This is a genomic window from Bradyrhizobium sp. 2S1 (genome assembly GCF_011516625.5).
In the GTDB taxonomy this organism is placed as follows: Bacteria; Pseudomonadota; Alphaproteobacteria; order Rhizobiales; family Xanthobacteraceae; genus Bradyrhizobium; species Bradyrhizobium septentrionale.
This window is the reverse complement of record NZ_CP147717.1, coordinates 6,984,087-7,039,762: the sequence shown is the minus strand read 5'-3', so window position 1 is coordinate 7,039,762 and position 55,676 is coordinate 6,984,087. Positions and strand designations below refer to the sequence as shown.

General features: G+C 64.0%; 54 protein-coding genes, 1 tRNA gene and 3 pseudogenes (1 of these 58 only partly in view). 17 read left to right on the top strand and 41 right to left on the bottom strand.

The features are described from left to right. From dmeF to rpoZ, 12 genes are all read right to left on the bottom strand, one after another. A protein-coding gene (gene dmeF / locus HAP54_RS33100; protein ID WP_166294485.1) for a CDF family Co(II)/Ni(II) efflux transporter DmeF crosses the window boundary here: on the bottom strand, positions 1-254 show its 5' end (the start). Its footprint begins 724 nt before the window's first position; the window shows 254 of its 978 coding nt (coding positions 1-254); the start codon lies at positions 252-254; its stop codon lies beyond the left edge, outside the window. Between the two features lie 149 nt (positions 255-403). Further along, on the bottom strand, positions 404-1,366 hold the full coding sequence (locus HAP54_RS33095) for a cation diffusion facilitator family transporter (protein ID WP_166294484.1): 963 nt from the start codon (positions 1,364-1,366) through the stop codon (positions 404-406). Positions 1,367-1,573: 207 nt separating this feature from the next. Next, positions 1,574-3,829 (bottom strand): DNA topoisomerase IV subunit A, encoded by a 2,256-nt coding sequence (parC, locus tag HAP54_RS33090; protein WP_166294482.1) that lies wholly within the window; start codon positions 3,827-3,829, stop codon positions 1,574-1,576. Between the two features lie 72 nt (positions 3,830-3,901). Then, positions 3,902-4,651 carry a DNA repair protein RecO gene (gene recO, locus HAP54_RS33085; protein ID WP_166294480.1) on the bottom strand — a complete coding sequence of 250 codons (750 nt, stop codon included), beginning with the start codon at positions 4,649-4,651 and terminating at the stop codon, positions 3,902-3,904. Positions 4,652-4,755: 104 nt separating this feature from the next. Continuing rightward, a complete protein-coding gene (locus HAP54_RS33080; protein WP_166294478.1) occupies positions 4,756-5,136 on the bottom strand; it encodes a hypothetical protein in 381 nt (126 codons plus the stop codon). Positions 5,137-5,180: 44 nt separating this feature from the next. Next, positions 5,181-6,116, bottom strand: coding sequence for a GTPase Era (gene era, locus HAP54_RS33075; protein WP_166294476.1), 936 nt, complete (start codon positions 6,114-6,116; stop codon positions 5,181-5,183). Continuing rightward, on the bottom strand, positions 6,109-6,930 hold the full coding sequence (gene rnc, locus HAP54_RS33070) for a ribonuclease III (RefSeq protein WP_166294474.1): 822 nt from the start codon (positions 6,928-6,930) through the stop codon (positions 6,109-6,111). The genes era and rnc overlap by 8 nt, the downstream gene beginning before the upstream one ends. Next, positions 6,927-7,688, bottom strand: coding sequence for a signal peptidase I (lepB, locus tag HAP54_RS33065; RefSeq protein ID WP_166294472.1), 762 nt, complete (start codon positions 7,686-7,688; stop codon positions 6,927-6,929). The genes rnc and lepB overlap by 4 nt, the downstream gene beginning before the upstream one ends. A gap of 285 nt (positions 7,689-7,973) precedes the next feature. After that, on the bottom strand, positions 7,974-8,390 hold the full coding sequence (gene acpS / locus HAP54_RS33060; RefSeq protein WP_166294470.1) for a holo-ACP synthase: 417 nt from the start codon (positions 8,388-8,390) through the stop codon (positions 7,974-7,976). Then, positions 8,387-9,160: a pyridoxine 5'-phosphate synthase gene (locus HAP54_RS33055; RefSeq protein WP_166294468.1), complete on the bottom strand. Its 774-nt coding sequence runs from the start codon at positions 9,158-9,160 to the stop codon at positions 8,387-8,389. The genes acpS and HAP54_RS33055 overlap by 4 nt, the downstream gene beginning before the upstream one ends. Positions 9,161-9,263: 103 nt before the next feature. Continuing rightward, positions 9,264-11,555, bottom strand: coding sequence for a RelA/SpoT family protein (locus HAP54_RS33050; protein ID WP_166294466.1), 2,292 nt, complete (start codon positions 11,553-11,555; stop codon positions 9,264-9,266). Between the two features lie 206 nt (positions 11,556-11,761). Continuing rightward, positions 11,762-12,154 carry a DNA-directed RNA polymerase subunit omega gene (rpoZ, locus tag HAP54_RS33045; protein WP_016844003.1) on the bottom strand — a complete coding sequence of 131 codons (393 nt, stop codon included), beginning with the start codon at positions 12,152-12,154 and terminating at the stop codon, positions 11,762-11,764. Positions 12,155-12,514: 360 nt separating this feature from the next. Here rpoZ and HAP54_RS33040 point away from each other — a divergent pair, with 360 nt between their 5' ends. Both HAP54_RS33040 and HAP54_RS33035 read left to right on the top strand, forming a co-directional pair. Then, on the top strand, positions 12,515-13,150 hold the full coding sequence (locus HAP54_RS33040; RefSeq protein ID WP_029081102.1) for an NYN domain-containing protein: 636 nt from the start codon (positions 12,515-12,517) through the stop codon (positions 13,148-13,150). Then, positions 13,131-13,790, top strand: a complete 660-nt coding sequence (locus tag HAP54_RS33035) for a uracil-DNA glycosylase (protein ID WP_166294464.1) — start codon at positions 13,131-13,133, stop codon at positions 13,788-13,790. The genes HAP54_RS33040 and HAP54_RS33035 overlap by 20 nt, the downstream gene beginning before the upstream one ends. Positions 13,791-13,793: 3 nt before the next feature. On the opposite strand, the gene HAP54_RS33030 is transcribed toward HAP54_RS33035, so the two are convergent. From HAP54_RS33030 to dapA, 5 genes are all read right to left on the bottom strand, one after another. After that, positions 13,794-14,405 (bottom strand): LpxA family transferase, encoded by a 612-nt coding sequence (locus HAP54_RS33030; protein ID WP_224741670.1) that lies wholly within the window; start codon positions 14,403-14,405, stop codon positions 13,794-13,796. 15 nt (positions 14,406-14,420) lie between these two features. Continuing rightward, positions 14,421-14,999, bottom strand: coding sequence for a peroxiredoxin (locus HAP54_RS33025; RefSeq protein ID WP_166294461.1), 579 nt, complete (start codon positions 14,997-14,999; stop codon positions 14,421-14,423). A 146-nt stretch (positions 15,000-15,145) separates the two neighbouring features. Further along, complete coding sequence (smpB, locus tag HAP54_RS33020; RefSeq protein WP_029081099.1) at positions 15,146-15,619, bottom strand: SsrA-binding protein SmpB; 474 nt, start codon at positions 15,617-15,619, stop codon at positions 15,146-15,148. A 1-nt stretch (position 15,620) separates the two neighbouring features. After that, positions 15,621-16,037 carry a large conductance mechanosensitive channel protein MscL gene (gene mscL, locus HAP54_RS33015; protein WP_166306627.1) on the bottom strand — a complete coding sequence of 139 codons (417 nt, stop codon included), beginning with the start codon at positions 16,035-16,037 and terminating at the stop codon, positions 15,621-15,623. 58 nt (positions 16,038-16,095) lie between these two features. Continuing rightward, a complete protein-coding gene (gene dapA, locus HAP54_RS33010) occupies positions 16,096-16,986 on the bottom strand; it encodes a 4-hydroxy-tetrahydrodipicolinate synthase (protein WP_166294459.1) in 891 nt (296 codons plus the stop codon). A gap of 346 nt (positions 16,987-17,332) precedes the next feature. Between dapA and HAP54_RS33005 the strand changes: the two genes are divergently transcribed. Both HAP54_RS33005 and HAP54_RS33000 read left to right on the top strand, forming a co-directional pair. Continuing rightward, positions 17,333-19,777, top strand: a complete 2,445-nt coding sequence (locus HAP54_RS33005; protein ID WP_166306624.1) for a transglycosylase SLT domain-containing protein — start codon at positions 17,333-17,335, stop codon at positions 19,775-19,777. 229 nt (positions 19,778-20,006) lie between these two features. Next, positions 20,007-20,100 (top strand) — tRNA-Ser (locus HAP54_RS33000). 38 nt (positions 20,101-20,138) lie between these two features. Here the strand turns inward: HAP54_RS33000 and HAP54_RS52820 are convergent. Then, positions 20,139-20,321 (bottom strand): annotated as a pseudogene (locus HAP54_RS52820) (hypothetical protein); the annotation flags it as partial. 113 nt (positions 20,322-20,434) lie between these two features. Between HAP54_RS52820 and HAP54_RS32995 the strand changes: the two are divergent. Together HAP54_RS32995 and HAP54_RS32990 are read left to right on the top strand one after the other, a co-directional pair. After that, positions 20,435-21,799 carry a matrixin family metalloprotease gene (locus HAP54_RS32995; RefSeq protein WP_166294457.1) on the top strand — a complete coding sequence of 455 codons (1,365 nt, stop codon included), beginning with the start codon at positions 20,435-20,437 and terminating at the stop codon, positions 21,797-21,799. A gap of 57 nt (positions 21,800-21,856) precedes the next feature. Further along, the gene (locus HAP54_RS32990; RefSeq protein WP_166294455.1) at positions 21,857-23,191 is read left to right on the top strand and encodes an IS1182 family transposase; all 1,335 of its coding nucleotides are present in this window, start codon (positions 21,857-21,859) and stop codon (positions 23,189-23,191) included. A gap of 151 nt (positions 23,192-23,342) precedes the next feature. Here the strand turns inward: HAP54_RS32990 and HAP54_RS32985 are convergent, their stop codons facing one another. Next, on the bottom strand, positions 23,343-23,555 hold the full coding sequence (locus tag HAP54_RS32985; protein WP_166294453.1) for a hypothetical protein: 213 nt from the start codon (positions 23,553-23,555) through the stop codon (positions 23,343-23,345). 249 nt (positions 23,556-23,804) lie between these two features. After that, positions 23,805-24,707, bottom strand: a complete 903-nt coding sequence (gene gcvA, locus HAP54_RS32980; RefSeq protein ID WP_175619254.1) for a transcriptional regulator GcvA — start codon at positions 24,705-24,707, stop codon at positions 23,805-23,807. Positions 24,708-24,898: 191 nt separating this feature from the next. Between gcvA and HAP54_RS32975 the strand changes: the two genes are divergently transcribed. From HAP54_RS32975 to HAP54_RS32960, 4 genes are all read left to right on the top strand, one after another. Further along, on the top strand, positions 24,899-25,405 hold the full coding sequence (locus tag HAP54_RS32975; RefSeq protein ID WP_166294451.1) for a PaaI family thioesterase: 507 nt from the start codon (positions 24,899-24,901) through the stop codon (positions 25,403-25,405). A gap of 11 nt (positions 25,406-25,416) precedes the next feature. Then, positions 25,417-26,664 carry an MFS transporter gene (locus HAP54_RS32970; protein ID WP_166306618.1) on the top strand — a complete coding sequence of 416 codons (1,248 nt, stop codon included), beginning with the start codon at positions 25,417-25,419 and terminating at the stop codon, positions 26,662-26,664. 43 nt (positions 26,665-26,707) lie between these two features. After that, positions 26,708-27,424 (top strand): AraC family transcriptional regulator, encoded by a 717-nt coding sequence (locus HAP54_RS32965; protein ID WP_166294450.1) that lies wholly within the window; start codon positions 26,708-26,710, stop codon positions 27,422-27,424. Between the two features lie 72 nt (positions 27,425-27,496). Continuing rightward, on the top strand, positions 27,497-28,261 hold the full coding sequence (locus HAP54_RS32960) for a sulfite exporter TauE/SafE family protein (protein WP_166294448.1): 765 nt from the start codon (positions 27,497-27,499) through the stop codon (positions 28,259-28,261). Positions 28,262-28,361: 100 nt separating this feature from the next. Here HAP54_RS32960 and HAP54_RS32955 read toward each other — a convergent pair whose 3' ends face one another. The 8 genes from HAP54_RS32955 to gatC form a co-directional block, all read right to left on the bottom strand. Beyond that, positions 28,362-28,628 carry a hypothetical protein gene (locus HAP54_RS32955; protein ID WP_166306615.1) on the bottom strand — a complete coding sequence of 89 codons (267 nt, stop codon included), beginning with the start codon at positions 28,626-28,628 and terminating at the stop codon, positions 28,362-28,364. Between the two features lie 481 nt (positions 28,629-29,109). Beyond that, positions 29,110-29,367, bottom strand: coding sequence for a hypothetical protein (locus tag HAP54_RS32950; RefSeq protein ID WP_166294447.1), 258 nt, complete (start codon positions 29,365-29,367; stop codon positions 29,110-29,112). Between the two features lie 802 nt (positions 29,368-30,169). Beyond that, positions 30,170-31,657 carry an Asp-tRNA(Asn)/Glu-tRNA(Gln) amidotransferase subunit GatB gene (gene gatB / locus HAP54_RS32945; RefSeq protein ID WP_166294445.1) on the bottom strand — a complete coding sequence of 496 codons (1,488 nt, stop codon included), beginning with the start codon at positions 31,655-31,657 and terminating at the stop codon, positions 30,170-30,172. A gap of 118 nt (positions 31,658-31,775) precedes the next feature. Then, positions 31,776-33,125, bottom strand: coding sequence for a patatin-like phospholipase family protein (locus HAP54_RS32940; protein WP_166306612.1), 1,350 nt, complete (start codon positions 33,123-33,125; stop codon positions 31,776-31,778). Positions 33,126-33,284: 159 nt separating this feature from the next. Then, positions 33,285-33,569: a hypothetical protein gene (locus tag HAP54_RS32935; protein WP_166294444.1), complete on the bottom strand. Its 285-nt coding sequence runs from the start codon at positions 33,567-33,569 to the stop codon at positions 33,285-33,287. 3 nt (positions 33,570-33,572) lie between these two features. Beyond that, positions 33,573-35,048, bottom strand: coding sequence for an Asp-tRNA(Asn)/Glu-tRNA(Gln) amidotransferase subunit GatA (gene gatA, locus HAP54_RS32930; RefSeq protein ID WP_166294443.1), 1,476 nt, complete (start codon positions 35,046-35,048; stop codon positions 33,573-33,575). Beyond that, positions 35,045-35,275, bottom strand: coding sequence for a hypothetical protein (locus HAP54_RS32925; protein ID WP_166205566.1), 231 nt, complete (start codon positions 35,273-35,275; stop codon positions 35,045-35,047). Before HAP54_RS32925 ends, gatA begins: the two co-directional genes overlap by 4 nt. A 78-nt stretch (positions 35,276-35,353) precedes the next feature. Then, the gene (gene gatC, locus HAP54_RS32920) at positions 35,354-35,641 is read right to left on the bottom strand and encodes an Asp-tRNA(Asn)/Glu-tRNA(Gln) amidotransferase subunit GatC (RefSeq protein ID WP_166294441.1); all 288 of its coding nucleotides are present in this window, start codon (positions 35,639-35,641) and stop codon (positions 35,354-35,356) included. A gap of 367 nt (positions 35,642-36,008) precedes the next feature. Between gatC and HAP54_RS32915 the strand changes: the two genes are divergently transcribed. Beyond that, positions 36,009-36,179, top strand: coding sequence for a hypothetical protein (locus HAP54_RS32915; RefSeq protein ID WP_166294440.1), 171 nt, complete (start codon positions 36,009-36,011; stop codon positions 36,177-36,179). On the opposite strand, the gene HAP54_RS32910 is transcribed toward HAP54_RS32915, so the two are convergent. After that, positions 36,170-37,249, bottom strand: a complete 1,080-nt coding sequence (locus HAP54_RS32910; protein WP_166294438.1) for an NAD(P)H-dependent flavin oxidoreductase — start codon at positions 37,247-37,249, stop codon at positions 36,170-36,172. The genes HAP54_RS32915 and HAP54_RS32910 overlap by 10 nt on opposite strands. Before the next feature lie 18 nt (positions 37,250-37,267). Next, positions 37,268-38,248 carry an NAD(P)H-dependent flavin oxidoreductase gene (locus HAP54_RS32905; RefSeq protein ID WP_224741671.1) on the bottom strand — a complete coding sequence of 327 codons (981 nt, stop codon included), beginning with the start codon at positions 38,246-38,248 and terminating at the stop codon, positions 37,268-37,270. A gap of 118 nt (positions 38,249-38,366) precedes the next feature. Between HAP54_RS32905 and HAP54_RS32900 the strand changes: the two genes are divergently transcribed. From HAP54_RS32900 to HAP54_RS32890, 3 genes and pseudogenes are all read left to right on the top strand, one after another. Beyond that, a complete protein-coding gene (locus HAP54_RS32900; protein ID WP_166294436.1) occupies positions 38,367-39,257 on the top strand; it encodes a LysR family transcriptional regulator in 891 nt (296 codons plus the stop codon). A 76-nt stretch (positions 39,258-39,333) separates the two neighbouring features. Beyond that, positions 39,334-39,816: a Holliday junction resolvase RuvX gene (ruvX, locus tag HAP54_RS32895; protein ID WP_166306609.1), complete on the top strand. Its 483-nt coding sequence runs from the start codon at positions 39,334-39,336 to the stop codon at positions 39,814-39,816. Between the two features lie 2 nt (positions 39,817-39,818). Beyond that, positions 39,819-40,744, top strand: a pseudogene (locus HAP54_RS32890) (AEC family transporter). Here HAP54_RS32890 and HAP54_RS32885 read toward each other — a convergent pair. From HAP54_RS32885 to HAP54_RS32865, 5 genes are all read right to left on the bottom strand, one after another. Beyond that, positions 40,741-41,532: a CPBP family intramembrane glutamic endopeptidase gene (locus tag HAP54_RS32885; protein ID WP_224741672.1), complete on the bottom strand. Its 792-nt coding sequence runs from the start codon at positions 41,530-41,532 to the stop codon at positions 40,741-40,743. The pseudogene HAP54_RS32890 and the gene HAP54_RS32885 overlap by 4 nt on opposite strands. 17 nt (positions 41,533-41,549) lie before the next feature. Beyond that, on the bottom strand, positions 41,550-42,320 hold the full coding sequence (locus HAP54_RS32880; RefSeq protein ID WP_166294434.1) for a CPBP family intramembrane glutamic endopeptidase: 771 nt from the start codon (positions 42,318-42,320) through the stop codon (positions 41,550-41,552). A gap of 10 nt (positions 42,321-42,330) precedes the next feature. Further along, positions 42,331-43,974, bottom strand: coding sequence for an isovaleryl-CoA dehydrogenase (locus HAP54_RS32875; RefSeq protein WP_166294433.1), 1,644 nt, complete (start codon positions 43,972-43,974; stop codon positions 42,331-42,333). A 374-nt stretch (positions 43,975-44,348) separates the two neighbouring features. Continuing rightward, the gene (locus HAP54_RS32870; RefSeq protein WP_166294431.1) at positions 44,349-45,785 is read right to left on the bottom strand and encodes an IS1182 family transposase; all 1,437 of its coding nucleotides are present in this window, start codon (positions 45,783-45,785) and stop codon (positions 44,349-44,351) included. 89 nt (positions 45,786-45,874) lie between these two features. After that, positions 45,875-46,831 carry an outer membrane protein gene (locus HAP54_RS32865; RefSeq protein WP_166294430.1) on the bottom strand — a complete coding sequence of 319 codons (957 nt, stop codon included), beginning with the start codon at positions 46,829-46,831 and terminating at the stop codon, positions 45,875-45,877. Positions 46,832-47,062: 231 nt separating this feature from the next. Between HAP54_RS32865 and HAP54_RS32860 the strand changes: the two genes are divergently transcribed. Next, a complete protein-coding gene (locus HAP54_RS32860) occupies positions 47,063-48,127 on the top strand; it encodes an IS630 family transposase (RefSeq protein WP_166204319.1) in 1,065 nt (354 codons plus the stop codon). Positions 48,128-48,213: 86 nt separating this feature from the next. Further along, positions 48,214-49,650, top strand: coding sequence for an IS701 family transposase (locus HAP54_RS32855; protein WP_166306603.1), 1,437 nt, complete (start codon positions 48,214-48,216; stop codon positions 49,648-49,650). A gap of 58 nt (positions 49,651-49,708) precedes the next feature. Here the strand turns inward: HAP54_RS32855 and HAP54_RS32850 are convergent, their stop codons facing one another. The 3 genes from HAP54_RS32850 to HAP54_RS32840 are packed head-to-tail and all read right to left on the bottom strand — an operon-like array spanning position 49,709 to position 51,729. Continuing rightward, complete coding sequence (locus tag HAP54_RS32850) at positions 49,709-51,043, bottom strand: IS1182 family transposase (protein ID WP_166202952.1); 1,335 nt, start codon at positions 51,041-51,043, stop codon at positions 49,709-49,711. Positions 51,044-51,100: 57 nt separating this feature from the next. Next, positions 51,101-51,553: a hypothetical protein gene (locus HAP54_RS32845; protein ID WP_166294428.1), complete on the bottom strand. Its 453-nt coding sequence runs from the start codon at positions 51,551-51,553 to the stop codon at positions 51,101-51,103. Between the two features lie 35 nt (positions 51,554-51,588). Then, positions 51,589-51,729, bottom strand: coding sequence for a hypothetical protein (locus HAP54_RS32840; RefSeq protein ID WP_166294427.1), 141 nt, complete (start codon positions 51,727-51,729; stop codon positions 51,589-51,591). 5 nt (positions 51,730-51,734) lie between these two features. Between HAP54_RS32840 and HAP54_RS32835 the strand changes: the two genes are divergently transcribed. Then, on the top strand, positions 51,735-51,986 hold the full coding sequence (locus tag HAP54_RS32835) for a hypothetical protein (RefSeq protein ID WP_166294426.1): 252 nt from the start codon (positions 51,735-51,737) through the stop codon (positions 51,984-51,986). Positions 51,987-52,101: 115 nt separating this feature from the next. Here the strand turns inward: HAP54_RS32835 and HAP54_RS32830 are convergent, their stop codons facing one another. The 3 genes and pseudogenes from HAP54_RS32830 to HAP54_RS32820 all read right to left on the bottom strand — a co-directional run bounded on the left by HAP54_RS32830 (position 52,102) and on the right by HAP54_RS32820 (position 55,610). Beyond that, positions 52,102-54,099, bottom strand: coding sequence for a serine hydrolase (locus HAP54_RS32830; RefSeq protein ID WP_166294424.1), 1,998 nt, complete (start codon positions 54,097-54,099; stop codon positions 52,102-52,104). Positions 54,100-54,310: 211 nt separating this feature from the next. Then, entirely contained in the window at positions 54,311-54,802 is a 492-nt protein-coding gene (locus HAP54_RS32825; RefSeq protein ID WP_210297511.1) for a cupin domain-containing protein, read from the bottom strand. A gap of 114 nt (positions 54,803-54,916) precedes the next feature. Continuing rightward, a pseudogene (locus HAP54_RS32820) lies at positions 54,917-55,610 on the bottom strand (M15 family metallopeptidase). Positions 55,611-55,676: the final 66 nt, after the last annotated feature.

Below are 55,676 nucleotides of genomic sequence, written 5' to 3'. Positions count from 1 at the left end.
CGTGCATTGCCGGCCTGGCGCCGCGCCAGCAGATAGGCGAGCCCTGCGATGCCGAGCGCGGCCGCGTGCGTCGCCATGTGCCAGCCATCAGCCAACAGCGCCATCGACCCGGACAGCCAGCCTGCGACGATCTCGCCGACCATCATCACGGCCGTAAGCGCGACCACGATCCAGGTCCGGCGCTCGTTCTGGGAATGCCCGGCGCCGAGGAAGACGTGCTCGTGGGTCCACTGATCGATCGAATGCGAGTGCATGGCTATTCTCCGAGAAACTGCGCGATGGCGATGCGATCAGCGCCAGTGCTAAAGCGCGATGAGATGAGGGTGAGTCATTGTCGCGCCTTAGCTTCTTGTCTGAGCATCATCTTTTCGGAAAACCGCTTCGCACTTTTCCGGATCATGCTCTAGACCATTTCGGCCGGCGCCAGCCGGCAGGTCTCGCTGCTGATTTCGACCTGCAGCGTAGCATGGTGGATGCTGAACCGCTCCGACAGCTTTGCACAGACCTGATGCAGGAACGCATCGTCATGTCCGCCGGGGCGCACCAGGTGTGCGGTCAACGCGGTTTCGCTCGTGCTCATCGCCCAGATGTGCAGGTCGTGTACCTCGGTGACGCCCTCGAGCGCGGCCAGATAATCCCTCACTTCCTTGAGATCGATGCCCCTCGGCACCGCGTCCAGCGCGAGGTTGACGCTGTCGCGCGCAAGTTCCCAGCCGCTCAGCAATACGACCACGGCGATGACCAGGCTGATCGCGGGATCGAGCCATTGCCAGCCTGTCGCCATGATCAGCAGCGCGGCAACGACGACGCCGAGCGAGACGCCGGCATCGGCCGCCATGTGCAAATAGGCGCCGCGGACATTGAGGTCGCTGTCGCGGCCGCGCATGAACAACAGCGCCGTGCCGCCATTGATCAGGATGCCGAGCGCCGCGACCCAGACCACGGTCCAGCTTGCCACCTCGGCAGGCTCGCGGAAGCGGTTGATCGCCTCGACCGCAATGCCGCCGACCGCGATCAGGAGCAGCCCGGCATTGAACAGCGCCGCCAGGATCGAGGCGCGGCGGTAGCCATAGGTGTGGGTATCGGTCGGGCGCTTGCCGGCGAGCCACGCCCCGCCCCAGGCCAGCAGCAGCGCGATGACGTCGGAGAGATTGTGAACCGCGTCGGAGACCAGCGCCAGCGAGTTGGCGGAATAGCCGAAGATCAGCTCCGCGATGACGAAGGCGGTGTTGAGCGACGCGCCGATTGCGAAGGCCGCGCCGAAACTGTCGGGCGTGTGGCTGTGCCCGGCATGGGAATGCCCGGCGTGGGAATGCTCGTGAGAATGACCGCTGTGGTCATGGTCGTGGTCGTGATTGTGCGCCATGGCAACCGTCGCCCGATATCATCGGCTGCGGTTATAGCGCGGTGAAATGTGGATACTATCACACCGCTGGCGGCGCTCCGTAGCCCGGATGGAGCGCAGCGCAATCCGGGATCGTTGCCAAATGTGACAGCGGCCCCGGATTTCGCGGAGCCCGTCATCGGGCGCGCATTCGCGCGACCCGTTGGCTCCATCCGGGCTACGCTTCCACTACTCCACGCCGCGGTTGAACTTGTTCGACTTCGGCAGGCCATGGGCGAGCCGGCCGGCGTCGGCGCGGTTGCCGCGCCAGTCGGCCAGCTCCTTCAGGGTCATGCTGTGCTCGCGGCCGGCGGAATCCTTCCAGGTCAGGCCGGTCTTGGAATCGAACACCGCGACATCGGACAGCGAGGCACTGGTGTATTTCTGCAGGCGCATGCCGCGGCCGCGCGCCATCTCCGACACCTGGTCGAGACCGAACAGCACCATCTTGTGGTTGGTGCCGATCACCGCGACGGTGTCGCCGGTTACGGTCGTGATCGCACAAGCTTCGTTCGGCGCATCGACGATGAGCACCTGCTTGCCCTTGCGGGTATTGCCGACGCAGTCCTCTTCCTTGACGACAAAACCCTGCCCCTCGCTGCTCGCGATCAGGAACTTGCGCTCGCCCTTGTTGACGAACAGCGAGATGATCGCGGCGTCCTGCTCGAGGTCGATGAACATCCGGATCGGCTCGCCATGGCCGCGGCCGCCCGGCAGCTTGGCGACGTCGAGCGAGTAGAACTTGCCGTTGGTGGCAAACAGCAGCAGCTTCGAGGTGGTCTCGGCAAAGAACGAGTGCTCGAGCTTGTCGTCGGTCTTGAAGGCGAGCCCCGAGAGATCCTCGACGTGCCCTTTCAGCGTCCGCACCCAGCCCTTCTCGGAGATCACGACGGTGCACGGCTCGCGCTCGACCAGCGCTTCCTCGATCGCGGCGAGATCATGCTCGGGCGCATCGGCAAAGGTGGTGCGGCGCTTGCCGAGCGGCGTCTTCGGCCCAAAGATGTCGCGGACCTTGCGCACCTGGTCGCTGACCTTCGTCCATTGTTCGGTCTCGGAGCCGAGCAGGCCCTCGAGGCCCTTCAGCTCCTTGCGCAGATCCTTGTCCTCGGTGCGGATCTCCATCTCCTCCAGGCGGCGCAAATTGCGCAGGCGCATGTTGAGGATGGCATCGGCCTGGATGTCGGAGAGCTTGAAGGTCTTCATCAAGACCGGCTTCGGCTCGTCCTCGGTGCGGATGATCTTGATCACCTTGTCGAGGTTCAGATAGGCGACGAGGTGGCCGCCCAGCACTTCCAGGCGGTGCTCGATCTGGGTCTTGCGGAAGTTGGAACGCCGCACCAGCACGTCGCGCAGATGGTCGAGCCATTCGCGCAGGCACTCGGCGAGGCCGACCACCTTCGGGATACGGCCCTTGATCAGCACGTTGAGGTTCAGCGAGATCTTGCTTTCCAGCTCGGTCAGCCGGAACAGCGACTCCATCATCAGCGCCGGATCGACGGTGCGCGACTTCGGCTCGATGACGAAGCGGACGTCCTCCGCGGATTCATCGCGCACGTCGCCGACCAGCGGCAGCTTCTTCTGGTCGAGCAGCTCCGAGATCTTCTCGTGCATACGCGACTTCTGCACCAGCCACGGGATTTCGGTGACGACGACCACCCAGGCGCCGCGGGCGCCCTCCTCCACCGACCAGCGGGCGCGGGTCCGGAACGAGCCGCGGCCGGTGGTATAGGCCTCGATGATCGATGCCTTGGAATCGACGACGATGCCGCCGGTCGGGAAGTCCGGACCCTTGACCCATTTCAGCAGCGCCTTCGACTTGGCGTCGGGCTTCTCGATCAGATGCAGCGCGGCGTCACAGAGTTCGGCGGCGTTGTGCGGCGGGATCGAGGTCGCCATGCCGACCGCAATCCCCTGCGCGCCGTTGGCGAGCAGATTCGGGAAGCCGCCCGGCAGCACCACCGGCTCTTTGGTCTGGCCGTCGTAATTGGCGCGAAACTCGACGCCGTCCTCGTCGATGCCTTCGAGCAAGAGCCGCGCGACCTCGGTCATGCGCGCTTCGGTGTAGCGGTAGGCGGCCGGATTATCGCCGTCGATATTGCCGAAATTGCCCTGGCCGTCGACCAGCGGGTAGCGCGAGGAGAAATCCTGCGCCAGACGCACCATCGCGTCATAGATCGCCTGGTCGCCATGCGGATGGAACGAGCCCATCACGTCGCCGACGATCTTGGCCGACTTCTTGAAGGCCGCGCGCGGGTCGAGCCCGAGCAGGTCCATGCCGTAGAGGATGCGCCGGTGCACCGGCTTGAGCCCGTCGCGGGCGTCCGGCAGCGCACGATGCATGATGGTCGAGAGCGCATAGGCGAGATAGCGCTCCTCGAGCGCATCACGCAGCGGCACCTCGTGAATCTCGGCCGGCTCTTCCGGCGGTATCTGTCGTTTTCCCATGGGGAGGCGTTAAACCCTGGCGGTGAATCGGGCAAGCCGCGAATCAGCGGGAATTTAGGTTGCGAATCGGGCTTAAGGAACCGCGGTCCGGCTCCGCCGCCGGGTCACGGCGTTGATAAATCCGTCGCGGGCGTCGGAATGGCCCTGGCCGCGCGGCTCCAGCACGTGGCGGAGCAGGAACAGGCCGGTGACCTGGAAACCGTCGAGCAGGTCCTGATCCGACCAGCTGTTCGCGCCGCCTTCGCCTTCGCGCAGGAATGCCGGCAGCGGCAGCAGCCGGTCGCGCCACGGCTCGCCGGCGGCGCGGGACACGGCGCCGCCGGATTTCGGGGACACGTAGACCTGGTCGGTGGTTTCCCCGGTGGCCGCGCAGTTGTCCAAATCGAGGCCGAAGCCGAGCTCGGTCAGCATCGCCAGCTCAAACCGGATCAGGTGCACGGCGGCAACGCCGGCGTCATCGAAATCGTCGAGCGTCCCCTGCAGCATCTCGTAGATGTCTTCATGCGGATCGCGCTCCGGCAACAACCGCGCCAGCGCCGCCAGATGCGTGACGCCGTAGACGGCGTGCGACGAGGCCAGCAGCGTTGCCGCCCGCAGCCGGGTGCCTTCCAGCACATACATCCCGAGATGCTCGTCGAGCCGCGCCCGCCACACCGCGGTGACGCTGTTGCCGGGCTGCAGCAGCGGCCGCATCCGCGAGCCGGCGCCGCCGCGCACCAGGCCGAGATGGCGGCCATGCTGGCGCGTCAACAGCTCGACGATGGCAGAGGATTCGCCATGCCGCCGCACCCCCAGCACGATGCCTTCGTCGGTCCATTCCATGGTTGCAAAAGTATCATGTGGGGCGGATCAGCGCAGCGTAATCCGCCGATATCGCCAGGAAGTTACACCGCGGGTTACGCTTCGCTAACCCGCCCTACGCAGGCTTACGCGTTGAACCAGCCTTGGGCGTCACCGGTGAAGGAATAATACAGCCCGGCCGTGGTCAGGATGCAGGACACCACCTCGATGGCGCTGTCGAGCTCCAAGCCCCTTTCGCCCATCACCTGCACCAGCGAGATCACCGACAGCACCAGCATGGCAGCCAGCGCCCAGCGCGGCCAGTTCTTGCGGTGCCGCGCGGCGAGCCGGACGAAATACACCAGCAGCAGGATCATGCACCCTGCCGTCAGCGTCTCGCCCGTGATCATCTGCTCGGTCCTCACGGCGGTCGGCGTGCGGTCCTGGAACGCCACCGACAGCGCGTCGAGCGTCAGCGACAGATAGAGCAGCACCTCAAACCACAGCACGTTTCTGGGCACATTCATTGCTCTGGGCACGCTCATTGCTCTGGGCACGTTCAAACGCCGATCTATTCCTTGGGGAATTCCAGTCCCATTTCCCGGTAGCGGTCGGGATCGTCGCCCCAGTTCTCGCGCACCTTGACGAACAGGAACAGATGCACCGGCACGCCCATGATCTCGGCGAGCTCGGCGCGCGCCTGCGCGCCGATCGACTTGATAGTGGCGCCGCCCCTGCCGAGCACGATCTTGCGTTGGCTCTCGCGCTCGACATAGATCGTCTGCTCGATGCGGATCGACTTGTCCTTGCGGTCGGTCCAGCTGTCGGTCTCGACCGTCGACTGGTACGGCAATTCCTGATGCAGATGGCTGTAGATCTTCTCGCGCGTGATCTCGGCGGCCAGATGCCGCATCGGCGCGTCCGACATCTGGTCTTCGGGGTAGTGGAACGGCCCCTCGGGCACCATCTGCGCCAGCGTCCACCGCAGATCGTCGACGCCATCCCCCGACAACGCCGAGATCATGAATGTGTGCTCGAAGCGCATGCGTTCGTTGGCGGCCTGCGCCATCGCGAGCAATTTTTCCCGCTGAACGAGGTCGACCTTGTTCAGCACCAGGATCTTGGGATGCGCGACGGATTCGAGCTTGGCCAGAATCGCCTGCGCCTCCTCGTCGATCCCAGCCTTGGCATCGAGCAGCACGCAGACGAGATCGGCGTCGTGCGCGCCGCTCCAGGCGGTCGACACCATGGCGCGGTCGAGCCGGCGCCGCGGCGCGAAGATGCCGGGCGTATCGACCAGGATGATCTGGGCATTGCCCTCGATCACGATGCCGCGGATCAGCGCGCGCGTGGTCTGCACCTTGCGCGAGACGATGGTGACCTTGGAGCCCACCAGCGCATTGACCAGCGTCGACTTGCCGACATTGGGCGCACCGATCAGCGCGACGAAGCCACAGCGCGTCGCGTCCCCCTGCCCCTCCGCCTGTCCCTTGGCTTCGTCAGTCATTGGTGCCGACGCCTTCACGCTCGATCATGGCGGATGCTGCTGCTTTCTCGGCTGCGCGCTTGTTGCCGCCGAGCCCCTCGGCGGAGGCCAGTCCCGGCAGGTCGACCGCAACGCGGAATTGCGGATCGTGGTGCGGGCCGGTGCGTTCGACCTCGCGATAGACCGGCGTCGGCAGTCCCTTGCCCTGCGCCCATTCCTGCAGCACGGTCTTGGGATCGCGCAGTGGCCGGCGCAGCTTGTGCATCCGTTCGGTCCAGTTGCGCTCGACGAACTGGCGCGCCGCCTCGTAGCCGCCGTCGAGAAAGATCGCGCCGATCACCGCTTCGCAGATGTCGCCGAGCACGGACTTACGCAGCCGCGCGCCCTCGACCGCCTTCACCATGCCGAGCTTGATGTCCTCGAGCAGTCCGAGCGACTTGGCGACGTCGGCGCAGCTCTCCTTGCGCACGAGGTCGGCGAGCCGCTTCGACAATTCGCCCTCGTCGGCCTTCGGGAACGCCCGGAACAGCATGTCCGAGACGATCAGGCCGAGCACGTGGTCGCCGAGAAATTCCAGCCGCTGGTAGCTGTCGGCGCGGTTGCGGGTGGCGGGCTTCAGCGCTGAGACGTGGGTGAACGCGGTGGTCAGCAGCGCGGGATCCGAGAAATTGTACCCGATGCGCGCCTCGGTGCCGGCGATCGCGGCCTTCTCTTCGGCCGACTTGGCGGCCTTGCTGCGCCGCTTCTTCGGCGCAGCCGTGCCATCCGCGGCAGGCGTCGGGCTCGGCTCGCCGGCGGGCGCTTGATCGTTGATGGCTGCGGTGTCGTCGTTCATCGCACGATGGAGAATAGGCGGTTCCACCGCACCGCGAACGGCCAGCGCCAGATCATCCAGGCCTGCTCGCCCTCGGCGATCGAGAAGAAGATCATCTGGGCCCGCCCGATGATGTTCTCGAACGGCACGTAGCCGACCTGCGACAGGAAGCGGCTGTCGGTGGAATTGTCGCGGTTGTCGCCCATCATGAAGAAATGGCCGGGCGGAACGGTGTAGACGATGGTGTTGTCCATGTAGCTGTTGTCGGTGCAGTCCAGCGCCTCATAGCTGACGCCGTTCGGCAGGGTTTCCTTCCAGCGCTTGACGCGGGCGGAGGCATCCGCCGAGCCGCAAGCGTCCTCGCCGATGAAGTCGCTCAGCCGTTCCCGCTTGATCGGCTCATCATTGATGTAGAGCAGCCCGTTCCTGACCTCGATCCGGTCGCCCGGCAGTCCGATGACGCGCTTGATGTAGTCGGTGGAGTCGTCGCGCGGCAGGCGAAACACCACGATGTCGCCGCGGTTCGGCTCCGAGCCGAAGATGCGCCCCGAGAAGATGTTCGGCGAGAACGGGATCGAATAATGGCTATAGCCGTAGGAATATTTCGACACGAACAGGTAGTCTCCCACCAACAACGTCGCCTTCATCGAGCCCGACGGGATGTTGAACGGCTGGAACAGGAAGGTGCGGATGACGAGCGCGATTAGAAGGGCATGGATGACGACGCGGATGGTCTCGCCAAAGCCGCTCTCAGATTTGGTCCCGGTGGTCGCGCTCATTGCTTTCCCAATTCCCGCGGGCCCAGATACCCGCGCGGTGGCAGAACGTTCTCTCCACGCGAAGCGCTCGATCCCCGCGTGAGGAAAATGGCCTTGATTCTGATCTTGAGGGCAAATCCCGACCTAAACCCGAAATTCGCGTCTCGCTCGATATACCCAGCGGGCGTTTTAGACGGTTGTTCGCAAGGGCGCAATCAATCGCCGCCTCAAAACTTCGCAATTCATTGAAATGTCAATGATTTTTTAGTTTGCCGAAGTTTTCCGGCCGATTCCGGCGCCCCCCGCTCATCTGGCCGGGGCAATCGCCGAAATTATGACGAAGGCCTGCGCCAGCGGCCAATCGTCTGTGATCGAGAGATCGATCTGCGCCTGCATGCCCTCGGGCGTCAGTTCCTGGAGCCGGGCCAGCGCCCCACCGGTCAGCCGCATCGACGGCCGCCCTCCCGGCAGGTTGACCACCCCCATGTCCTTCCACCACACCCCGCGCCGGATACCGGTGCCGAGCGCCTTGGAGCAGGCCTCCTTGGCGGCGAAGCGCTTGGCGTAGGTCGCCACCACCATCTTCTCATTGTTGGCCCGGCGCATCGCCTTAGCGCGCTCGGCATCGGTGAAGATGCGATCTAGGAATCGCTCGCCATGGCGCTCGATCACCTTCGCGACCCGCGTGATATCGATCAGGTCGGAGCCGATGCCGATGATCATGCGCCGACTGCGCCTTGCGCCCTGGCGCGGCCGCGGTCCATCGCCGCGCGCATCTCGCGCACCGTCCCGGCGATGCCGACGAACAGCGCCTCGCCCATCATGAAGTAACCGATGTTCAGCTCGCGAATCTCGGGCAGTGCGGAAATCGTCTCCGCGGTCTCATAGTCGAGCCCATGGCCGGCATGGACCTCGAGCCCGGCCGCGTGCGCGAGCTTGGCACCATCGACGATGCGCTTCCATTCGGCCGCCGCCTTGTCCTTGTGACCGTCGACCACGGCGTCGCACCAGCCGCCGGTATGGATCTCGATCACGGGTGCCTTCAGCTTCGCCGCCATCTCGATCTGCCTTGGATCGGCGGCGATGAACAGCGAGACCCGGATGCCGGCATCATTGAGCCGCGCGATGAACGGCGCCAGCGCATTGTGCTGGCCGACCACGTCGAGGCCACCTTCGGTGGTGAGTTCCTGGCGCCGCTCCGGCACCAGGCAGACGGCGTGGGGCTTGGTGGCGAGCGAAATCCGCAGCATGTCGTCGGTCGCCGCCATCTCGAAATTCAAAGGCTTGGAGATCTCGGCCTTGAGCCGCGCCATGTCCTCGTCGCGGATGTGACGGCGATCCTCACGCAAATGCGCGGTGATGCCGTCGGCGCCGGCTTCGATCGCGGCCAGCGCCAGCCGCACCGGATCGGGCCGCGCCCCGCCGCGCGCATTGCGCAGGGTCGCGACGTGATCGACATTGATACCGAGGCGCAGCGGAGGAGCATTTGACATTTTCTTGGACCTGCAAATCTAACCTGTCATGCGCGGGCTCGATCCGCGCGTCCATCTTGTTCGAAAGATGGGCTGCCGGGTCAAGCCCGGCAACGATACCCATTCAACCATTGACGCGCTCGACCTTTGCGACGACGGCCTTGGCGCGCAACTGCGCGATGATAGCGAGGAGATGCTTGAGGTCATAGACCTCAAGATCGATGGTCAGCTCCGTGAAATCCGGCGACTGGCGCGACATGTGGATGTTGTCGATATTGCCGTCGTGCTCGGCGATCACAGTGGCGATCTGGGCGAGGCTGCCGGGCTCGTTGACATTGTGGACCAGGATGCGCGCCGGGAAACGCTGCGGCATGGTCTCGTCGATGTCCCAGCGCACGTCGAGCCAGCGCTCCGGCTCCTCCTCGAAATCCTTCAGCGCCGGCGACTGGATCGGATAGATCGTGATCCCCTCGCCCGGCGTCACGATGCCGACGATCCGGTCGCCCGGCACGGCGCCGCCGTTCGGCGCGAACTTCACCGGCAGGTCGGAATTGATGCCGCGCACCGGGATCACCGAGGTGGCGCGCGCCGGATGCGGCGGGGTCTGCGTCTTCAGCTTGGCGGCGAGCCCCTTCTTGGCGCCATAGCGCACCAGGCGCTCTTCCTTGTAGTCGGGATACATCGCGCGCGCGACATCGGAAGCCTTGATTTCGCCGCGCCCGACCGAGGCCATCACGTCCTCGATCGAGGTCCGCGCGAGCCGCGGCAATGCGCCCTTCAGCTTGTCGTCGGCATATTCGATCTTGGCGCGGGCAAACAGGCGGTCGACGATGCGGCGGCCGAGGCCGGCATACTGGTCGCGTACGGCATCACGGGTGGCACGCCGGATCGCGGCGCGCGCCTTGCCGGTGCGGGCGAGCGCTTCCCAGGCCGACGGCGGCGCCGACTGCGCCTTCGAGGTCAGCACCTCGACCTCGTCACCATTCTGCAGCTCGGAGGACAGCGGCGCGAACTTGCCATTGATCTTGCAGCCGACCGCGCTGTTGCCGACACCGGTGTGCACGGCATAGGCGAAATCGATCACATTGGCGTTGCGCGGCAGCGCGATCAGCTTGCCCTTCGGCGTGAAGCAGAACACCTGGTCGTGGAACAGCTCGAGCTTGGTGTGCTCCAGAAACTCTTCCGGGTTGGCGCTTTCCGAAAGGATGCCGATGGTGTGGCGCAGCCAAGCGAAGGCGTTGGACTCGTGCTTCATCCGCTCGTGCGGCGAGCCCGCCCCTTCCTTGTAGAAGGCGTGCGCGGCGATGCCGAACTCGGCGATCTGGTTCATCTCCTCGGTGCGGATCTGCAGCTCGACGCGCTGCTTACCCGGACCGATCACGGTGGTGTGGATCGAGCGGTAGTCGTTCTGCTTCGGCGTCGAGATGTAGTCCTTGAAGCGGCCCGGCACCACCGGCCAGGTGGTGTGGACGATGCCGAGCGCGCGGTAGCAGGCACCGACATCGTCGAGGATGACGCGGAAGCCGTAGATGTCGGACAGTTGCTCGAAGCCGACCGACTTGCGCTCCATCTTGGTCCAGATCGAAAACGGCTGCTTGCGGCGACCGAACACCCGCGCGGTGATGCCGTTCTTCTGCAGGTTCTTGGAGAGCTGGCTTTCGATCTCGCCGATCAAATTGCGGTTGCGCTCGGCCAGCGCGTCGAGCCGCTGCTTGACCACGGCATAGGCCTCGGGATCGAGCACGAAGAAGGACAGGTCCTCGAGCTCCTCGCGCATCTCCTGCATACCCATGCGGCCGGCGAGCGGCGCATAGATGTCCAGCGTCTCGTCGGCGATGCGGCGGCGCGAGGCCGGCGGCACGAATTCCAGCGTGCGCATGTTGTGCAGGCGGTCGGCGAGCTTGATCAGCAACACGCGGACGTCGTCAGCAATCGCCAGCAACAGCTTGCGCAGATTCTCGGCCTGCTTGGCCTCGCGCGACACCAGCTCCAGCCGCTTCAGCTTGGTCAGGCCTTCGACCAGCGCCCCGATCTCGTGGCCGAAGACATGATCGATCTCGGCGCGCGTCGCCTCGGTGTCCTCGATCGTGTCGTGCAGCAGGGCCGCGACGATCGTGGCATCGTCGAGCTTGAGGTTGGTGAGGATCGCGGCGACCTCGAGCGGATGCGAGAAATAGGGATCGCCGGAGGCACGGGTCTGCGTGCCGTGCGCTTTCATGGCGTAGACATAGGCGCGGTTGAGCAGGTCCTCGTTGGTATCGGGGTTATAGGAGCGGACGCGCTCGACAAGGTCATATTGTCGCATCATGCGCGTCCGCGGCTTGGCCGGCCGCTCCGCCGCGGACGACGCCGGCGCCACCGCGACCGTTTCGGTTGCAGCCTGCATCTGGATGGAACTGCGGCGTCGATACGCCATGAACGCGATGCCTCTCCCGCGGGACCAGAACGTCCCACCTTGCTCAATCTAGTGCGCTTTCGAATGAAGCAGCACCCTGCGCGGGCCTTGGAACCGTTCAATTTCCCGCGCCCGCATAGGACGCACCGTAACAGCGAAATTGTCAACAAAAGCAAAGGCCCGGAGCAATGTCCGGGCCTTTTTCAAATCAATCCGAAACGAGGAGCTTATTCGTCTTCCTCGGGCTGCTCTTCCGGGGGCGCCAGGCCTTCGAGGCCCTTCAGCAGCTCTTCCTCAGTCATCCGCTCGACCGCGACCTCGGTGTCGTCTGCATCAACGCTGGCACCGGCGGAACCGATCAGCGGCACGGTGTCGGGCTCGGGCTCGTCGACCTCGACGAACTTCTGCAGCGAGTGCACGAGTTCCTCTTTCAGGTCTTCCGGCGAGATCGTCGAATCGGCGATCTCCCGCAGCGAGACCACCGGGTTCTTGTCGTTGTCGCGATCAACCGTGAGTTGCGAGCCCGACGAGATCATCCGGGCGCGATGCGCAGCCAACAGGACGAGGTCGAAACGATTGTCGACCTTATCAATGCAATCTTCGACGGTGACGCGAGCCATCTCGAGGCGCTCCGTGGTAAAAGGGACCGAACATGTTGGTTATGAGGGTTAGTTATAGGGCTAGCCCCGGTTTCGCAAGGTAAAATTTGTGATTTGCCTTCCCAACAGGCTCTGATAACCCGGTCTGCCGGGGCCAGAAGGGCCGGAGCGTCTGACGACATGGCTAGGTTGCTGTCCCAGACAAGTAAATCTCTTCATTGCAATGTCAAAGGTCTAGGCTTTTTGCCCTCGCCTCACCATAATTGCGGTGGTGACTGTCGTGGGGAAAGATTCACAGAACTTTAGGCAGCAACGCAGGAAATTGCGCGCGGTCGTTCGCCGCTGCGCTAAAAACACTAACAACCACGCGAGAACACTTTGATGTCGTCACCTGTTTCCAACAAGATCGCGCTCTTCATCGACGGAGCCAATCTGTACGCAACCGCAAAGACGCTGGGCTTCGACATCGACTACAAGCGCCTCCTCAAGGAATTCCAGAGTCGGGGCACGCTGCTGCGGGCGTTCTACTACACGGCGATCATTGAGGATCAGGAGTATTCGTCGATCCGTCCGCTGATCGACTGGCTCGACTACAACGGCTACACCGTCGTCACCAAGGCCACCAAGGAATTCATCGACGCCAGTGGCCGCCGCAAGGTGAAGGGCAATATGGACATCGAGCTCGCGGTCGATGCCATGGAACTCGCCGAACACATCGACCAGATGATCCTGTTTTCCGGCGATGGCGACTTCCGTTCCCTGGTCGAGGCGGTGCAGCGCCGCGGCGTCCGCGTCACCGTCATCTCCACCATTGCCAGCCAGCCGCCGATGATCGCCGACGAGCTGCGTCGCCAGGCCGACGTCTTCACCGACCTCGTCGAGCTGCAATCCAAGCTCGGCCGCGATCCGTCCGAACGTCCGGCCCCGCGCGAACCGCGTCACCACTCCCCGCAATTCCTGCAGCGCGCGACCACCACAATGGCCCCACGGGGAGCCGATGACGATTTCGACGAGTAACCTCGTCGCCGCACCTACGCGCCCCGACAGCAACTGTCAGCTCTGTGTCAGGCTGGCCGACTTCCGCGCACAAGCGCGGGCCCTCCACCCGGACTGGTTCAACTCGCCGGTGGAGTCTTTCGGCGACCCAAATGCGCGGCTGTTGATCGTCGGGCTCGCGCCGGGCATGCAGGGCGCCAACCGCACCGGCCGTCCCTTCACCGGCGACTATGCCGGTGATCTGCTCTACGCGACCCTGCTCGAATATGGCTTCGCCAGCGGCGTCTATCAGGCGCGCCCGGACGACGGCCTCAAGCTGGTCGACAGCCGGATCAGCAACGCGGTGCGTTGCGTGCCGCCGCAGAACAAGCCGCTGCCGGCCGAGATCAACACCTGCCGGCAATTCCTGAGCGCCACCATCGCCACGATGCCGAAGCTGCGCGCGATCGTGCTGCTCGGGCGAATCGCCCACGAATCGACGTTGAAGGCGCTGGCCATCCGGCTGGCTGCGGCGCCCTTTGTGCACGGTGCAGTGCATAGCGCTGGCACCTTTAAGCTCTACGACAGCTATCACTGCTCGCGTTACAACACGAACACGGGCGTGTTGACGACCGACATGTTCCGCAAGGTCTTCGCGACCGTGCGGAAGGACCTCGGTTAGGGATCAGCCCTCGCCGACCGCCTGATCGATCAGCGACAGGCGCTTCACAACCGTTGCGGGCGCCAGGATTGCGCCCGGCGCGACAACCGCGTTAGCGCCGATCCTTGTTCGGTCGCCAACGAGGGCGCCAAACTTTTCGACTCCCGTCTCAAGCCGTGTGCCCTTGTGGAAGAACGAAATCATCGGCCTGACCAATTCGTTTCGGTAGTTGGCGATGATCGATCCTGCCTCAAGATTGACCCCGCTGCCGAGAAGGCTGTCTCCAACGAAGTTGAAATGAGCGAGCTTTGAGCCTGTGAAGACGAATGAGGACTTCAGCTCGGCTCCAGGCCCAAGAATGCAATTGGCCTCCAACCAGCAGCCGCCGCGGACGTACGCGCCTGCGGCAATGAAGCAACCTGGCCCAACGATGGCCGGCCCCTTGACGACGGCACCACCCTCGATCGTTGACGTACAATGCACGGCAACACCATCGGCGATCGCGTAACCGTCACGCAAGCCACCCAGCAGACGCTCGACAATTCCAACCGCGCCGAGCGTCAACTCCCACGGCATGCTCTCGGCGAATTCTCCGAGCGCAGACGAGCCAAACCCGGCGATGTACTCGTCGATCACCGGCGTTCCCGACATCTACTTGACCGGATGTTCCCTGAGCCACCCCAGCACATCGTCGGCGTTCCGATCCGGCGGAAACACCGGATAGAATACCTGCGTGATGCGAGCGTCGTCGATCACAAGTGCGAGCCGCTTGATCAGCGTCAGCCCGGCAACCGACATGGTCGGTAACCTCAAGGCCTTCGTCAGTTCCAGCGCTTCGTCGGACAGCACCGGGAACGGCAGGTGCAGGCGTGACGCCATTTCGGTCTGGTACGCATTGCTTTGGGTCGACAGCCCGAACACCTGGGCGGCCCCGGCCGCCTTGAGCTCGGCGAACAGGTCACGGAACGCGCAGGTTTGCGGCGTACAGCCGCGGGCGCCGGGGATCATGTCCCAATCATCGACCAGCCCGATCTTGCCGGGCTCGCCGGTTCGTGGATAGGCGAACACCACGGTGCGGCCCTCGAGCGCCGACAACGTGACCGACGTGTCGTTGGTGGCGCGCAAGGTCACCGGCCGGATCGTCATGCCGGTCAGATGCGCCGCGCCGCCGTCGTCCGTGGGCGGTGGGATCTTGCTCCAGTCGACATCGGTCAGGCTGCTCTGGCTCATCGCCCAAATCTCCGTGGGTCGTCATTGCGAGCCAACGGGTCGCGCCAACGCGCGCCCGATGATAAACTTAGCGAAGCAATCCATAGCGCCGCAGTGGATGGATGGATTGCTTCGTCGCTTCGCTCCTCGCAATGACGGCTTGAATTCTATCCTCGCGCCCGCATCAGGCGGCCCTTCTCGCGGCCCCAGTCGCGCTTCTTCTCGGACTCGCGCTTGTCGTGCAGCTTCTTGCCCTTGGCGATCGCGAGCAGCAGCTTGGCACGGCCGCGCTCGTTGAAGTACAGCTTCAGCGGAATGAGCGTCATGCCCTCGCGGTCGACAGCGCCGAGCAGCTTGTTGATCTGCTTGCGATGCAGCAGCAGCTTGCGCGGCCGCTTCGGCTCGTGGTTGAAGCGGTTGGCCTGCAGATATTCGGGGATATTGGCGTTGATCAGCCATATCTCGCCGTTCTTGGAATCCGCATAGGATTCCGCGATCGTGCTCTTGCCGCTGCGGATCGATTTCACCTCGGTGCCGGTCAGCGAGATGCCGGCCTCGATCGTATCCTCGATGGCGTAGTTGAAGCGGGCCTTTCGGTTTTCGGCGACAACCTTGATCGGACGTTCGTTCTTGTCGGCCACTTTAGCCCTTCTTGAGGAGGTCGCGGATTTCCGTCAGCAGCACGACCTCGTCGGACGGCTTCGGCGGCTCGGCGGCCTTGGCCTCATCCTTGCGCTTGAACTGGTTCATGGCACGGATGACCAGGAACAGCACGAAGGCGATGATCAGGAAGTTGAGCGTCAACGTGAGGAAGTTGCCCCAGGCGAGCACCGCCCCCTGCTTCTTGGCGTCGGCCAGGTTGGTCGCGTTGACCGCCTTGGAAAGTCCGGTGAAATAGTTGGAGAAATCGAGCCCGCCCGTGATCGCGCCGATGATCGGCATGATGATGTCGCCGACCAGCGAGGTGACGATCGCGCCGAAGGCTGCGCCGATGATGACGCCGACGGCGAGGTCGACGACATTGCCCTTCATGGCGAATTCGCGGAATTCCTTCAGCATGCCCACCCCCTTCTCTTCGACATTGCGCACGGCATGTTCACGGCAGGTCCGGTCCGGCTCAGTTGATCAGGCCGGCATGCACCATGGCGCTGCGGACAGCAGTACGGGTCGCTTCGGTGACCGGCACCATCGGCAGGCGCAGCTTCTCGTCCAGCTTGCCGAGCAGCGACATCGCGTACTTCACCGGCGCCGGATTGCTCTCGATGAACAGATTGGTGTGCAGCGGCATCAGCTTGTCATGGATCTTCAGCGCCGTGGTGACGTCGCCCTTCTGCCAGGCGGTCTGGAATTCCGAGCACAGTCGCGGCGCGACGTTCGAGGTCACCGAGATGCAGCCATGGCCGCCATGCGCCATGTAGCCGATGATCGTCGCGTCCTCGCCGGACAGCTGGTTGAAGTCCTCGCCCATCGCGGCGCGCTGCTGCGAGACCCGCACCATGCTCGCGGTCGCGTCCTTGACGCCGGCGATGTTCTTCAGCTCGAACAGCCGCTTCATGGTGTCGACCGACATGTCGATCACCGAGCGCGGCGGGATGTTGTAGATGATGATCGGAATGCCGATCGCATCGTTGATCGCCTTGAAGTGCTGGTACATGCCTTCCTGGGTCGGCTTGTTGTAGTACGGAGTCACGACCAGCACCGCGTTGGCCCCTGCCTTCTCCGCGTGCTCGGCGAGCTCGATCGCTTCCTTGGTCGAATTCGAGCCGGCGCCGGCGATCACGGGCACCCGTCCCTTGGCCTCCTCGATGCACCACTCGACCACCCGCTTGTGCTCGTCATGGCTGAGCGTCGGGCTCTCGCCTGTCGTGCCGACCGGCACCAGGCCGTGCGTGCCCTCGGCGATCTGCCAGTTCACGAGGCTGCGGAAGGCCGCCTCGTCCACCGAGCCGTTCTTGAAGGGCGTCACCAAGGCAGTGAATGCCCCCCGGAATTTTGTCTTGGCTGCCATGGACTTCCTCCAAACGCTTCAGGCTATAGGCTAGGTCGACGGACCGTTCTTGTTGGCGCGCTTCGCGTCCGTGTGACCGGCACCGCTCGATGCGAAACGCCACGAAAGGCAATTCATATCGGGTCTGGCCGACAGGCGAAAGGGCCGCACCGTACCTATTCCCAGCCGGTTCCAGCCGCGATTTTGCCGTGGTGCTGGCGCAAACAGCCGCACCGGCAGACTTCTTAGTATTTTGTCTACGTTTTCAATCAAATAAGAAACCCATGTAAGAAACCCATGGCCCGAACGACCAGATGATTCGAGGCCGCAGAGGACTTTCGTGATCCGTTCCGCCCGCGCAGGCACTTTGCGATCGACGGCGCTGGCGACGAGCCTCGCGCTCGTTGTCGGCCTTGCCGCTGTCACGGCCGATGCATGGGCCGCCACGGATACGCCAGCAACACCGCCGGCTGCCGACAACGCCGCTCCCAAAGCCGCGACTCCCAAGGCCGCCACTCCCAAAGCCGCGGCACCGAAGTCTGTCGCTCCCAAGGCGGCTGCTCCCAAGGCCGACGCTCCCAAGGCGGTTGCTTCAAAGCCAGCCGCAACCAAGAGCGACTCCGCAAAGACCGACGCCGCGAAGACAACTGCTTCCAAGTCCGGCGCGGCCAAGACGGACGCCAAGACCGTTCATCCCAAGACCACCGATTCCAAGAGCACGGGGTCAAAGACCGACACGCACAAGACCACCGCGCCCAAGACCGCCTCGCCCGCTTCGACGGGAAGTCTGCCAAAGAAACCGGCGCCCGCCAGCGTCGCCGCCCCCGCGCTGGTTCCCGCGACCCGCCAGCATGCCGCCCCTGTCGTGCGCAAGCCAGTGGTGCCTGCGGCGGTGGCCGCGACATCGTCGACGTCGCAGTCAGACAAGGACGCGCTCGCCAACGTCGTCGAGCTGCTGCGCAAGCGCAAGCCTTCCGACGCCACCGAGGCCGAGGCCTCGATCTCCGATCCGGTCGCGCGCAAGCTTGCCGAATGGCTGATCCTGCGCAGCGAGGACAATGGCGCCTCGGTCGAGCGCTACCGCAGCTTCCTCGACGCCAATCCGAGCTGGCCCTCGCAGACCTTCCTGCGCCGCCGCATCGAGGCCTCGCTGTGGGACGACCGTCGCGACGACTCCGCGGTCTGGGCCTGGTTCCAGAATGAATCGCCGGTTTCGGCCAAGGGCCGGCTCGCGCTCGCCAAGGTGATGATCGGCCGCGGCGACCGCGGCAATGCCGAGCGCCTGGTCCGCGAGGCCTGGCGCAACGACGGGATGAGCGAGGATACCGAAACCACCGCGCTCGATCTGTTCGGCTCGTTCCTCACCGCCGGCGACCACAAGGCGCGCATGGACACCATGCTCTACGGCACCGACAACGAGGCTGCCGGCATGCGCGAGGCCAAGCGGCTCGGCTCCGGTTACGTGGCGCTCGCCAAGGCCCGCATCGCCGCCACCCGCAAGGGCTCGAACCTCCGCGCACTGCTGGAAGCGGTGCCGGACGAACTCTCCGGCGACACCGGCTACCTGTTCGCGAAGATTCAGTTGCTTCGCCGCGAGGAGAAATTCGCTGAGGCTGCGCGGCTGATGCTGAGTGCGCCGAAGGAGGCCTCCCGCCTCTACAATGTCGACGAATGGTGGATCGAGCGCCGGCTGCTGGCGCGCAAGATGATCGACACCAACGAGTTTCGCACCGCCTATCTGATCGCGCGCGATGCGGCGCTGCCGGCCCGCGACATCTACAAGACCGAGCAGGAATTCACCGCCGGCTGGATCGCGCTGCGCTTCCTCAACGATCCCGCCCTCGCCGCCCAGCATTTCGCGCGGATCGGCGTCGGCAGCGCCAACCCGACTGCGCTGGCGCGTGCCGGCTATTGGCAGGGCCGCGCCGCGGAGGCCGCCGGCCGCGGCCAGGAGGCGCGCGCCGCCTATGCCCGCGCGGCCGAGCAGTCGACCAGCTATTACGGCCAGCTCGCGCGCGCAAAACTCGGCCTGCCGCAGATCGAGCTGAACAGCGCGCCGCGCGGCCGCGGCGCCGACCGGCTGGAGATCGTGCGCGCGGTGGCGCTGCTGTACGAGATCGACGCGCGCGAGCTCGCAATCCCGATCTTCGGCGACCTCGGCGACAATGGCGATCCGGAAGCGCTGGCCGGCCTCGGCGAGCTCACCGCACGCAACGGCGACGCGCGCGGCATGCTGCTGATGGGCAAGTCCGCGCTCAACCGCGGACTGCCGTTCGACCACTACGCCTATCCGGTCAACGGCATTCCGTCGTTCCGCCAGGTCGGGCCGGAGGTCGAGCAGAGCGTCGTCTACGCGATTGCGCGCCAGGAGAGCGCGTTCAATCCGGCCGTGGTGTCGCCGGCCCAGGCCTACGGCCTGATGCAGGTGACGCCCGACGCCGGACGTTACGTCTGCAAGCGCGCCGGCATCGGCTTCGACCTCAACCGGATGAAGACCGACCCGGTCTACAACGCGATGCTTGGTGCCGCCGAGCTCGGCGGGCTGCTCGAGGACTATCGCGGCTCCTACATCCTGACCTTCGCCGCCTACAATGCCGGCCGCGGCAGCGTGAAGAAGTGGATCGAGCGCTACGGCGACCCGCGCGATCCCAAGGTCGACGCGGTCGACTGGGTCGAGCTGATTCCGTTCTCGGAGACGCGGAACTACGTCCAGCGGATCATGGAGAACCTGCAGGTCTATCGCGCCCGCTTCGGCGGCGGGACCCGGTTGCAGATCGAGGCCGACCTGCACCGCGGCGCCAGCGTGGAATGACCCGGCGGGAGCGGTTTTCAACAGGCTTGCGACGGATCGCGGCCGAATCCTGACGCAACTCATTGTTATAATTAGAATTTCGTGCGATTTGCCGCGTCAGCACCTCCCGATTGGTGCTCTATATGAAGGCTCCAGGGCGGCCGTCGGCGCAGCTGCCACCAAATCACCTTGTCGCAATCTGAATCTGCCGCTTGCGGCTCAGCGCCCTCTCGGGCATATCGGCGCCATTGGAGACGTGGCCGAGTGGCTGAAGGCGGCGGTTTGCTAAACCGTTATAGGCTTGTAAAGGCCTATCGAGGGTTCGAATCCCTCCGTCTCCGCCATCGACTTGGTTGTCCAGCCCGGAGACATGGGTAACAGGTCATACCCAAGACATGGGTGACAACCTCGCGCCGAACGGGTTGCCAGTTGGGTGCAAGGCTTTCTGCTCCAGGTCATCCCACTCCAAGCCGCAGTACCCGCGATCGTCGTGCACGAAGCAGACGAGCCAAATGCCCTCGTCGACCTCCTCGATGCCGAGCTTCCTGCCAGCCAGGACAGTTGATCTCACAGGAATTTATTTACCCTTTCGGCACCACAAATCGGACGAAATAAAACTCCGGAAGCGAAGTATCGCGATACTGGTTTCCGGGCGCGACCCAACAGGCAGGAATCTCCATGGCAGATTACAACTTGGAAGGACCCGTCTGGTCGTCGAAGACCATCACGTGGAGCTTCGCGACGATCAATTTCTCCGGTCAGCCTGACACATTCTCAACGTTCTTCCAGGCCGGTGAGTATGAACGGGAAATCATCGATGCCTTGAGGCGATGGTCCGCCGTTGCCGATGTGACGTTCGTCGAGGTGGCGGATTCTGCGAGCGTCGACATCCGTTTCGGACTCGGGACTTTTGACGGCCCTTACGGAATCCTGGCTGAGACATCGTACTACTACTCCGACGGCGACTTTCTGCCTGATGTCACGGTCAGCTTTGACCAGGCTGAAACCTACACGTCGTCCTCCAGCGGTTTGACGCTTTCGGGAGGAATAAGTTTCGAGGCCGTTGCAACGCACGAAATCGGCCACGCCTTGGGCCTCGATCATTACACTGGCGGCCCGGCCATCATGAACCCCTACGCCAGCGCTGACATAACCAACCTGACGCAATCGGACATCGACGGCATTCAAGCGCTCTATGGACCGCCCTCGAACCAACCGCAGGTTCCTGCGGGTGACATTGTCACCAACGGCACGGCGGCGAATGATGTTTTGCTTGGAGGAAGTGCGGCCGATGCGATCTACGCGCTCGCTGGTAACGATTATATTTATGCCTACGGAGGCAACGACCTTCTGTTCGGTGGCGATGGCCTTGACGTGTTGCTTGGTGGGAGTGGCGACGACGCGCTCTATGGCGGCACGGGCTTCAATTACCTTTTTGGCGGCGACGGCAACGATACCCTTTCTGGCTCGGGCGGAGCCTCGCCGTCCGATGTCAACGTGATGTACGGCGAAGCCGGCAATGACTTGCTCTACGGGGGAATCGGCACCAACTATTTTTACGGCGGCGCTGGCGCTGACACCATGTTCGGTGGCTCCGGTCTCAACATCTTCATCTCGTCAGGCGAGAGTGATGGAAACCTGATCTATGGGGGTTCGGGCCAGAACTACGTTTATGGTTCGAACGGCGGGGACACGGTGACCGGCGGCAGCGGCGTCGACGTATTCTTGATGGGATCAGGGGCCGTTGTGATCGGCGGCGGCGGTGGCGTTGATTATGCGTGGGGCGGCGGCGGCTCGGATACGTTTGCCATCAATGACACGGTCTCCGAGATCATGGTGATCCAGGACTTCAACGCGGGCGGCGTCCACGACATTTTGAGCTTCGCTGGAACCTCTCTGCATTCCTTTGCCGATGTGCAAGCAGCCGAGTTCTATTCGCCAGGGATCAATACGACGATCATCACCGACGCGGCAGGCAACGCTGCCTGGTTGATCGGCCTCGCCCCCGGACAGCTCAACGCAAGCATGTTCAGCTTCGCCTAGGAGCTTGTCTGGATAGTCGCTGTTCAAATCTGGTCGGGTCTGATTCAACATTGGGCGATGAGCAAGTATTTTCGGCCTTGGAACATCGATCAGACGCTGCTTCTGCCGCCGAATGTGCAGGACTTCGTGCCGAAAGGCCATGTCTCGCGGTTTATGGTTGATCTGGTGCGGGAGAGCCTCGATCTCAGGGAGATCATGGGCAGCTATGTGAGCGGGCTTGGGCAGCCGCCGTTTGATCCGCGGATGATGGTGGCGCTGCTGCTGCATAGCTATGCGAGTGGGCTGTATTCGTCGCGTCGGATTGCCAAGGCCTGCCGGGAGCGGAACGATTTTGTGATGATCGTGGCGCTGGATGCGCCGGATTTTCGGACGATCAGCGACTTTCGCAAGCGACATTTGAAGGCGCTCGGCGCGCTATTCGTGCAGGTTCTGAAGTTGTGCGAGACGGCCGGGCTGGTCAAGCTCGGTCATGTCGCGCTGGATGGTACGAAGATCAAGGCGAACGCGTCGAAACACAAGGCGATGAGTTATGAGCGCATGAAGAAGCGCGAGGCGGAATTGAAGGCCGAGGTCGCTCGCATGCTGGCGGCCGCCGAGGCGGCGGATGCCTCGGAGGATAAGACTTTCGGCAACAGCGACGAACTGCCGGACTGGACCGTCGACAAGCAGAAACGGCTGGCGAAGATCCAGCAAGCGATGGCGGCGCTGGAAGCGGACGCCAAACTGGCGGCGGAGGAAGAGCGCCGCATCGAGGCCGAAAAGGAACAGCAGCGCCAGGCCGAAGGCCGCAAGAAGCCGGGCAAACCGGCGGCGCTGCCATCGGAGGAACCCAATCCCAAGGCGCAACGCAACTTCACCGATCCGGAAAGCCGCATCATGAAGTCGAAGGATGGCTTCGTTCAGGCCTATAATGCCCAGGCGGCCGTCGATGCACATGCCCAGATCATTGTCGCGCAAGAACTGACCCAGCACGGCAGCGATCAGGGCCAGTTGGTGCCCCTGATCGAGGCCATCGAGAGCAATCTTGGCCGCAAGCCGCGGCAGGCCTCAGCGGATTCCGGCTACTGCAGCGAAGCCAATCTCGAAGCGCTCGACACACGCAGCATCGATGGCTATGTCGCGCCCGGACGCGCCAAGCACCCGACAGTAGCGAACGGAAAAGTCGGCGGCCCGCTGACACAGGCCATGCGAAAGAAGATCGACGATGGCGGCTTCGAAACACCCTACCGATTGCGAAAGCAAGTGGTGGAGCCGGTGTTCGGGCAGATCAAACAGGCAAGAGGCTTCCGCCAGTTCCTGTTGCGGGGCATCGAGAAAGTGCGCGCCGAGTGGACAATGATCTGCACCGTCCATAACCTCCTCAAGCTGTTCAACCTCGCAAACGCAGCCTGAGCCTGCTACTCTACAACAAATGCCCGTCACGAAAACATATCTGGACGGGCTCCTAGGAAGATTGATCGCCGATGTTTGTCAGGCCGCGATGCACGGTGTGTGCCGCAGTCAAGGCAACGCCGTCGAAAGCATGAATTGAACCCCACCGACGTCAGCCGCCGCCGCGGGTGGACGGATCGAGATTTCGGTTCTCGCCGGGCGGGATCGGCCCGTAGCCGGGGTATACGTAGCGGCCTTGAGGAGCCACCTGTTCGCTTGGACCAGTGATGAGGTGCTGTCGCACGCGCCGGTGATGTGCCGTTGCGGCGTCGGCGGCGGCGCTCCACAGCATCGCCAACAGTCCCACCATCAAAGCAGCACGCATCGCCTTGGCTCCGGTTCACCATCATATGATGCGCCGACCACAAGGCCGCCAGCGTTGGCGGCCTCACGATCGGTCACATCGACGGGATTAAGCCACGATCTGCGTCGCGCTCAGGCGCGCCGCATCCTCGGCAGCGGCCGCGGAAGGGCCTGCGCGCAGGCCACGCCGAGCAGCGCGAGGCCGCCGCCGATGACGTGGAACGGCCTGACCGGCTCGCCCAGCGTCACGATCGCAGCCAGAGCGAGACGGCTAACGCTCCGCAGCCGCCGACTGGGCCACCGGCCCCAGGATCCACTCCCTGAACGCCGCGATTTTCGGAAGCCCCTGCCGGTTGTCGGGGCAGACGAGATAATAGGCGAACTCCTCCAGATGCGCGGTCTCGAGCAGCTGGATCAGTTCACCGCTCTCGATCTCGTTTGCGACCATCGCCGCCGGCAGCAGGCCCGCGCCCTGCCCGGTCAGCACCGCCTTCAGCAGCAGACCGCTATCGTCGAACGACGGGCCGCGCGGCGTGCGCACCTCCGCGATGCCATTGGCCTGAAACCACAGGCTCCAGCCCTTGCGATCGGCGTCATGCACCTGTGGCCAGCCGGCGAGCTCGCCTGAAGATGTCGGCCGTCCGAGACGCGCGACGAGCGACGGCGAGGCAACCGCCACCATCTCGACCGTGACGACGCGGTCGCTGCGCAGCCCCGGATAGCGGCCGAGGCCGTGGCGCACCGCGACGTCGACGCCGTTGCGCGAGAAATCGACTAGCGTGTTGCTGGTGACGATCTGCAGATCGATCTCGGGATGCGCATCCTGAAACGACGCCATCCGCGGCACCAGCCAGGCCGACGCAAAGAACGGCGTGACGCTGACCGTCAGCGTGCCGACATCGGTCGATGCAGCGACGCGGCGCGACGCATCCGAGATCTGGCGAAACGCATTGCGGATCGACGGCAGATAGTCGCGCCCGGCGTCGGTGAGATAGATGCCGCGCGGCACCCGCACGAACAGTTTTGTGCCGAGATGGGCCTCGAGCGTCTTGAGCATCTGGCTGACCGCGCCCGGCGTCACGCACAGCTCCTCGGCCGCGAGCTTCACCGAGAGATGGCGGGCGGCGGACTCGAACGCCTTGAGCGCGTTCAGGGGTGGAAGCCTGCTCTCCATGATTTAGATTTTCTAATCTCAACTGCGCAGCAAATCTGGTTTGCCAACCTGGCCTTCCTGGCGCCCTATCAGCCTACTCTACAGTTGAAAGCCACGTCAACGCAGCGAAAAACGGATCATAAGAATTAGATTTTCTGATCCTTATCCGCGACTTCCGACGCTGGCATTCGGCTCCCCGATGGAGCAGCGACATGACTGAGATTCTACACAAGCTCGCCCTGCATGAGATCGGCGCAGGAGCCCACACCGGCAGACTGGTCGATCGCATCAACACCTCGCAGGCCGGCAGCCTGCCCGGCCTACTGGACTTTCAATGGCTCGAAGCCGGACGCGGCCGGATCCGCGGCCGCTTCGAGATCGCCGCCAAGCACTTCTCGCCGCACGGGCTGCTGCACGGCGCAAGCCTCGTCGCATTGGCGGACACCGCATGTGGCTTCGGCTGCCTCGCGTCCTTGCCGGACGGCGCCATCGGCTTCGCCACTTCTGAACTGAAGACGAACTTCATCGGCGCCGCGCGCGAAGGCGGCGTGAGCTGCGAAGCGCGCCTCGTTCATGGCGGGCGCACGACCCAGGTGTGGGATGCCGAGATCAAGAGCGAAGCGACGGGCAAGACCATCGCGCTGTTTCGCTGCACGCAGATGCTGCTCTACCCGCCGGGCAAGAATGGCGGTGACGCGGCACAGGGAGAACGATCGTGAGGAATGCCGCCATGCACGCCGGTTATCAAAGAGCAAAGCCGTTCTACGGCTGGTATGTCGTTGCGGCCGCCTTCGTCTTGACCTTCATCGGCTTCGGCAGCGCCTACACCTTCTCATCCTTCGTCGAATCGTTGCAGCGCGAGTTCGGCGCCTCGCGCGGCTCAGTCTCGCTGGTGTTCTCCTTTGCCGGCTTCCTGTATTTCGGCCTCGGCATCATCTCCGGCCCGCTCGCCGATCGCTGGGGCGCGCGCAGGCTTGCTGGTCTCGGAATGGCGCTGGTCGGTCTCGGCATGGTGCTGGCGGGACAGGCGGAGACCATCCTTCAGGTCTATGCCGCCTACAGCATCGGCATCGGCGCCGGCGTCGGTTGCGCCTATGTCCCGACGCTGGGCGCGGTGCAACGCTGGTTCGTCCGGCGGCGCGGCTTTGCGTCGGGCCTTGCCGTCAGCGGGATCGGGGTCGGGACATTGGTGATGCCGCCGCTCGCGACCTGGCTGATCACGAGCCTCGGCTGGCGCGATGCCTATGTCGTGCTGGGCGTTGTCGCCGCGGTCGCCGGTATCGGAGCATCGCTTTTGATCGCGGATGATCCGCGCCGCTACGGCACCGGACCGGATGGCGATCCGCTTCAAGCGGTTTCAGGCGCGCCGCTCCGCCAGGGCGTCTCGATCCGCGGCGCGGTCAAGACAGCTCGCTTCGCCGGGCTTTATGCGGCCTGCCTGATCAGCGCGTTCGGGGTGTTCGTCCCCTTCGTGCATCTGGTGCCCTTCGCCGTCGACCATCAGGTGGCGCCTGCGCTCGCCGTGCTGCTGCTCGGGATGATCGGCGTCGGCAGCACCGCCGGCCGCTTCTTCCTCGGCGGCATCGCCGACCGGGTCGGCCGCGATGCGTTCCTGATCGCGATGTACATCGGCATGGCCGTCTCGCTGGCGATCTGGGCTGTTGCCGGTGGCTTCTGGTCGCTCACGGTGTTCGCGCTGCTGTTCGGCGTGTTCTATGGCGGCTGGGTTGCGATCCTGCCCGCCGTGGTCACCGACCATTTCGGCGGCCGCAATGTCGGCGGCATCATCGGCATCCTCTACACCAGCGTCGCCTTTGGCACGCTGCTGGGACCCAGCGCCGCGGGCTTCGCCTACGATGTCAGCCACAGCTACTTCATTCCGGTGGCGATCAGCGCTGCCACCAATGTGGTCGCCGCGCTGATCGCGATGGCGACGATGCGAACGGCCTCGCCGATCGCGTCAGTCGCGCAGCATTGACACCTCATGACGGTCGGCGCTCGACCATGCTACGCTCGCGATCATGCCCTTCGCCTCACCCAACGCCTGGCACTACCGGCCAGCTGACGATGCCGGCATCGTCGAGCTGGCGTCCTGGCGCGGTGCCGGCTCGCTTGGCCTCCGGCCGCATTTCCACGACGAGAACCAGATCGTGCTGGTGCTGTCGGGGTCGCGCGCCTTCCGCATCGACGGCGCTACCGTGACGGTGCCTGCGGGCCATGCCGCGCTCATTCCGGCGGGGCTGCTGCATGCGCCGATGCCGACACCGGACAAGGAAACGGTCTGCCTGAACGCCTATGTTCCGGCGGGCCGCACCCCCTCATCGCTGCGGGTCATCAGCATCAGGGCTCTCTGGCGGAGCGTCGACGAGATATGGCCCAAGCACATTCTTGAGATCGCCGACGACATCCAGTCGCGCGGGCGGTCCCGCTCGGCTCGCATCGCAGACAAGACGAAGCTCGGCGTTACCCTGACAGAAAGCGCCGGGCCGATCGACGCCATCGCCATGAACTTCGGGCGCAGCCGCGAAGGGTTCAGCCGCATGGTGAGACGCGAGCTCGGCGTCTCACCGCACGCCTTCCGGGTGCTGAGCCGGCTCAATCTCGCACGGCAATTGCTGCGCGCGGGCGAACCGATTGCAGCAGTTGCCGTCGATGCGGGGTTTTCCGACCAGAGCCACCTCACCCGCCTGTTCCGCCGCACCTTTGGAACCACACCGGGCGTCTACTGGCGCGGTTGAAGCGGCGTCACAGACGTTCCAGACCGTCCGGCGCCACACCCGCTAGCCTGTTCACCCTGCAAGGGGTGAACGATGGATACAAAGACAAGTCTTCTGCTGCTCGCGGCCGGTGTCGCGGGAGGCATCATCAATGCACTGGCGGGCGGCGCGACGCTCATCACGTTTCCGACGATGCTGGCGGCGGGCCTGCCCGCCGTGATCGCCAATGCGTCGAATGCGGTGGCGATCTCCCCGGGGCATCTGATCGCAGCGCTCGCCGACCGCGGCAAGCTGCCGCCGCCGACACTGCGCACGATCAGCCTCGTTGCCGCCTCCACGCTTGGCGGCGCAATCGGCGCCGGGGTCCTGTTGCTGCTCCCCGAGCGGCTATTCGTGCTGCCGGTGCCGGGCCTGATCGCATTCGCAACGCTGCTGTTTGCCTTCGCGCCGCAGATCCAGAGCTGGACCATCGGGCGGCAGGCGAGCGCGGCCCTGCCCTCGACCGGCGCGAGCGGTGCTGTGCTGGGATTGGCGTGTGTCTATGGAGGCTTCTTCGGCGCCGGGCTCGGCGTCATCCTGACCGCGGTGCTCTCGATCACCGAGCCCAACGACATCAGGGCGATCAAGGCATTGAAGAACCTGCTCGCGACCTGCGTGTCGCTGGCCGCCACATTGATCTTCATCGTGCAGGGAGCGGTGCGGTGGCCGGAGACGTCGGTGATGCTGCTCGGCGCCATGATCGGCGGCTATGCCGGTGGCTATTTGATCCGGATCCTTCCCGCGTCCATCGTCCGGCAGTTCGTGATCGTGGCCGGAGCGGTGATGACCGTGGTCTACGCCGCGCGATACTGGTTCTAGATGGAGCGAGGGAGCCGAGGCTCCCAGCTCGATATCGGCGTAGCGTTTTCGAGCGAAGTGGGCACCGGTTCGCGTAAAGAAAACGCGTCCAAACAAGAGTCTAGTGCGTCGTCATCCAGGCGCGGGCTTCGCGCTGGGCGGCCGCGATCTCGACCTCCGACATCTGCTCGGCGACTTCGCGGCGATGCGCGATCGCGTCGGTGCGTCCCTTGAGCGCCGCCAGGTTGAACCATTTGTGCGCCGCGACGAGGTTGACCACGCCGGAGCGGCCGCTCGCCCAGTACATGCCACGTTCGAACAGCACGTCCTGGATCGCGGTCGCAGCTACCGGGATGGCGCTGTCCTGATCGATGCCCCCCTGAAACATTGTCGTCATTCCCCTTTTTGTTGTTGGCCGCCCTCCCCCGAGCGCGGCCCCCGTCCACTGTTGAAACACCCTGTTGTCTCCGGGCTGGTCCTTTGGATCATGCCCCGCGCTGATCCCTGGGATCACCGCTCGCCGTTTGCCGGCTCGTTGGGATGATCATGGCCCATCAAATTTGAAGAGCGGTTTAAGTATCGCGATGAACGGGATGTAAATCGGCGCCGCCAAGCGGGTTTCCCGGAATCGTAGAAGTGCCTGTGCCGCAGGCATTTCCATGCATTCGTGAACGCCGGTTTACCCTGGTGTTTTGGACAACGATAACCATCGCGGCCAATGGCCGACGCCGCCGGCCGCTCTCAGCGGCCATCCGTTTCAAACTTTTACGGAGGGGCCGCAGGGGGGCGCAGATCCCGGCCGACGATCCGCGGGACGTTGAGCGCGATCGGCGCGGGCGCAAACGAACGCGAGGCCGTGCGGCCGAACGTCAATCCAGAACTGGAATGGGGAAAATGGGTGCCGGGGCGCGGACTGCGCAGGCCGCCGGAACGAGGGGGTCGGCGAACACGTCAGGACCAGATTTCAACTCGGCATTCTCGCCGGTGAAATTGCGGAACCAAGCAGGCTCCGCACCGAACGAAGAAATCTCTGTTTCTTCTGCCGGACCGGTTTTGGGAAGGTTGCCCTCTCCGAAATTCGATCCAGCCGTTTGACCTGATGTCTCGCCGACACCCTCTTTCGTCAACCAGAGCCTGGGGGTGGGATGTGCCTCTCAGCAGTCCGTCCGGTGGCTCTCGCGACGTGCCGGCATAAGGCCGCCGGCAATCCTCTCAAGGCGAGAGGGTTACTTCTTCTTGGCGACCTTGCGGGTCTTCTTCGCAGTCTTCTTCACTGCGCTCTTCGCCTTCTTCGCCTTCTTTGCCTTCTTAGCCATGTTGCCCTCCGGTATGTGAGATGGCTCTCTACTTCGCTGCGTGCACTCGGGAATCGATATGCACTACTTCCCGAATACACCAACGGATTAAAAAAAACAGTGTCCCGCTTAAGGAAGTGTTGACGCAGCGATGGTCGTACGCGCAGCGCGCGTCGCCGACCAAATCGACAATGCATTCGCGCGACGATGCAAGAAACGCAGCAGCGGCCGACATCGGCATTTGTCAACGTTACAGGAAACGCCTTTATTGCAGGCTCTTTTTGAATTCGCATTCAGTCAATCAACGCGCGATCGTCGTTGCGTTGAGTCGCGAGCTGTGACGAAAAGCGGCGCGGCGCGGGCGCCGAGTCGCAACTTTTGGCAACGAAAAATATTTCGTGGGAAAGATGGCTTTCGCCTCGTTTGAGGTCATCCAGACCCGATTCCGGACGAATCGTGGCTGCGACGATTCGGCGCCGAGGGGCGTCGTCACCACCGCGGACAGAGGGTGTGAGCCAAGATCACGCCGCGTTCACGCGCGCGCGACGACACCAGAGGTGACGGCAAAGATGATGGGATGAGAGCATGATCCGGTTGGATCATGCGCCAAGGACAACATCATTGTCCTGTTCGTTCAGATGCCGAGCTTGGACTTCAAGAGCTCGTTGACCGCCTTCGGGTTCGCCTTGCCGCCCGACGACTTCATCACCTGACCGACGAACCACTGAAGGGCAGCGGGCTTCGCCTTTGCTTGCTCGACCTTGTCGGGGTTGGCCGCGATGATGTCGTCGACCACCTTCTCGATCGCGCCGAGGTCAGTGACCTGCTTCATGCCGCGCGCCTCGACGAGCGCGCGCGGATCGCCGCCCTCCTGCCACACGATCTCGAACAAGTCCTTGGCGATCTTGCCGGAAATCGCTCCCTCGCCGATCAGATCGACGATCGCAGCGAGTTGCTCGGCCGACACCGGCGAGGCGGCGATCTCGACGCCTTCCTTGTTGAGACGGCCGAACAGTTCGTTGATCACCCAGTTGGCGGCAAGCTTGCCGTCGCGTGCCTTGTCCGCAAGACCTGACAGCACCGTCTCGTAGAACTCCGCGCTCTCGCGCTCGGCCACCAGGACGCTCGCATCGTAGGGCGACAGACCGAAGCCCGTAATAAACCGGGACTTCTTCTGGTCAGGCAGTTCCGGCAGATGCGCCTTGAGATCGTCGACGAAGGCCTGGCTGAACTCGAGCGGCAGCAGATCGGGATCGGGGAAGTACCGGTAGTCGTGCGCCTCTTCCTTGGAGCGCATCGAGCGCGTCTCGCCCTTGTTCGGGTCGAACAGCCGGGTTTCCTGGTCGATCGAGCCGCCGTCCTCGATGATCTCGATCTGGCGCCGCGCCTCGTACTCGATCGCCTGGCCGATGAAGTTGACCGAGTTCATGTTCTTGATTTCGCAGCGGGTGCCGAGCGCGGTCTCGCCATGGCGGCGCACCGAGACGTTGACGTCGGCGCGCAGGCTGCCCTTCTCCATGTCGCCGTCACAGGTGCCGAGGTAGCGCAGGATCGAGCGCAGCTTGGTGACGTAGGCTTTGGCCTGTTCGGCGTCGCGGATGTCGGGCTTGGAGACGATCTCCATCAGTGCGACGCCGGAACGGTTGAGGTCGACATAGGACATCGTCGGCGACTGATCGTGCAGCAACTTGCCGGCATCCTGTTCCAGATGCAGCCGCTCGATCCCGATGGTGACGCTGCGGCCGCCGTCGAGCTCGAGCGACACCTCGCCCTCGCCCACGATCGGCGACTTGTACTGGCTGATCTGGTACCCCTGCGGCAGGTCCGGGTAGAAATAGTTCTTGCGGTCGAACACCGAGCGCAAATTGATCTTCGCGTTCAGCCCGAGACCGGTGAGCACCGCCTGGCGGACGCACTCCTCGTTGATCACGGGCAGCATGCCCGGCATCGCGGCGTCGACCAGCGAGACATGGGTATTGGGCTCGCCGCCGAACGCGGTGGATGCGCCGGAGAACAGCTTTGAGTTCGAGGTGACCTGGGCATGGATCTCCATGCCGATCACGACTTCCCAATCGCCGGTGGCGCTCTTGATCAGTCTGTGCGGGGCGGCAGGTGCGGTCATGGGTCTCGTTGTCCGGATAAGGTGATATCTGGGAAGCATTGGGCTTCGCGCAACCGATCGCGCCAGTCAAGCCGCCTTGCAATCCCCTTGCAGCCCGCGCCGGCACGTGAGGCGCAGATCAGAGCCCGCGCCGGAACTGCTGATAGGCCTTGCTTGCCCGCAGCGCGTCGGCGCCGCCCACAATCAGCTGGTCGACCTGCTCGGGCGGCAGCGAAAGCCGCGTCGGGATGGCGTTCAGGATGCCGGCACGCTCCGGTCCGAGCCGGTCGAAGCCGAGCCGCTCGACATAGATCGCGACGTCGCCGCACTTCCAGCCCACGCCGACGCCGAGCCTCGTGCGATCCGCCGCCGACAGGCCGCAGCGCCAGCGCTTCAGCTTGCCGGACCAGTCGTTGGCGAGCGCCGTGAACGCCGCGTAGCTCGAGCGCACGCTGGCATCGATCGCGGTGTCGGCGGCCGCCGACACCAGCTCGACGCCGTTCGGCCCTTCCAGTGTCTGCACGAAGTCGCCGGAGATGCCGCGGCCGGCGTCGACCACCAGGAACAGGATGCGCCTGAGCTTGGCCGCCTGGCGTTCGTTCAAGGGCTCGTACGGACGCTGGGCTGCGAGCAGCCCGATGCTCAGCCCCGACAGGCCGTAATTGTCGACCAGGCCGCCATCGAGCAGCTTGACATAGCGCATCGAGCCGTCGCGGTAGCGCGCCTGGGCCTCGGCGTAGGAGCGCAGCAGCGGCTGCGCGTTCGGATCGTTGCGCACCCGCTCGAGCCACGGCGGCAGCGGCGCCGAGCAGCCGCCGGGAAAGGTTTCAAGCACGATCGGCGCAAATGCCAGCGGCACCGCAGCGGATGCGGCGACCGCTTCGGCGATACGATAGGAGCGGATGTCGCTGCACAGCGCATCGAACGCGGTCTTGCCGAACACGAACGGCGTGCGGTTGTAGATGTCGGACGCGTTGATCCAGACCCGCGGGCGGCGGTCGTCGGGCAATGCCTCGAACCGCGCGCCATTGAACAGATTGCGATCGAGCCAGTCGGTGAACTGGCTGTCGTTGACGCCGCCGCCCAGCGCGCGCCCGATATTGCCGAGCGAGATCCGGGTCTTCAGTCCCTCCTCGGCGTTGCGCAGCAGGAAGCGCTCGCGGAAATCGTCGAGCGCGGCGCGCCGCTTCAATCCGAAATAGGCGGCGGTGATCGAGCCGCCGGATACAACGGAGACGAAGTCGACGCGGTCGAGCAGCGTCTTGGTGCCTACAGCGCTGGAGCGCGTGCGGTCGAGCTCTTCCAGCACGCCGAAGGAAAACGCCGCGGCACGGGTGCCGCCGCCGGAGAACGACAAGGCAAGCAGCAGGTCGTCTTCATAACTTGGAATGTCGCTGACGCCATTGGTGTCGGCAGCCACGGCGCCGAGCGGCACATTGTAGACGGATGCGCAGCCGGCAAGGCCCACCGCCGTCACGGCCACCAGCAGCGCTGACAGCCATCCCCCTATCCCCGACCCACGCACGAATACTCTCTTGCCGCTGGCCCCCGCCCGGTTCCGTTAGCCTATCACGGCCAATCTGGGCGGCGGCATGGCGGACAGAACAGGGTTAATGATCGCGGTGCCTCGGCACCGGTGCCCGCACGCTCACGAGGCCGAAAGCACGGAGACGATCCGCTCCCATTCGGCCTCAACGGTGTCCGTTGCGATCGGCTGGCCGGCCCGCCGATACCAGTAGCCGGCATTGCCGAGATCGCCCTCGACGCGATGCAGATAGGCATGCACCCAGGCCGAATTGGCGTCACCCTCGTCCTGCACGATGCCGTGCGCCCTGTGCCAATCGCCTTTCTTCGCCCACCACAATGCGGCGAGCTGCGGCGACAGCGCCGCATCAGGCGCAGCGTCGGCGAGACTGGCGCGGAAATCCGCCATCGCTCACCACCATTTCGGCGGCGTGAAACGGCCGGCCGCCTGTTCGATCACTTCGCCGAGCGAGAACAGCGTCTCCTCGTCGAAGGGGCGACCGATCAGTTGCAGGCCGAGCGGCAGGCCCTGCGCGTCCTTGCCCGCGGGCACGGCGATGCCGGGCAGGCCCGCCATGTTCACGGTCACCGTGAAGATGTCGTTGAGATACATCTCGACCGGATCGGCGCCGCCCTTCTCGCCGATGCCGAACGCCGCCGACGGCGTCGCCGGCGTCAGGATCGCGTTCACGCCCCTGGCGAAGCAGTCCTCGAAATCCTTCTTGATCAGCGTCCGCACCTTCTGCGCCCGCAGATAATAGGCATCGTAATAGCCAGCCGAGAGCACATAGGTGCCGATCAAGACGCGGCGGCGCACCTCATCGCCAAAACCGTCGGCGCGCGTGTTCTCGTACATCTCGATGATGTTCTTGCCCGGCTCGCGCAGGCCGTAGCGCACGCCGTCATAACGCGCGAGGTTCGACGAAGCCTCCGCCGGCGCCACGATGTAATAGGCCGGCAGCGCGTATTTGGTGTGCGGCAGCGACACCTCGACGAGCTCGGCGCCGGCAGCCTTCAGCCATTGCGCGCCCTCGCTCCAGAGTTTTTCGATCTCGGCCGGCATGCCGTCGAGACGATACTCCCTGGGGATGCCGATCTTCATGCCCTTCACGGACTTGCCGATCGCGGCTTCATAGTCCGGCACGGCGATGTCGACCGATGTCGTGTCCTTCGGATCGTGCCCCGCCATCGAGCGCATCAGGATCGCAGCGTCGCGCGTCGTTCGCGCGATCGGACCGGCCTGGTCGAGCGAGGACGCAAAGGCGACGATGCCCCAGCGCGAGCAGCGGCCATAGGTCGGCTTGATGCCGACGGTTGCAGTGAACGCGGCCGGCTGGCGGATCGAGCCGCCGGTGTCGGTCGCGGTTGCGCCCATGCAGAGCGATGCCGCCACCGCCGAAGCCGAGCCGCCTGACGAGCCGCCCGGCACCAGCGTGGTGTTGGAGCCCTCGCGCCGCCACGGGTTGGTGACCGGGCCGAAGCACGAGGTCTCGTTCGACGAGCCCATCGCGAACTCGTCATTGTTGAGCTTGCCGAGCAGCACCGCGCCGTCGCGCCAGAGCTGCGAGGTCACCGTTGACTCGTAGGGCGGGGTGAAGTTGCCCAGGATCCTGGAGCATGCCGTGGTCCTGATGTCGCGGGTCGCGAACAGGTCCTTGATGCCGAGCGGAATGCCGGCCAGCGGCCCGCCCTCGCCTTTAACAATTTTCTCGTCGACGGCCTTGGCCATCTCGCGGGCGCGGCCCGGTGTCTCGAGCACATAGGCATTGAGCACGCGCGCGGCTTCGATGGCGGCGAGATGCGCATCGGTCAGCTCAACGGCGGTGAAGGACTTGCCCACCAGGCCCTCGCGGGCCTCGGCAATCGTCAGCGATGTCAAATCGGTCATTTATTGATCGGGCTGCAGAAGAAGGGAGAAAGGGTCTTGTCGTTGGCGGGATCGTCCTGCCGCGCTTTGGCATTTTCCTTGGCGCGCGCGGCGTCGAGCGCCTCGAGCTGGTCGAGCACGGCGTCGATCGCCTCGTTGGGATCGGCGACCTTTCCCTTGCGCTCCATCACATCGAGGAAGTCCATATAGGCCTTGTAGGCCTTCTCATCGTCGCACAGCAGACACATCGGACTTTGTCGCTTTTGTTTGACTCGTTTTCTTCACGCGAACCGGTATCCACTTCGCTCGAAAACGCTATGCTAGAGTTACTCGACCACCTTCGGCACCAGGAAGAAGTGGTTCACGGTATCGGGCGCATTGCGGACGATGTCGTCGGCGATCTCGCCGTCATTGACCAAATCGGCGCGCTTCTTCATCTCCATCGGCGTCACCGAGGTCATCGGCTCGACGCCGTCGATATTCACTTCCGACAGCTGCTCGACGAAGGCCAGCATCGCGTTCAGCTCCCCCTGGAGATGGGGAACTTCGTCGTCGCTGACCGCGATCCGCGCCAGATGGGCGATGCGGCGGACGGTCGTGGCGTCTACGGACATTATATAGGGCCTCAAGGCTGAAAAGGTCAGCCCGCCGTATAGCAGAGGCCGGTTTTGCGCCGCAACCGCGCTGGGCGCGCGGCTGGCCTCAGACCCCCTGCCGGACGGCCGATCAGGCGCCCGGCAGCCGATGATTCCGGCGGCAAAACCCGCGACGAAACCACTTTGCGGACCCGGCGCAGTCGTCCTGAAACATTCGCGGCGCCTACTCCCCTCAAATAGAAAAGTACGGGAGTCCGTCATGTCCATGCGTGAGATCACCCCCCAGCCGGGAGGCTGGGACCCTGCCCTCTGGTCGATCGGTACCGCGATCGGTGTCGCGATCCTTTACGTGGCCTGTCTGGTCTGAACGAGACGAGAAATAGCCATGTCCCAGGCAAAAATTCTGCAGGACAAGGCCGAGATGTTCGAGCGCCGCGCCGAAAGCGCCACGGATCCGATCTCCCGGCAACATTACAAGGAAATGGCCGCGCATTATCGCAGGCTCGCGACCGAGCATCTGGAGGTCAACCAGAGCGAGCCCGCGCGTCAGGCCTGAGATAATGCCCCCATCCGCGCCAGCGCGGCGCCTGCCAGCGCGCGGGTCAGCTCGGCTGCGGGCATTTCCTTGCCCATCCGCACCGCCTGCCCGGCCCACAGATTGGTGAAATCGACCTTGCCCTGTTTTTCGGCAGCCGCCTTCAGCGGGCCGAGCGCGGTCGCCGCATGCGGGAACGCCGGCGCGTCCGGTGAGATCGGGCCGACCTCGCGCATCACGCGATTGGCGACGCCGCGGGCCGGACGGCCGGTCATCACATTGGTGATGACGGTCGATTCATCGCTGGCCTGCGCCAGCGCGATCCGGCCTGCCGCGGTCACCTTGGACTCCGGACAGCGCAGATAGGCCGTGCCGATCTGCACAGTGGAGGCCCCGAGCGCGAACGCCGCCGCGATCCCGCGTCCATCCGCAATGCCGCCGGCCGCGACCACCGGCAGCTTCACCGCATCCACGACCTGCGGCAGCAGCGAGAAGGTGCCGGGCTGCTCGGCGATGGTCTCGGTCAGGAACATGGCGCGATGGCCGCCGGCATCGGCGCCTTGCGCGATGATGACGTCGGCGCCGTTCTCCTCGAGCCAGATCGCCTCCTTCACGGTGGTGGCCGACGACATCACGATGGCGCCCGCCGCCTTCACCCGCTGCAACAGTTTTGCCTCCGGCAGGCCGAAATGGAAGCTGACGACCTCCGGCTTCAACTCCTCGACCACCGCGCAGAATGCCGCATCGAACGGCGCACGGTTCGCCGCGTTGATCGGCGCATCCGGATCGAGGCCATGTTCGCGATAGTATGGCGTCAGCCGCTGCCGCCATTGCGCCTCGCGCGCCGGATCGGCATCGACCGCCTTGTGGCAGAAGAAGTTGAGGTTTACAGGCGCAGACACGCGCTGGCGGATGATGTTGACCTGCTCACGCGCCTTCTCGGCCGACAGCATCGCGCATGGCAGCGAGCCGAGCCCGCCGCCCTGTGCCACCGCAATCGCCAGTTCGGCATCCATCACGCCGGCCATCGGCGCCAGCACGATCGGGAACTCGGTCTTGAAACGATCGATCAATCGACGGTCTGGCCACATGGTGTGTCTCGCGCGTGTTCAGGTCAGAGAGGAAAGAGAATTGCGCCGCCCGAGCAGGCTTTGCTCGGCTTCGGTGACGATGCGGCCGACGATCTCGGCCGCCGGAACGATATCATGGATCAGCCCGACGGACTCGCCGGCAAACACCGCGGCGATGTCGAAATTGCCCGCGGCTCTTGCCGCGGCGTACTCCGCCGCGATCTCGTCCGCGCGCTGCATCAGCTCGATCTCGCGGCCGCTCCAGCGCCGCAGATGGTCGTTGGCAAGCGAGCGCGCGGTGAACGGCGCCGGCCACATCAATTTGCGCGACCAGTCGAACACCACGCCGCGTACCGTCTCGCCGCTCTTCGCCGCGCAGATCAGCTGCTTCGCCTGCTCGGGCGCGTCGGCCTCGACGCTGGCGTAGAAGCGCGTTCCCATCAGCACGCCGGACGCGCCGAGCATCATCATCGCCGCGACGCCGCGCCCGTCCGCGATGCCGCCGGCCGCAACGACCGGCACGCGCCCCGCCGCGAAATCGATAATCGCCGGCACGATGTCGAGCGTGGTGCGCGAGGCGCCATGACCGCCCGCCTCGGTGCCCTGCGCGATCAGGATGTCGGCGCCGCAATCGAGCGCTTGTTGCGCCATGTCCTCGCTTTGCACCTGGCAGATCAGCAGCGCGCCTGCCGCCTTGATCTTCGGTGCGAACGGCGCGGGATCGCCGAACGACAGCATCACCGCGCGCGGCTTCGCGTCGAGTGCGATATCGATCAGCTCGGGCTGCCTGGCGAGGCTCCAGGTGACGAAGCCGATGCCGAACGGACGGCCGAATCCCCTGAGCGCCGCGGCCTCCGCCTCGAGCCAGGCGCGGTCTCCGTAGCCGCCGCCCAGGATGCCGAAGCCGCCCGCATCGCTCACCGCCGTGACCAACCGGCTTCCCGTGATCATGGCCATCGGCGCCAGCAGGATCGGATGTGTGATGCCCAGACGTGCCGTCAATTCGGTGCTGATCGGCATGCGCTCGCTCCCTGTTCTGGACTTGCTGTTCTGGACTCCAAGCCTAGGCGGGCCTAACATTCTCGGAAAATGAATACTAAAGAACGCTACCATCTCTAATTCAGAACGGTGGTCCCCCATGGAATTGACCGACCTGCTCACCTTTTCCACCGTCGCCCGGCTCGGCGGCATCACCCGGGCCGCCGAAGAGCTGAACACCGTGCAGTCCAATGTCACCCAGCGCATCAAGGCGCTGGAGGCCGAGATCGGCACCGCGCTGTTCGAGCGCCACAGCCGCGGCATGTCGCTGACCGGCGCCGGCCGCCGCCTGCTGCCCTACGCGCAGCGCATGGCGGCGCTGTCGCGCGAAGCCGTGCTCGCCGCGCGCGACGATGGCGAGCCGAAGGGGCCGCTGTCGATCGGCTCGATGGAGACCACGGCCGCGGTGCGGCTGCCGGCGCTGCTTGCCGAATTTCATCGCCGCTATCCGGCGGTGCGGCTGACCTTGCGCACCGCGCCGACCGCCGACCTCGTGGCCGCCGTGCTCGACGGCTCGCTCGATGGCGCCTTTGTCGCCGGCCCGATCGAGCATGCCGAGCTCAGCGCGGCGCCCGCATTCGCGGAGGAACTGGTGCTGGTCACCGCACAGCGCTGGACATCGCTCGCCGCGTTACGCGCCGGCACGCCGGAGTCGGGCCCGACCGCGCTGGTGTTCCGCACCGGCTGCACCTACCGGCAGCGGCTCGAACAGGTCTTCACCGAATTCGGCTGGCCGTCGGCCGTCCGCTTCGAGTTCGGCACGCTCGACGGCATGATCGGCTGCGTCGCCGCCGACATGGGCGTCACCCTGCTGCCGCGCGCTGTCGTCGAGCGCGATCACGTGCAGCGCGACGTCCACATCCACAAGCTCAACCCGCAGCACGCGCTTGTCGAGACGCTGTTCATCCAGCGCCGCACCGCGCATCAGTACAGTCCATTGCAGGGACTTGCTGCGTGCCTTGGCGGCGACGAGCGGGTGATCGCCGCCTGATCGGCGTTTTCGCATGGACGGCCGGCTGCCGCCGGGCTTTGCCTCGACGCGCGCCTGCGTGCTAAGCGCTAGCGCCATGCTCGCCCCCATCCTTCCCTTGATCGAAGCCGCGTCGCACTGGCCCGACCGCGGCGCGCTTGTCGGCCTCGACCTCGGCACCAAGACGATCGGCGTTGCCGTCTCCGATCCGGACCGGCGGCTCGCCACCGGCGTCGAGACCATCAAGCGCAAGCAGTTCAAGGCCGACGCGGCGCGGCTGCTCGCGATCGCGGCCGAGCGCAACGCCGTCGGCTTCGTGCTGGGCCTGCCGATCAACATGGACGGCAGCGAAGGCCCGCGCGCGCAATCGACCCGGGCGTTCGCCCGCAATCTCTCCAACCTCACCGCACTGGCGATCGGGCTGTGGGACGAGCGTCTCTCGACCGCGGCGGTCGAGCGCGAGCTGATCGGGATGGACGTCAGCCGCGCGCGCCGCGCCGAGGTGATCGACGAGCACGCCGCGATCTTCATCCTGCAGGGCGCGCTGGACCGGCTCGCGAAGCTGCGCGGGGACCGCTGAGGATGGCCGTGGTGATCGCGGCGCTGCTGCCGGTGTTCCTCCTGATCGTGCTCGGCTTCGTCCTGAGGCGCACGCTGATGCGGCTAGACACCCAATGGCACGGGCTGGAACAGCTGACCTATTACGTGCTGTTCCCGATGCTGTTGGTGCAGACGCTGGTGAAGGCCGATCTGACCAAAGTGCCGGTCGCAGGCGTCGGCGGCGCGCTGCTGCTCGCCGCGCTCGTGATGAGCCTGCTGTGTCTCGCGCTGCGTGGCCCGCTCGCCCGCGCCGGGGTCGATGGCCCGGCCTTCAGCTCGATCTTCCAGGGCGCGACCCGCTGGCAGACCTATGTCGCGCTGTCGGTGTCGCGCAATCTCTATGGCAGCGTCGGGCTGGCGCTCGCCTCCGTCGCGATGGTCGCGATCATCCCGCTGGTCAACGTCTTCAGCGTCGCCGTGCTGGCGAAATATGCCTCGTCCAAGAAGCGGACTGCCGGCGCGATCGTGCTGACCGTGGTGAAGAACCCGCTGATCTGGGCCTGCGTGATCGGGCTCGCCATCAACGTCGTGCACATCCCGCTGCCGCAGATCTGGCACGATGTCGCCGACGCACTGGGCGGCTCGTCGCTGGCGATCGGCCTGCTCGTCACCGGCGCCGGCCTGCATCTGGAAGGCATCTTCCGCCCAGCCTCGCCGCCAGTGCCGCGCTGGGGCTGAAGCTGGTCGCGATGCCCGTCCTGACCGTCGCACTCGCCGTGTGGTTCGGCGTCAGCGGCGCCAACCTCGCCATCGTCGCGGCCTGCGCCGCGGTGCCGACCTCGCCGTCAGCCTATGTGCTGGCGCGCCAGATGGGCGGCGACGCCCCGCTGCTCGCCCAGATCATCACGCTGCAGACGATTCTGGCGGCGGTCACGATGCCGATCGTGATTGCCGCGGTTGGACTTTAAACATAAGGCCCTATCATGAAGGAACTGATGATGTTCATGGCCGAGTGAACGAGCACAGTCAGCCAGGTCGAATTACTCCGCCAACGAAAGTAGCCCAGAGCGAGGCCGAAAACGAATATACAGAAGCGATCGGACCAATCGTATTGAGTGTGGTTGAGAGCCCAAACCACTGATGTCAAGACGATGGCACCGACTGGCCCGAAGAAAGACTGCGACCATCCTCGAAACAAAAAGCCGCGGACAATAAACTCCTCCATGATCGGCGCGGCCAAGCAGCAGCCGATCAGGAAGGTTAGCAAGCCACCCCGCCCTTGCACGTTCAAACTAGGAGCGATCCAACTCGTATCTGCGCCTACGAAAGCTCGAAAATAGCCCTCCACGATCAGGATGACTGCCGTGATCGCGAATGCGAGAAAAAGCTCTCGTGAACTGGGCCAATTGAGCGCAAGGTATTCGGAAAAGTCCCGATCGAGCTTGCGGACAGAGACCCAAAGCACCGCAACCGCAGCTGGGCTTCCGAAGACCAGACCTGCGCCCTGCCAGCGTCCCTCGAACTCAATATGAGCAATCGGGATTGTCCCATACTGCGCGAGTATAAGGACAAAAAGTCCAAGCCCTGCCGTTAGAAGAAACGCGCCGTAAGCGACAAGGCCAATAAGCGTCGTCTCCAGGAAATCCCATACCCGCGGCGATTTCGCCGAAGCCGGGACCGGCGAATTGGCATTCTCGAAGTTCGACATCAGGATTTTTTCTGCAACAACGTTGCAGCGAAGGTGGGCCTGCTTCAAGCTAACATGCGAGACCGCTACCCCGCCAGCCACCAGGTCTGGATCGTGGCCGCGAGGTTGTTCAGCCCGTGCAGCAGGATGGTCAGCCAGGTCGAGCCGGTGCGATAACGGAGGTAGCCGAACAGCAGGCCGATCGAGAGCACCTCGCAGAGGAAGAACCAGTCGTACTGGAGGTGCATGACGGTCCAGACGATCGACGACAGCAGGATCGCGCCGTAGGGGCCGAGCGCAGATTCGGACCAGCCGCGATACAGCCAGCCGCGCGCGAACAGCTCCTCCCAGAGCGGCGCGGCGACGGCGAAGGCGATCACCAGCAGCCACAGCGCGCTGTGCTCCTGCGCCGACTTCAGCACGTCGCCCATGAAGCCCGGCGTCACCTCGCGGCCGGCGGCGCGGGACACCATGTCCCAGGCCCCGACCAGCACGAGCAGCGCAACGATGCCGATGATGACATTCTTCCACGACGTGCCGCGCAGCCCGAGATAATCGGCGAACGATATCCGGGTCCGGCGGATCGCGAGCCATAGCACCAGCACCACCATCGGCAGCCCGGCGAGCACCGAGAGCGAGATCGTCAGACCGTCGGCGACCACATGGGTGATGCCGGCCACCGACAGCTCTGCCCCCTGCGCCATGATGCGGTAGATGATGACGGCGACCTGGCCGAGGAACATCGCCGCGAAGATGACGAGGCCCCACAGCGCGGTGCCCCAGAACTTCCAGACCCGCGGCGGACGTGGTGGCGGTGTAACCGCCGCCGGCGGAGTATCGGGATTGAGTGCGTCCATCAGCAAACCTTCATGGCAGCGCTCGCGCCAGCAGCGCGCGCTGACCGGCATCGGATAGGTCCACCGCGCCGTACATGCCGGCGTGGCGTTCGGCAAGCCGTGTCGTCGCGAACAGCTCGGCGTTTTTGGGCGAGACCTGGTTGAGCGCCGCGGCGGCCGCCAGCAGCGCAAGCTTCTCGACCGCCAGCCGCGCGATGCGCTCGCTGTCGGAGCGGCGGAATGACTTCCCAATCATCGCAACAGCATCGGCCGCACCCGGCAGGCCCTTGGTCTCGTCGGCGAGCGCGCGCAGCACGGCGAGCGCGGCATCGGCCTCGCGGCCGAGCGCACGCAGCACGTCGAGGCACATCACGTTGCCGGAGCCTTCCCAGATCGCGTTGACCGGCGACTCCCGGTAATGCCGCGCCAAAATGCCCTCCTCGACATAGCCATTGCCGCCGAGGCACTCCATCGCCTCATAGAGGAAGCCAGGCGCGCTCTTGCAGATCCAGTATTTGATCGCCGGCGTCAGCAGCCGCATATAGGCGGCCTCGCCTGCGTCGATGGGCGCACGATCGAAGGCGCGGCAGAGCCGCATCACCAGCGCGGCCTGCGCCTCGACATGCAGCGCCATGTCGGAGAGCACCGCCTGCATCAGCGGCTGGTCGGCGAGATGCTTCTGGAACACGCTGCGATGCCGCGCGTGATTGAGCGCATGCGCCAACCCCGAGCGCATCAAGCCGGCGGAGGCGATCGCGCAATCCTGCCGCGTCAGCTGCACCATCTGGATGATGGTGCGGATGCCCTTGCCCTCCTCGCCGACCAGCTCGGCATACGCGCCGTGGAATTCGACCTCCGAGGAGGCATTGGAGCGGTTGCCGAGCTTGTCCTTCAGCCGCTGGAAGTGGATCGAATTGACCGTGCCGTCGGGCGCAAAGCGCGGCATGAAGAAACAGCTCAGCCCCTGCTCGGCCTGCGCCAGCACCAGGAACGCGTCGCACATCGGCGCCGACATGAACCATTTATGCCCGGTGATGCGATAGGCATCGCCGTCGCGCTCGGCGCGCGTCATGTTGGCGCGCACATCGGTGCCGCCCTGCTTCTCGGTCATGCCCATGCCGAGCGTCATGCCGCGCTTGGTCCACCACGGCGCAAAGCTCGGGTCGTAGGCGCGCGTGCCGATCACAGGCATCGTCTTCGCCAGAATGTCCGGCTGTGAGGCCAGCGCCGCGACCGAGGCGCGCGTCATCGTGATCGGGCAGAGATGGCCAGTCTCGACTTGCGCTGCGATATAGAATTTTGCCGCGCGCACCACTTCGGCCGCGCCACCGGCCGGCCTGCCGTCCGCGGTCCAGGTCGAGTTGTGCACCCCGGCATGCGCGGAGTGCGCCATCAGCTCGTGATAGGCCGGGTGAAACTCGACCTCATCGCGGCGGTTGCCCCTGGCATCGAACATTCGCAGTTTCGGCGTGTTCTCATTGGCGACGCGGCCGCGCTCCGCCATCACGGCAGATCCCCACTGCTTGCCGAAATCGGACAGCTCAGCCGTCGCCGCCGCGCCGCCATTGGCGGCGACGGCCGCGACCAGCGGCGCGTCCGCCGTGAACAGGTCGACATCCCAAAACGGCGGCGACTGGTTGAAGACGTCGTGGGTGGCGAACGGAGCCTGCGTCATGGTCTCCTCGGGAATTGGTCTCGCTGCGCGGACAACCGGTCTCCGCCGGGGTGGATCACGGGCCAGCCGTGGCGCAATGGAATCGATGGATCATAAGCCTGCGCGCCGGTGCCGGGCAGCGAAAAATGCGCTTCAGCCAGGACGTGTACTCAAAAATGGGCCCGCGCGATGCAGGCAGGTGCTGGCCCCGAAGTCGGACATCGGGGAGAGATGATGAAGGCATGTCAGCTAAGGGCCCAGGCCGTGTGAAAATCGTGTAACTTGCGGCGCACTGGTGCATTTCGCGGCCGCCGAGCTTCTAATTCGGTGGAAGCGAGCCCAGTGGCAACCAGGAACTTCATGTAGGCGCGGACTTGGTCGCGCGGAGGTCGGCCTCACGCCCGCATCGCCTCCAGCAATCCGCCTACGCCCAGGATCATCATCACGCGTTTCATGTTGTAGGCGAGCACGTTGAGCGCCATCTCGGCGGCCACCTTTGGCAGCTTTTTCGTGAGAAAGTGCGTTGCTCCCATCCAACACTTCAACGTGCCGAACGGATGCTCCACTGTCCGGCGGCGGACACCCATTGCATTGGCGCTGTGGTCGAGCCGATCCTGAACTTTCTCCAGAACGGCCTCGTGCTCCCAGCGTGAGATGCGGCGCTCGGGCCCTGTCGTGCACTGAGCTTTTAGCGCGCAGGTTTTGCAGGTGCTTGTCCAATAGCGACGCAGTGTCTTTCCATCCTCTACGTTCGTATAGTGATAAGTTAGTTGCTCGCCGGCGGGACAGCGATAAACATCTTCGGCGGCGACATAGACGAAGTCCTGTTTGCCGAAGCGGCCAGCAGCTTTGGCGCCCGAAGTCATCGGCTTCGGCAACGTCACCGTTATGTCGGCTTCCTCGCAGGCCCTGATCTCCTCTCCATCGTAATAGCCGCGGTCTGCCACGACTTCGAGGGTTTCGACAGCCATCTCGTCGCGTGCCTGCCCGGCCATTTTGGCGAGTTGGTGGCGATCGGTGCCCACGTTGGTCACCTCGTGAGCCACGATGAGATGATGTTGCGTATCAACTGCAATCTGCACGTTATAGCCAACAATCCCGGTGTCCTTGCCACTGGTCGCCATCGAGCGCGCGTCAGGATCGGTCAGCGAGATCTGCTTGTCCTCTTTCTTCATCATCTCCGCATTGATCGCATTGAGCCGACCGGTCTCCTCCTTGAGCTTCTCGATCTTGCCCTTCAACCTCGCAACTTTCGCCTCTGGCACTGTATCGCCATGCCGATCGGCGGTCTCGAGCTGCGAGAGATAGCGGGCGATGCTCTCGTCGATCCGCTCGAGGCGCCGCTTCATCTTCGCCTCGGTGAAGTTCTTGTCTCGCGCATTGACAGCCTTGAACTTCGATCCATCGATGGCGACGCTCGCTCCAACAAGCAGATCAAGCTTGCGGCACAGCGCGACGAACTCGCGGCAGACCTCACGAATGGCCTTGCCATTGTCCTTGCGGAAATCCGCGATAGTCTTGAAGTCCGGCGCCAACTGCCCGGTCAGCCAGATCATCTCGATATTGCGCTGGCATTCCCGCTCCAGGCGTCGGCTCGACGGCACGCGATTGAGGTAGCCGTAGATGTAGAGCTTGAGCATCATGCCGGGATGGTAGCCGGGTCGCCCCATGTCGAGTGGCTGGACGCCAACGAAGCCGAGCTTATCCAGATCGAGCCCCTCGACGAACACATCAACCGCACGCACCGGATTGTCCTCGGCCACGTAGTCGTCGAGCAGTGCGGGAAACAACGTGCTCTGCCCGCGATCAACCCCCTCCACGAATCCCGCCATCGCCCGTCCCCACCGATTCATTGGAGAATAATAGCAGAGACGGAGTTTTCACACGGCCTGGGCCAGAACCAGAAGTCGCCGTAGTCAGATCAGTGGAATTGATAGTTCAGCCCGACGCGCAAGACGTTGTCGGTGAAATGGGTGTGCGTGGTGATAGTGCCGCTGAAGGGCGATGTGATTAACCCCAAACCGGGCGGGTTGACGGACGCGCCAGGAAACGGGCCGATCGTGTCGAGCGATCCCAAGTCGACGTAGAGGTATTCCAATTTCCACGTCCAGCCCATCCCATACGAGATTTTACCCTCGATCCCTCCGCCAACCGTAAAGCCAACCTTCGTCCTGGAGTCGCTGAAAGCGTTCGCGCTGGGTGTAAGGGCAGCGTTGGTGTTTATTGACCCACTAACACCAGTAACGCCCGACACTTCGACGCGGCCAAAAGCCAAGCCGCCGGTCCCATAGATCAAAATCTGATCGGTTATCAAACCTCCGACACGGCCACGAACTGTCCCAAACCAGTTAATCTTGGCATCATACGTGGTCGCTGCGGTGCCGTTGAGCGTGCCAGTCAGAAGACAGGTCGGAGGACCGTTATTAGGAAATACTACAGGCACCCCCGGTGGGCCCGCGGCCGCGAGCGTGCAAACTGTCGTTGAGAATGGAGCGGCAAACGTATTGCCCCCTCGCTCGCCCGAATCTTGAATATCAGCCTCGAAACCCAACACCCATCTCGGGCTGAATTGATAATTGTAGCCGACCTGGCCACCGCCGCTGGCGCCATTTAGCTTTGCTGTATTCGAGCCCGCAACCGCAACGCTATTGTTTGGAAAGCCACCTAAGAAGGTTGGAAACACAACGGTGGTCGCGTTGCCTACAACATCGGTATCGGCCTTGCCCCAGCTGTAACCGACGTTGCCGCCCACATACAATCCGGTCCAACTATAGACGGGTGCGGGTGCGGGCGGCGGAGCCTTGACCGGCATGTCTGCCGCGAAAACGGGCGTTCCGACCAGCGCAATGGCTGCAACCGCATTTGCCAGCTTGTTCACTACGGCCTCCAGCAATCGTCAAGGCTAACACGCTCCTACAGGCCGGGCTGTTACCCATTCATCACGACGAAACATTTTTGCAGTGACGAAGTCCGAAATGGGTAATTTGCAGACGTTCCCGGCCGGTCAGGCCATGTCCGCTCTATCCCCTAGACGCGGACAATCCGGATTTATCGGTGCCTGCCCTAGTACCTACTGTTCTTAAAGCGTGAGTCGTGATTCAAGGTCGGGATGATACCCGAAGCAAGAGAAGTCCACCTTTCGAGGAAAGATCGCAAGGTGCTTGAGGCGTGTTGCCGCTCCCCGGTGACGTTGCAGCGCGATTTGAAGCGGGCGCGGATAGTTCTGTTGGCGGCGGATGGACGCAGCACTCGGTCGATCGCCAAGGAAGTTGGGGTCCAGCCGCGGATTGTCAGCCTTTGGCGGCATCGCTATGCCGACCAAGGCCTTGAAGGGCTGCAAGACAAGCCGCGACCGGGCAAGCAGCCAATCTATACGAAGGCCACCGACAAGCGGATTCTGAAGCTGCTGGACAAGCCGCCGCCGGACGGGTTCGCACGCTGGACCGGGCCCCTGCTGGCCGGGGCGCTGGGCGATGTTGACGTCCAATATGTCTGGCGGTTCCTGCGCAGCCACAAGATTGACCTCGCGGCTCGTAAGTCCTGGTGTGAGAGCAACGACCCGAACTTTACGGCCAAAGCCGCCGATGTTGTCGGCCTCTATGTCGCCCCGCCCGCGAAGGCCATTGTGCTGTGCGTGGACGAGAAGCCCTCGATCCAGGCTTTGGAGCGAGCGCAGGGTTATCTGAAGTTGCCCAATGGCCGCGCCTTGACCGGCCAGAGCCACGATTACAAGCGGCATGGCACCACAACATTGTTTGCGGCGCTCGAAGTCGCCACCGGAAAGATCATCGCGGCGCATTCAAAACGCCGACGCCGCGTCGAGTTTCTCGACTTCATGAACAGCGTCACCGCGGCTTTTCCGAACCGGAAGCTTCACGTCATCCTCGACAACCTCAACACCCACAAGAAGAACGAGCATTGGCTCAAGGCCCACCCCAACGTGCAATTTCATTTCACGCCGACAAGTGCGTCTTGGCTCAATCAGGTCGAGGTATGGTTTTCGATCTTGCAGGGGCAGTCGCTCAGCGGCACCTCCTTCACAAGCCTCACGCAGCTTCAGGAGCACATCGATGCCTACGTCAACGCATACAACGACAGAGCCGAGCCCTTCGTCTGGACCAAGAAAAAGGTCCGTCAACGCCGTTTCAAAGGCCGCCGTATCACTCAGCTCTGATTCTGGGTACTAGTCTGACTGAGTCACAAAACCGCCGGCCAGAATCAGCGATGGATGAAGCACGGACCATCAGTCGAGAGGCCGACATGAGCGGGCGTGGCACCAAGACGAGCGAGAAGCGATTTGCGACGTATTTGGAAGGGCTTGCCAGTGTCATCGGTCATGCTGATCGGAAGGCGCCGCTGCGCGACTATTGCGTCGGCCTGATGGCCTGTGGCGGTCGCAAGAGCGTGGAGTCGATGGCGGCGGTGACAGCTCCGGAACGGACGGCCGCCCAGCATCAATCGCTGCTGCATTTCGTCGGCAGCGGCGCCTGGTCGGATGAGAAGGTGCTGGGCAAGGTACGTGAGATGGTCCTGCCGGCGATTGAACGCCAGGGCCCCATCGAAGCCTGGATCATCGACGATACCGGATTTCCCAAGCAGGGCCGACATTCAGTTGGAGTTGCACGGCAATATTGCGGGCAGCTCGGCAAGCAGGATAATTGTCAGGTGGCGGTGTCACTGTCGATTGCCAACCACCACGCCAGCCTGCCTGTCGCTTATCGCCTTTATCTTCCGAAGGAATGGACTGAGGACTGCGATCGGCGGCGCAAGGTGGGCATTCCTGCCGAAGTTGGCTTCCGGACCAAGCCGGAGATCGCGCTGGAGCAGTTGCGGTGGGCCTGCGCGAGCGGCCTTCCACGCGGTGTCGTACTGATGGACGCGGGCTATGGCAATAACAGCGACCTGCGCACGGAGATCACGGCGCTGGGATTGACCTATGTGGCGGGTCTTCTGTCGAGCACAACGGTATGGGCGCCCGGTACCGGTCCCTTGCCGCCGAAGCCATGGTCGGGCCGCGGCCGTCCACCGAAACTGATGCGCCGCAACCGTCAGCATCAGCCGGCCGCCGTCAAGGCGCTCGCGATCGGCCTGCCGGCCAAAGCTTGGCGCACCATCACGTGGCGGCAAGGAACGAACGAAAAGCTGACCTCGCGCTTTGCCCGCGTGCGGGTCCGTGCCGCGCATCGTGATTATTGGCAAACCACCCGGCGATTGGAGGAATGGTTGCTGATCGAATGGCCAAAAGGCGAGGACCAGCCTACCAAATACTGGCTCTCGACATTGCCGGAGGATGTGGCATTCCGGACTCTCGTTGAGACGGCTAAATTGCGCTGGCGCATCGAACGCGACTATCAGGAACTCAAGCAGGAGGTCGGGCTCGGCCACTTCGAGGGACGCGGCTGGCGCGGCTTTCATCATCACGCAACAATGTGCATCGCAGCCTACGGATTCCTGATCTCCGAGCGGGAGACGATTCCCCCCTCAGGCACTCGGCACGCCCGGCCGATCCTGCTCGATCGCATTCCCGCAGATTACAGACCCCGCGGATTTGCCGCTGCGGACCCAACGTCACATTCCAAATTCGATCGCGACGATGCGACGGCGCCTCGAACATGGGCTCGTCCGAACGCTGTCGAGATGTCCTTGTTGTGCGATCAAGTTCGACCACTAGACAGATCATCGTTTGTGACGCAGTAGGACTAGGAGCCCGTCCAGATATGTTTTCGTGACGGGCATTTGTTGTAGAGTAGCAGGCTCAGGCTGCGTTTGCGAGGTTGAACAGCTTGAGGAGGTTATGGACGGTGCAGATCATTGTCCACTCGGCGCGCACTTTCTCGATGCCCCGCAACAGGAACTGGCGGAAGCCTCTTGCCTGTTTGATCTGCCCGAACACCGGCTCCACCACTTGCTTTCGCAATCGGTAGGGTGTTTCGAAGCCGCCATCGTCGATCTTCTTTCGCATGGCCTGTGTCAGCGGGCCGCCGACTTTTCCGTTCGCTACTGTCGGGTGCTTGGCGCGTCCGGGCGCGACATAGCCATCGATGCTGCGTGTGTCGAGCGCTTCGAGATTGGCTTCGCTGCAGTAGCCGGAATCCGCTGAGGCCTGCCGCGGCTTGCGGCCAAGATTGCTCTCGATGGCCTCGATCAGGGGCACCAACTGGCCCTGATCGCTGCCGTGCTGGGTCAGTTCTTGCGCGACAATGATCTGGGCATGTGCATCGACGGCCGCCTGGGCATTATAGGCCTGAACGAAGCCATCCTTCGACTTCATGATGCGGCTTTCCGGATCGGTGAAGTTGCGTTGCGCCTTGGGATTGGGTTCCTCCGATGGCAGCGCCGCCGGTTTGCCCGGCTTCTTGCGGCCTTCGGCCTGGCGCTGCTGTTCCTTTTCGGCCTCGATGCGGCGCTCTTCCTCCGCCGCCAGTTTGGCGTCCGCTTCCAGCGCCGCCATCGCTTGCTGGATCTTCGCCAGCCGTTTCTGCTTGTCGACGGTCCAGTCCGGCAGTTCGTCGCTGTTGCCGAAAGTCTCATCCTCCGAGGCATCCGCCGCCTCGGCGGCCGCCAGCATGCGAGCGACCTCGGCCTTCAATTCCGCCTCGCGCTTCTTCATGCGCTCATAACTCATCGCCTTGTGTTTCGACGCGTTCGCCTTGATCTTCGTACCATCCAGCGCGACATGACCGAGCTTGACCAGCCCGGCCGTCTCGCACAACTTCAGAACCTGCACGAATAGCGCGCCGAGCGCCTTCAAATGTCGCTTGCGAAAGTCGCTGATCGTCCGAAAATCCGGCGCATCCAGCGCCACGATCATCACAAAATCGTTCCGCTCCCGGCAGGCCTTGGCAATCCGACGCGACGAATACAGCCCACTCGCATAGCTATGCAGCAGCAGCGCCACCATCATCCGCGGATCAAACGGCGGCTGCCCAAGCCCGCTCACATAGCTGCCCATGATCTCCCTGAGATCGAGGCTCTCCCGCACCAGATCAACCATAAACCGCGAGACATGGCCTTTCGGCACGAAGTCCTGCACATTCGGCGGCAGAAGCAGCGTCTGATCGATGTTCCAAGGCCGAAAATACTTGCTCATCGCCCAATGTTGAATCAGACCCGACCAGATTTGAACAGCGACTATCCAGACAAGCTCCTAGATGCTTCCATGCCTGGGCGCATGGCGGCCGAGCCAGCGGTCGACCCAGTCACTGGCGCGGGTCCGGCTCGCCTCCTTCCTGGACGCCTGGACAGGAAAAATGTCGCCGCTGCTCCGTTGCCGGTTATCCGGATAGGCCGCCAGCTGCAGGTTCGACTCATGCGCGGCGCCATCCACCGGGGAGATGTAGAGAAACCGGATCTCGATCTTGTGCTTGATGTCGGAGCCCTGCCATTTCGGATGATGCCGCGCCAGCAGCTCGACAAGCTCGCAAGACAACAGATCGGAGGTCGAGCTCCGCGACCCCTCGGTCCTCTCCATGTAGCATTGCTCCTTGACGCTGCTGACGCGCGCGTCGATCGGCCGGAAGTTCACCCGCTTGTCGAGCTCGCCATAGGCATAGAAGCCCGCGAGGCCGATGGCGATGATCCCGTAGAGCCCCAGACGCATCGTCGAACTCCCATCCTGCCCGACCGCCGCGGCGGTCAGATCGAACGCGTCTTCTCCGCCTTGCTCTTGGAGGCCAGCACCGGAAGCACGTCGCCGGCGCGCAGCGGCTTGCCGTTCGGGAAGTAGGACATCTGCAGGCTCGACTGGTGCGTGGCTCCATCGACCGGACCTGCCACTTCGGATGCTCCTTGCGCAGCAGCTCGGCAGTTTCGCAGCGAGTCAGGTCGGACGTAAACGTCGTCTTGGTGATGACGCCGCGCTCGACCTTTTCGAGATAGCACTGCTCGTTGACGCCGCTGATGCGCGCATCGACGCGCTGGTAGTTCGCGCCCTTGTCGTACTGGTCGTAGATCGCGATGCCGGCAGCGCCGACGACAATGATTGCAATGGCTCCGAAACGCATGCTTCGTGCTCCCGTAATGCGCGCACTTGATACGGCCGCAATTAAGGAGTGTTGAACGTGCATTCAGCTGGTTTTGCGATGGCAAGCTTTGTCTTGCCAAGATGCGTCGGATTTAAAGGAAATCCGATCCGGCTTTCGACATCCGCTATTTCGGTGCCGGCGCGATGATCGCCGCCTTCTGCTCCCAGGGCCCGGGATTGAGGGTGAGCCCGGAGACCTTGCCCGCCGTGTCCCTGACGAACGCGATCCTGGTGTGATCCTCGTCCTCCACCGTGAATTCGTTGTTCGATGTGGCGACCAGCGGCGTCGCCTTGCCTTTCTCGAACGCCAGGAGCGGCCAGGCCCCCATAGCTTCCGCGACGAGCCTGCCCCGCTCGACGCGAAGCTGAAGCTGGACCGTATCGACACTCCGCGCAGCCCGCACAACGCTGAGCTCGTTTGCACCGTCTTGCCCCTTGTGGACCGTCTTCATCCTGATCGCCGTGTCGGCCTGCCCTCGCAGCCGGGCCAGCACGTCGCCGAGCGAACGTCCCTTGAGCGGCGCGCCGTCGAGTTCGGTGATCAGATCGCCCGCCACTACGCCGGCCTTGGCTGCGGGGCTGTGAGGAAGCGGCCGATTGATCCGCAGGCCTTCCGGCTCCATCGTGACGAACGCCTCGATGCCGAGCCAGCCGGTTTTGCCGTCGGCCAGGCCCTGCCGGTCGCGCGAACTCACCGAGGCGCCGAAATCATACATCCCGGCATAGTCGGCGAGCGCTTCCGGGCTCGCCATCGCCGATCCCGCCGGCGGAGCAGACGAGGACGACTCGGCAACCGTCAATGCGCCATAGGTGAGATGATTGATCCCGGCGTAGCGCAGCGCTGCGCGTCCCTTGCTGCCGGGCGTCGCCTGGATCATCTGCAGGCCGATCAGTTTCTCGACCGGATCGATCCAGAAATAGGTGCCCCACAACCCGGCCCAGGAATAGCTTCCGACGGCGCCGGGTATCCAGCTGAAGACGGGATTGACGCGGATTCCGAAGCCAAGCCCAAAGGTCGTTCCGGCGCGGCTGCCGACCTCGTCACCGCCAAAGATCCGAGCGTCCGGAGACAGCGCGTTCGTCGTCATCTGCTTCACCGCCTGCGGGCTGAGCAGGCGCACGCCATCGAGCTCACCCTCGTTGAGAAGCATCTGGCAAAAGCGGAGATAGTCGGGCGCGGTCGACACCAGCCCGCCGCCGCCGGCGAACAGCTTCGTCGGCTTCGTGACATCCCAGATCGGCGGCCGTTCCGGCATGGGAGAATCGACCAGGCGGTCGAGCTTCTCTTTCGGCACATAGAAGCCCGTGTCGACCATATGCAACGGCGCGAAGATGCGGCTCTGCAGGAATTGGTCGAAAGAGTGACCGGACACGACCTCGACAATGCGGCCGAGCACGTCGGCGTTCCAGCCATATTCATGGATTTCGCCCGGCTGATGGGCGAGCGGCAAGCTGGCCAGACTGGAGACGAAATCCGCCAACGTCTTGTCGCGCCTGAACACAGCCTTCGAGCCGTAGAGCATGTGGATCACCCGGATCGCAAATTCGGCGTCCGCGTCCGAAAGGCCGCGTTCCGGATAGGCAAAATCCATTTCCGGGTAGATCAGGCCCGACGTATGCCGCAGCAGATCGCGAACCGTCATCGGCCGCTTCGGCGGATCGAGCCCGTATTCCGTCTTGCCGGTGGCCGGGTCGGTCTTCAGGGACGCGACCCGCATCTCCGCAAGCTCGGGCAGATACCGCGCAACCGGTGCGTCGAGGTCGAGCTTGCCCTCGTCGACCAGCATCATGGCGGCGACGCTGGTCACCGGCTTCGACATCGACGCGATCCAGAAGATCGAATCCGTCTTCATCGGAACAGTTTTGGCGCGGTCCTGAAATCCGATCGCCTGCAAATAGGCGAGCTTGCCGCCTTTGGCGATCGCAACCACGGCGCCGGGCAAAAGGCCGTCCGACGGCGAGAAGGCATCGAAGCGGCCCTGGTACCAGGGCGCGATCCGCGCCAGCCGCGCGGCGGAGAAGCCCAGGCTCGTTGCGTCGCCCGTCGTCAGCTCGTCGGCGGACGCCGGCCCCAACAGACAAAGCGCGATCGAAATCGTCCGTATCGACGCGATCAGTTTCATCCGGGGCATCTCCACATCACGACTTGCGGGGTCCGAGCCCGCCGCATCGAAAATGGCACGGACAACGCCCCGCGGCGCGCCGATTTCCGCGCCGGATTGGCCGAATTCTGTAAACGGCCAGATTTACTTCGGAATCGGCGACTGGATTTGACGGCACGACGATGCCACGTCCGCTTTGCCCTGCTAGCGGTGGGCAAATGTTTGAGCCCGCCTAGGTGAATTCGGTCCCGTATTTGAGGGCGATCGCGTTGATCTGCTCCCGCGTCAATTCCTTTCGCGGCTCGCCGGGTCGGCTGCAGGTTTCGCGAAAGAAACCGTCGAGGCCCGGGGGCGCCATGATCCACAGCAGAACCAGTTCGTGGTCTGGACTACTGAAACCATGCCACGTGTTTCTGGGTATGAAAATCGTTCCACCTTTTTCGCAGGCGTGACGCACATCATTGAGTGTGACCGTGCCGCTGCCTTCCAGAACGTGGAAGGCTTCGTCCCTGTCGAGGTGTCGGTGAAGGGGAATGCCCGAGCCCTTGGGTAGCTGCTGAATACCCAGGCCAAGATGATTGGACCCCATCACGGGGTCGGCCTTGATGAAGATGTTGCCGCCATCACGAAAATGGATCAGGTGCTCACCCTCTCCGGCACCAAGCAGATAGCCCTGCGGCACCGGGGTGTGCGACTTCGCCTCGATTGGCTTGCTGTCTGGCATCGCGTGCTCCATTGGCCGATACGCAACAATGAAGAAGCCACAATAGCAAAATGCATCACGAACGCCCGTGGCCAAGAACGGCTTTGGGTCATCTCTACAGCGGCGGCTGTGGTCCTAGCGCGCCCGTGTGATCGGGAAATCGTAAGCCGCCGCGCCCGCACCCGGCAGCGAGAAGTGCCACCATTCCTTCGAATAATTCACAAAACCCTGGCGGGCCATCGCCGCGACCAGAAGGTTGCGCCAGCTCCGCTGCGCCGGCGTGATGGAGCTGGCAGCGGTGTGTCCCTTCACGTCGGAGCAGTCATAGCCGGTGCCCATGTCGACGCTGCCCTCGGGCGCGCGCGCCGCGACCGGCGCCGTGCAATCGGCGTAGGCGCGCGCAGGATCGAATGCCCCCGAATTGTCCGCGGTCAGATCGACCAGCGTCAGATCGACCGCCGCCCCGGTCGAATGACCGGAATGGGTGGCGATATAGCCGAGGCGGAACAGATCGGCTTACCGCGCGGGCCGGCCGGTAGCAATCGAACATCTTCAGCGACAATTTCTGCCGCGCCAGTTCCTGCTGCACGGCCTTGAGCCGCAGCCCGACCTCGCGCTTCACGACGCATTCCGCCGCGCCATAGCCCGCGAGCGGCCGGCCCATGAAATTGTTCGCGGTGGCGTAGCGGATGTCCTGGATGATGGTCGGATCGATGTCGCGCAGGAACGCGAAGCCGCCGGGCACGCCTTGGGCAAGCGCCGGAGAGACCAGGCCAGCAACGGCAACGAGGATCACGACAATTTTCACCAGTTCTCGCTCCGGCGCCATCGCCGGGCGTGGCCCGTCGCTTCCGCTCCGCCCATGCCCGGCCAACCACGTCTTGTTCCGGAAACG

What these genes read in the sequence shown, in the direction of transcription:
- HAP54_RS33095 (WP_166294484.1), bottom strand. Translation starts at nt 1,366, where the DNA reads ATGGCGCACAATCACGACCACGACCATGACCACAGCGGTCATTCTCAC.
- parC (WP_166294482.1), bottom strand. Translation starts at nt 3,829, where the DNA reads ATGGGAAAACGACAGATACCGCCGGAAGAGCCGGCCGAGATTCACGAG.
- recO (WP_166294480.1), bottom strand. Translation starts at nt 4,651, where the DNA reads ATGGAATGGACCGACGAAGGCATCGTGCTGGGGGTGCGGCGGCATGGC.
- HAP54_RS33080 (WP_166294478.1), bottom strand. Translation starts at nt 5,136, where the DNA reads ATGAATGTGCCCAGAAACGTGCTGTGGTTTGAGGTGCTGCTCTATCTG.
- era (WP_166294476.1), bottom strand. Translation starts at nt 6,116, where the DNA reads ATGACTGACGAAGCCAAGGGACAGGCGGAGGGGCAGGGGGACGCGACG.
- rnc (WP_166294474.1), bottom strand. Translation starts at nt 6,930, where the DNA reads ATGAACGACGACACCGCAGCCATCAACGATCAAGCGCCCGCCGGCGAG.
- lepB (WP_166294472.1), bottom strand. Translation starts at nt 7,688, where the DNA reads ATGAGCGCGACCACCGGGACCAAATCTGAGAGCGGCTTTGGCGAGACC.
- acpS (WP_166294470.1), bottom strand. Translation starts at nt 8,390, where the DNA reads ATGATCATCGGCATCGGCTCCGACCTGATCGATATCACGCGGGTCGCG.
- HAP54_RS33055 (WP_166294468.1), bottom strand. Translation starts at nt 9,160, where the DNA reads ATGTCAAATGCTCCTCCGCTGCGCCTCGGTATCAATGTCGATCACGTC.
- HAP54_RS33050 (WP_166294466.1), bottom strand. Translation starts at nt 11,555, where the DNA reads ATGGCGTATCGACGCCGCAGTTCCATCCAGATGCAGGCTGCAACCGAA.
- rpoZ (WP_016844003.1), bottom strand. Translation starts at nt 12,154, where the DNA reads ATGGCTCGCGTCACCGTCGAAGATTGCATTGATAAGGTCGACAATCGT.
- HAP54_RS33040 (WP_029081102.1), top strand. Translation starts at nt 12,515, where the DNA reads ATGTCGTCACCTGTTTCCAACAAGATCGCGCTCTTCATCGACGGAGCC.
- HAP54_RS33035 (WP_166294464.1), top strand. Translation starts at nt 13,131, where the DNA reads ATGACGATTTCGACGAGTAACCTCGTCGCCGCACCTACGCGCCCCGAC.
- HAP54_RS33025 (WP_166294461.1), bottom strand. Translation starts at nt 14,999, where the DNA reads ATGAGCCAGAGCAGCCTGACCGATGTCGACTGGAGCAAGATCCCACCG.
- mscL (WP_166306627.1), bottom strand. Translation starts at nt 16,037, where the DNA reads ATGCTGAAGGAATTCCGCGAATTCGCCATGAAGGGCAATGTCGTCGAC.
- dapA (WP_166294459.1), bottom strand. Translation starts at nt 16,986, where the DNA reads ATGGCAGCCAAGACAAAATTCCGGGGGGCATTCACTGCCTTGGTGACG.
- HAP54_RS32995 (WP_166294457.1), top strand. Translation starts at nt 20,435, where the DNA reads ATGGCAGATTACAACTTGGAAGGACCCGTCTGGTCGTCGAAGACCATC.
- HAP54_RS32990 (WP_166294455.1), top strand. Translation starts at nt 21,857, where the DNA reads ATGAGCAAGTATTTTCGGCCTTGGAACATCGATCAGACGCTGCTTCTG.
- HAP54_RS32985 (WP_166294453.1), bottom strand. Translation starts at nt 23,555, where the DNA reads ATGCGTGCTGCTTTGATGGTGGGACTGTTGGCGATGCTGTGGAGCGCC.
- gcvA (WP_175619254.1), bottom strand. Translation starts at nt 24,707, where the DNA reads ATGGAGAGCAGGCTTCCACCCCTGAACGCGCTCAAGGCGTTCGAGTCC.
- HAP54_RS32975 (WP_166294451.1), top strand. Translation starts at nt 24,899, where the DNA reads ATGACTGAGATTCTACACAAGCTCGCCCTGCATGAGATCGGCGCAGGA.
- HAP54_RS32970 (WP_166306618.1), top strand. Translation starts at nt 25,417, where the DNA reads ATGCACGCCGGTTATCAAAGAGCAAAGCCGTTCTACGGCTGGTATGTC.
- HAP54_RS32965 (WP_166294450.1), top strand. Translation starts at nt 26,708, where the DNA reads ATGCCCTTCGCCTCACCCAACGCCTGGCACTACCGGCCAGCTGACGAT.
- HAP54_RS32960 (WP_166294448.1), top strand. Translation starts at nt 27,497, where the DNA reads ATGGATACAAAGACAAGTCTTCTGCTGCTCGCGGCCGGTGTCGCGGGA.
- HAP54_RS32955 (WP_166306615.1), bottom strand. Translation starts at nt 28,628, where the DNA reads ATGTTTCAGGGGGGCATCGATCAGGACAGCGCCATCCCGGTAGCTGCG.
- gatB (WP_166294445.1), bottom strand. Translation starts at nt 31,657, where the DNA reads ATGACCGCACCTGCCGCCCCGCACAGACTGATCAAGAGCGCCACCGGC.
- HAP54_RS32935 (WP_166294444.1), bottom strand. Translation starts at nt 33,569, where the DNA reads ATGGCGGATTTCCGCGCCAGTCTCGCCGACGCTGCGCCTGATGCGGCG.
- gatA (WP_166294443.1), bottom strand. Translation starts at nt 35,048, where the DNA reads ATGACCGATTTGACATCGCTGACGATTGCCGAGGCCCGCGAGGGCCTG.
- HAP54_RS32925 (WP_166205566.1), bottom strand. Translation starts at nt 35,275, where the DNA reads ATGTGTCTGCTGTGCGACGATGAGAAGGCCTACAAGGCCTATATGGAC.
- gatC (WP_166294441.1), bottom strand. Translation starts at nt 35,641, where the DNA reads ATGTCCGTAGACGCCACGACCGTCCGCCGCATCGCCCATCTGGCGCGG.
- HAP54_RS32915 (WP_166294440.1), top strand. Translation starts at nt 36,009, where the DNA reads ATGTCCCAGGCAAAAATTCTGCAGGACAAGGCCGAGATGTTCGAGCGC.
- HAP54_RS32910 (WP_166294438.1), bottom strand. Translation starts at nt 37,249, where the DNA reads ATGTGGCCAGACCGTCGATTGATCGATCGTTTCAAGACCGAGTTCCCG.
- HAP54_RS32905 (WP_224741671.1), bottom strand. Translation starts at nt 38,248, where the DNA reads ATGCCGATCAGCACCGAATTGACGGCACGTCTGGGCATCACACATCCG.
- HAP54_RS32900 (WP_166294436.1), top strand. Translation starts at nt 38,367, where the DNA reads ATGGAATTGACCGACCTGCTCACCTTTTCCACCGTCGCCCGGCTCGGC.
- ruvX (WP_166306609.1), top strand. Translation starts at nt 39,334, where the DNA reads ATGCTCGCCCCCATCCTTCCCTTGATCGAAGCCGCGTCGCACTGGCCC.
- HAP54_RS32880 (WP_166294434.1), bottom strand. Translation starts at nt 42,320, where the DNA reads ATGGACGCACTCAATCCCGATACTCCGCCGGCGGCGGTTACACCGCCA.
- HAP54_RS32875 (WP_166294433.1), bottom strand. Translation starts at nt 43,974, where the DNA reads ATGACGCAGGCTCCGTTCGCCACCCACGACGTCTTCAACCAGTCGCCG.
- HAP54_RS32870 (WP_166294431.1), bottom strand. Translation starts at nt 45,785, where the DNA reads ATGGCGGGATTCGTGGAGGGGGTTGATCGCGGGCAGAGCACGTTGTTT.
- HAP54_RS32860 (WP_166204319.1), top strand. Translation starts at nt 47,063, where the DNA reads ATGATACCCGAAGCAAGAGAAGTCCACCTTTCGAGGAAAGATCGCAAG.
- HAP54_RS32855 (WP_166306603.1), top strand. Translation starts at nt 48,214, where the DNA reads ATGAGCGGGCGTGGCACCAAGACGAGCGAGAAGCGATTTGCGACGTAT.
- HAP54_RS32850 (WP_166202952.1), bottom strand. Translation starts at nt 51,043, where the DNA reads ATGAGCAAGTATTTTCGGCCTTGGAACATCGATCAGACGCTGCTTCTG.
- HAP54_RS32845 (WP_166294428.1), bottom strand. Translation starts at nt 51,553, where the DNA reads ATGCGTCTGGGGCTCTACGGGATCATCGCCATCGGCCTCGCGGGCTTC.
- HAP54_RS32835 (WP_166294426.1), top strand. Translation starts at nt 51,735, where the DNA reads ATGCTCCTTGCGCAGCAGCTCGGCAGTTTCGCAGCGAGTCAGGTCGGA.
- HAP54_RS32830 (WP_166294424.1), bottom strand. Translation starts at nt 54,099, where the DNA reads ATGAAACTGATCGCGTCGATACGGACGATTTCGATCGCGCTTTGTCTG.
- HAP54_RS32825 (WP_210297511.1), bottom strand. Translation starts at nt 54,802, where the DNA reads ATGCCAGACAGCAAGCCAATCGAGGCGAAGTCGCACACCCCGGTGCCG.